Raw genomic sequence first — 57,671 nt, forward strand, 5'->3', positions numbered from 1 at the left:
CCAGCCAGGCAACGCGCCGGGCACGCCCCAGCCATCGCTCTTCGCCTGCGCCATCACTTCCTGAGTCACTTCGGCCTTCATATCCGCACGAACTTCCGCTGCGATCTGCTTGCGCACGGACTCGGGCACGTAAGTGACACGGACAGCATCGGACTCCGCAGCTTCTTTGGCAGCACGCGCGTTTGCGTCGGCGGTCGCTTTGGCCTGCGCATCGGCAACCATTGCTTCGGCCTGTTCGCGCGTCATCACGCCCTTCTGCACCAGCGCTTGCAGCAGATTGATGACCGTGTTGCGCACCTCTTCCAGCGAGCGCTTCTCGGCATCTGCGGTCTGCGACCATGCCGGCGCGTGCATCAGCACGGTCAGCGCGACAGCGGCGCGGCACAGGCTCTTGGCGGCCAGAACTTTCATTTCGAAACGATCCTCAAAGTAACGGGTTGCGGCATTTCGATCGGCGGCGCTTCCTGAGCGCGTTGCATGTGTCGCAGCGTTTCCTCGATCGCGCGATCGAGGCCCTGGTCACCGGACGTACTGCGCAGTTTGATCTGTTCGATGGAGCCGTCCCTGCGCACCCACACACTGACGGTCACCTGGTACTTGCCCTTGCGAATGCGCTCGTCGTCGGACAGGAATTCGAGGATGCGATCCTTGAGCGAGCTGGTGTACCACGCGAACGCGGCTCCGCCCGTACCCACCAGATCGCGCCCGCCCTTCCTCGCAGCGAGACCGAAGCTGTCGCCGCCGGCAACCCCTTCGGCGTCCAGCCCCAGTTGCTCCGGCGCCTGCGATTCTTCCGGCGGCGCTTCCTCCGGCGTTTCCTGCGGCAACGGCTCTTCGATCTTCTCTTCCGGCGGCGGCGGCGGCGGCGGCTCGGGGGGCGGCGGCGGCGGACGAATCAGCTTCACCACTTGCGCCACTTCGCGCTTCGGCTCGTTCGGCGTCTTCTGCATGTCGCGGATCAGCCAGATCAAACCGGCGACCACGACGGCGACGATGACGCCGCCCACCAGCACCGGCACCAGACGTCGGAGGCGTTGACTCGGGGGCTGCGCCACGGGTCGTCACTTCACAACGCGCTGCGTGACCAGGCCCAGCTGCGTGATCTCCAGGCGCCCGACCACGTCGAGCACATCGATCACCTTCTGGTACTGAATGGTCGAGTCGGCCTTGATGATCACGGGCAACTCCGGATCGGCGGCCTTGTATTGCGTCAGCAGCCGCTCCAGCTCTTCGATGCTGACCGGATAAGTGTCCAGATAGATCGTGCCGTCGGCGGTGATCGACACGGCCTTGGTCTTCGGCTTCGCGATCGCCGGCGTTTCGCTGGCTTTGGGCAGATTGACGGTGATGCCCTGGACCGAGGCCGTGGTCATGATGATGAAAATGACCAGCAGCACATAGGCGAGATCGAGCATCGGAGTGATGTTGATCTCGTCGTAGACGTCTTTTTCTTCGGCGGAGGCGCTCACGAGTAATGCTCCGCGACTCGAGTGACGAACTCGTCGACGAACACACGCTGGTCGGCGTTGATCTCTTTGATCCTGGTGTTCAGCCAGTTGTATCCGAACAGCGCCGGGATCGCGACCGCCAGGCCGGCGACGGTTGCCGCCAGCGCCGCGGCGATGCCGGGCGCGATGGAGTTGACGTTCACGTCGCCGCTGGCAGCGATCGCGGCGAACGTGATCATCACACCCACCACCGTGCCGAGCAGCCCGAGGAACGGGCCGCCCGAGATTGCGATGGTCAGCACCACCATCTGCGCCTGCAGCTTCTGCGTCAGTCGCACCAGCGTCGCATCCATCGTGGCGCGAATGGCCTCGATCGCTTGCGGCGTCAAGTTCGTGACCGCGCGAGCTCCCGCGGATTTCAGGCCGATGCGACCGGTCATTTCCTGCACGCCATGGTGATACAGGCGATACAGCGTCGAGACGCGATACTTATCCTGCTTCTCGCTCTTCAGATGCGGCATGAAGCCCGATTCGTCCAGCGCGGCATCGCCAGGCGAGTCCGGACCTTCCGGCTTGTCCAGCGCGGTCGGATCGCCCTTCAAGTTCTCGAACTCTTTGAGAAACGCGGCATTCGCCTTTTGCACGCGCCCCAGGTACAGCGCCTTGCTGATCATGATGAGCATGGCGATCACGAACATCACCGCCAGAATGACGATCACGACCCAGCCGTCCACGGTGACGTTCTTCATCGTGATGGCGAAGTAGGAAACCTCGCCGCCTTCCTTCTGCGCGTCGCCGCCATACACGACCAGCGGCGCTTCCTGGCCCTGGCTGCGAGCTGCGGCCTGCAGCCACTCGACGCTGCGCGCCACGTTGGAAACCTGCACCTCGTCCACTTCACCGGTCAGGAAGTTCGTGCCGCCGGCGCTCGCGCCCAGCGTGAACGTGCCGGCGATTTCGGCCAGCTCCACCGGCGTCGCGGCGACTTCAGCGCCGTCGACGAACAACGTGACGCGTCCCGCGGCTGCGGTCATCGCCAGGTGATGCCATTGTCCGGGCACCAGCACCCCCGCCGATTGCGCACTCGCCTGCTCCTGGCCGTTCGCCGTCGCTCGAGCGAACACCTGCGTGCCGTTGATGCCAAGCGAGAGAGAGCGATTGTTTCCTGCGAGCTCGGCGACATACGCATCCGTCTGCGGCGCTTCGATACGCACCCAAGCCGACACCGTCACACCACGGTCGGGAAGCAGCCGTAGCGAAGCCGTGGACGGCGTGCCGATCGAGGTCGTTCCGGAGAACTTGGCGCCGGCCCCGATCAGCGATGCGGGGTTCGCTTCGGCGGTGAACGTGCTCGCGCTGTTGGCAAACGCGGTCGAATCCGTCGCGGTCGGCTCCGTGCCGAAGTGATAAACCAGCACTTGCGACGCATCGTACGTGCTGCCGGCATCGGCGCCGCCCGGCGCCTTGGTGTTGCCGTAATAGAGATAAATCTTTTCGGTCGCCGTGCCGCCGGCCAGCCGCGGCGCCTTCACCCACACGAATGCGAGATTGCTGGTCGCATCGTAGCGCTCGACATGAAACTTCAGCGGCGTCTTGTCGTCGCCCGAGACGAAGCGCAGGTCGGAGCCGTCCGGCTTGGTATCGGCGAAATAACCGAAGTTGCCCAGGTGCAGACGGATCAGCACCGGCACATCGGCGGGGCTGCCCGTGATGTTCGCGCCGGCCGCCGACAGGTCGAGAGTGATCTCCTTCCGGAAATTCCACTCATCGTTCCACCAGGCGTGACAGATGACCGGAACGATGAGCAATAGGAACGCCGCGAGTTTGCGCACGCTGTTCGACCCTTCGAGCTGAGATTTGTTTACTGTGAGTTGCGACGTGCGTCTATGCGCCGCCGCGCCCTGCGTGGTTGTCCGCAAGGCGCGGCGATTATGGAAGTCGCAGGTGATGCTTTTGTGACATGTGTGCAGCCCGCGTCATACATTCGTGCTCAGTTGAGCGGCTGGCGCTTCAAACATTCCATGTCGTCGGTCTTGCAGTTCTCCTCGCCGAGGCCGATGACGAACACTTCGAGCCACGACAAAGCCGTCTGCGCCAGCGACGCCTGCGCCTCGTCGCTCTCGTCGTTCTCCTCGGCCGAGGAATTCGACGCGGACGACGCGCTGCTCGCAACCGCCGACACGGCCGCGAGGCTCGCGCCCAAGCCGCTCGTCTCCGCCGGCACGCCGGTCGAGACACCGCCGACCTGGATGTTGTCGAGACCGACCACCTGTTCGGCGGCGATATTCAAGTTGCCGGCCGAGCCGATGCCTGCGTCGCCCGCGTTGACGATGCCGCGCGGCGCGATCAAATCCACATCGCCCGCTTTGACTGCCTTGTCCGTTGCGATGGTACGAATGCCGCTGCCGGCCACCGCGCCGGAGAGATCCAGCGTGACGCGGCCGTCGCTGTTCACGATGACACGCGGCGGCGGCACCGACAGCGACGACTTCGAGCCGCGACCGGCGTCGATATCGCCGAGCGTCGACCAGATGGCGATGTCACCGCCGAGCATCGTGAAGACGCGCGATTGATTCACCAGCACATCGTCGCGAGTGAAGACGCTTACATTGCCCGTCCGTTGCGCGACGATGCCAAGCAGCGAGGGATCGCGCGGATTCTCCACGAAAGACGCCGGCGGATTCGCCAGGCCGACGTTGAGCAATCCTCCCGGCACGGTGAGCGAGATATCGCCGCCATCCAGCGTGTAGATGCGGCTGAAGGCGAGCGTCAGATCGCCCTTGAATATGTTGTCCGCCGGATCTTCTTCACGGCTGCCGGGAAACAGCGCGTCGATGGCAGCGTAGCCGCGGGTGAAGCCCTTGGCGGGATCGGAGTTGGCTTCACGGCCCGAGGCCACCAACTCGCCGTAGAAGAGATCCAGCAACAACGGTCGCTGATCGAGCGGATCGAGCGCCTTGAACGCCTTGACTGCATCGGCATAGCTCTGCGCTTCACCAGTGCGTGCCTGCATGAATTTCACCAGCGCATCGAGCAGTTCCGCCGAGTTCGCGATCACCTTGTCGACGAAGGCCGAGCCGTCCATGTCGCGTGCCATGCCCACCATCACGTTCAGATCGGCGCCGCCCTCGCTTTCGATGGCGCCGTTCAGCAGGCGGCCCGTCGTGGTCAGACCGGTGGAGTATCCGAGGTCAAGGTTGCGGCCGGTGTAAGCATCGAATCGACCCGGGCCACCAATGGTCATCTCGCCCGTGGTCAAGGTCGGCGAGTAACGCAGATCGCGGCCCGCGTGCACCGAAGAAATATCGCCGGCGCGCAGGTTCTGCGCTCGCAGCGTCGTATCGACGATGTCACGACCGGCCGTCATGCGCACCGCCTTCGGCAGCGACAGATTCTGGCCGACGATGTCACGTCCGGCGGTGATCATCACCGGCTGCGCGTCGTCGCCATGGCGCGCGGTCTTCGCGGATGCCGTCGACAGGAACATCGCGTCCAACAGCGGCGCGATGGAGTTTCGCGATGCCAATACCGCCGACGGCAATTCGGCATCGGCGATATCCGTCATCGTCACCGTCGCAGCGCTGCCCGCCGTGAAATCGCGAGCGGCGAACACGTCCAGTTGTCCGTCGTTCGAGGAAAACAGCGCGAACGAGTCGCCTTCCAGGCGCACATCCTGCGCCAAACTCATCAAGCTGAGCGATGCGGGCAGCACTGCCAGCGCCTTGCCGCTCTCGGTCGTGTTGTTCTTCCCAGGAGAATCGAGGAATGCAGCGAGACGATTGTTGCTGACGTTCAGCACCACATCGCCGCCGCTGCTGCGTGCGTCGACCGCCGAGCGCCCGGTATATGTGAAGAACGTGGTGGTTGCGCCGGGCTGCCTGGCCGCGGTCGGGTTGAAGATGCTTTCGAGGTTGATATCGTCCCGGGCAGTGATCGTCGCCTGCGCGTCGCCCAACATCAACACCGTCCCCAATGCCGAGTCATTGACGCCGGTGCGAGTGCTGAGCAACCCGCCGTCAGCTCGCAGCGTCATGTCGCCTCGAGCCACGTACAACATGTTGCTGTTGATATCGCCGCCCGCCCGCATCGACAGCGATCCGCCGCCGAATTGAGTGACTGTATCGCGCACCAGCTCCGTACCGCTGTCCGCCGCCGCTGCGGAAAAGTCATTTACATTGGCGCCCGCGAGAATGCTGATGTCGCCGCCGCCAAACGTGCCGACGTTCCAAGCGAACGCGCTCCAGTTCGGCGCCCACCGGGTGTCCTGATTGAACGTATCGGACGCACCCTGGCGACGCTGCCAGTCGCCGACCGATTGTGAGATCTTCGAGCCGATCACACTCTGGCCGGCGGAGATCGAAACACTACCGCCGCGATCCGCGAAGGAATAGAGCACGCCGACCGGAGTCGTGCCGTTCACACCCGCCGCATACACGCTCGTCTTGTCGCCAAACTTCACGTTGCCTGCGGCACTGATGCGAATGTCGCCAGTGCCCGTCCGGACCACGCTTGGCACCCTCGCAAGGCTGGCCGTCAATGCAAAGTCACCCGCTGCGCCACGAACCACCGCGTTCGGGTTCGCGCTCGTCAGATCCGCGCCTGCGGCGAAGCGCAGCGTCGCCGAATTGTCGTCCTGCAAGCGCGTGCCGATGAAGCCATCGCTGATGTTGCCTGCGACGGTGATCGAGCCAGTGGCGCGCGCGGTGAATGCGATCGGAGAGCCGTCGAAACGCCACGACGACAGATCCAGTGTCTGCAACTCCAGGTCGCCTGTGTGCCGCAGCTCAGCGCCGGCCTCCACCCGCAGACCATCGACAGCCAGGCGATCGCGAATGGTGCTGCCGGCAGTCGCCATGTAGGTCGTGAGGTCATTGCGAACGGTGGCGTACTGGCCGGCGTTCACCGTGGCCGGCACGTCGAACGTCCGCACCGATTCGATCACCACACCGTCCACATCGCGGATCGTTCCGGCCAGCTCGGTGACAGCCACATCGTTGATGATGTTTCCTTGCGCATCGGTCGCGGTGGTCGCGGTGGCGCGCAATCGCAGGCTGCCGTCGAGCTCATCGCCGCGCGCCGACAATTGACTGCCCGACGCCACTGAAATGGAGCCAGTTGAGCTGCCGAGCTCGATGTCGCCGCCGAATCGCACGCCCTCATTCGCGTCTGCGTTCAGCACTGCAGTCGCACCGAGATTCACATCGGTGCCGTACAGACGAATCGAGCTGCGCTGGCTTTGCGAGGGTGCGCGCATGGTGCCGTCGATGCGCACGTCGCCGAGATCGCTGGTCCATTCAATGTTTCGTGCCGTGACGGTCTCGCCCGCCGCGAGCTGCAGATCCCCGTTGCGAACATGCAGCGACTGCGTTTCGGTAAATCCTCCGTACTGCAAGCGGCTCACCAGCCCGGCGCTGTCGGTCAACGTGCCCGCATATAGATCGAACGCACCGCCCACTGCAGCGCCGCTGCTGTTGGCCGTCACTGCTCCCGCGAGAGTCGCGATGCCCGTGCTATGGATGGATACGCGCCCAGCATCGGCGCCGCCTGCGCCGTCAGCATCGAGTCGCGACGCCGTTGCGGTGGTCATATCGTTGCCGCTGATGAGGCGCACCGTACCGCCGTTGCTGCCGACGACGCGATCGGCCGCTCGCACCAACTGGCCCGAAACATCGATGACGCCCGTGTCCGCGACCGACAGATTCGAACGCGCCTCGAGTGTCACCAGCCCCGAAGGCAGGAACAACGTGCCCGCGTGCTCGATGTTCTGGCCGGTGATCTTCAATCCGCCGCCCAGGATGCCGTCGATGGAGCTCGATGCGGCGCCCCTGCTTGCGATCCTGACATCGCCGCTCGCGTCGATGGTCGTTTCGCCACCGCTCGCGGCGGTTACGCGTGCCGCGTTCAGATCCAGATCGCCGCCGATCAGCAACTCCGACTCGCCGACGCCACGAATGTCGCCACGGGCGGTCAACGTCGTGCGTGCGAAACCGCTCAACGCAAGCTTGCCCGCTTCCTCCTCGACCTGCACCAGCAGCGAGTTGCCCTCCTGGTCCACGACCGTAGCCAGCGCCGGTACGATCGCGCCGAGCTCGATGTGGTCGGCATTGATCGAGAGCGTTCCTGTTCCTGTGCTCGCGGTGGCGTTGCTATCGGCGATGCCGGCAAGCACGACGTTGTCCGCCGAGAAATTCACGTCGCCACCGGACAGATTGTTCAGCGACGCCGCCCGCAACGAGATCGAATCGAGACGATCGGCCCCGCCCAGATCGAGCGCGTAGGCGAAATCGATGGCGCCGCCGCTGACCAGGCTCAACGAGCCGGCCTGCTGCATCCGGGCCAGCAGCGACGAGTCGATGCTCAAGCCATCGGCATGCTCCGCGTTGTCGAAACGTATCGTGCTGGAGCCGACTCGCCATTGCGCGCCGCTCGCCTGAATGTCGCCGGCGAGGCGCACGCGATCCGGTGCATTGACGAACAACGCACCGCCGGTCGCTAGCACACTGCCGTCAGCAACATCGATCACGCCCTCTTCGAGGTCGCCGTCCTCTCGCAGCACGCTATACAAATTACGATCGGACACCGACAGCATGGCCGCGCCGGCATCGCCATCGTTGAGCTGCAGAATGCCTGCGTCGAGCGTATCGGCGTCGATGGTCGCGCCGCGCGTCGCCGAGGTCGAAGCAACTCGTGCGCCTGCAGCCACTTCGACGCTGCGATTGCCCATCAACATCACTTCGTCCGCAACCACGTTCGTGCCATCGGCGATCTGCACTCGATCGGCGACGACGTCGATCGTATCGCCCCGCTGGATGGCGCCGAGCCACAGCTCACCGGGCTTCCAGCCATTGAGCACCGACGCGGCAATCTGCACGGAGCCCGAGCCTTCTGTCACCGTGTTCACGACTTCGAGATCGGTCGCAGCGACCTCGATGCGTCCAGAGCGTCCGCCTTGAGCGCCCGAGACGTTGACGATGCCGCGCATGTCCAGTGACGTCGTCGCCAGCAACGACAAGCTGCCTCCGTCCGCCGGCAGCACCGGGTCCGGCAATTCCAGCCGAGTGGCGCGATCGGTGTAGAACGTAGACGCGTACGAATCCTGATAGGCAGCAAGCTGGCGCGCCTGCGAGCCCGGACGAATCGCGAAACCGGTGTATCTCGTGCCGCCCAGTCCTGTGTTGCCGAAGGTTCGATAGCCGGCAACCACTGGCGTGCCGTCGGCCAGCGTGCTGACCGTGCCGGGTTGAATATCGGTGGTGTTGGCCACGGGCTCGATCAACATGGCACCGGGCAACAGCGCATAGCGCGCCGGCAACAGCGCGTAGAAGCCCGGCTCGAGTCCGGGGACGCCGCTCAGGTACACGCTGTCGCCGACCTGCAGGTCGTAGCGTTTCATTTCCTGCAAATCGTAAGGGGCGTACTGGCCGCGTTGCGAAGGCACGATGGCGAAGCGGCCGAAGGGAATGAACTCGGGATCCTCCTGTCCTTCCACTTCGATGAAGTATCCGGCCGCGAGCGCATCGCGCGAGCCGCCCGTACCCGGCTGCCACTCGTAAGCATACAAATCGCCGCCGCCCTGCAGATCCAGCGTGGCGTTCTGATCCTGTTCGATCGATGCCGCATTGAGCCCGATGCGACGCTCAGGAATGCTGTCCAGCACCGGCTCGCTGGTTGCGCGCTCGTAAACCCAATCGCCGTTCTCGATCCGTCCGAAGGGAATGAGAGCGCCATTGCCGCTCACCGAGGTCACGCTGCCTGCGCGCAGCGTCAGGGTTTCCGTCGCGTTCATATCGATCGAGCCGAACGGCGCGCGCAACAAACCGAACTGCTCGATGTTCGCTGCGTTCAAGGTCAGCTTGCCGCCCGCGCTCAGCGGCGTCGACGCCGGCATTCCGGACGATTCGAGGCGCAACGTGCTGTGCTCGCCAACCGCTGAGAGCGAGTACGAAGTGAGTGTGGCCGGATAGATCTGAGTGGCCCGCAATGTGAGATCGCCGGCTGCCTGAAGGTGACCGGCACGCGCCGTGCCCTGTTCGACCTCGCGCAGTCGCAGATCGGTCGCGCTCGCGAGTGTGCTGGTCGCCGCACCGGACAAGGAAACAGCGCCTATCGCTTCGATAAACTCGCCCCGCAAGTCAAGGCTGCCGGTGCCCTCCGTGGGAGTAACGGCCGCGCGGTTGGCCAGACCATTACCTACTGCCAGATATGGCGCCGACAAAGAAACATCGGCGCCGTTGCGCGCCATGACTTCCGGGCTGTCGAGCACGATGCGGCGATTCATCGACAAGGAGATGTCGTCGAACTCGATGCGGCCGTCAGCGTCGAGCGTGAGGGCATCGATGCCTGACTCGGTGATGACATCCTGACGCAACACCGCCAGGCCGCTCGGCGGCGCCGAGCCGCCCAACGCGATGTCCTCCGAAGTCACACGCAGCACGCGTGGATTGGACGGGTAAGTCGGCTGCACAGCGTCGCGGCCGGGTTCGAAGCCGTAGTTGCGTGACAGGCGCATCACCAGCTCGCCTCCCGTCGCTGCGCCCGTGCTGCCGACACCGGCATGCGCGCGGAACGAGCCGTTGAAGCCGACGGCCTCGGGCGCAATCAACGACAACGATCCCGCGTTGCTGCCGATTACATCGCGAGTCAGCCCTTTGCCGCCGGCCAGATTGCGATCGATCGCGGCGCTCGCGCCGGAAACATCGATGAGCGAGCCCTGCTCCGCGATCACGAAGCCGCGATTCGCCTGCAGATTCACCTTGCCGCCATCGTAGATCGTGCCGGTGAGCAGCCCGTCTGCAGCGGGGTCGTACACAACCGTGCCCGATACATCGAGCACGGCGTTCGAGCCCAGGTGCAAACCGATATTCTGCAGATAACCTTCATCGCTGCCGGTCGCGGTGGGCACCGTGACGCGCATGTCGACCGAGCCGCCACGTGCGCGGATCGTGCCATCCATCTTGATGCCGCCGAGGCTGGCGAAGGCGATCGAGGAACCGGCATCGGCGTCAATCGAAGCACCGGCCTGCATGTTGAGCAGGCCGATCCGGATCGGGGCCGGCTCGCCACCCGGTGCAACCGCAAAGGTCAGCTCCATCGCTTCGCGGAGCGATTCATGCGGCGAGAAAACCGTCGCCAGTCCGGTCAGGTCTCTCGTGCTCGCCACGTCGGCGCTGGCATCGTTCAGTTGCCGCACACCGGTGCGCGCCTGAATGTTTGTATCGGCGGCGATGCGCAACGCGTCGCCGTCCTGGTCCGCATCGACTGTCCCGGTCGCGGTCAGCGATACGCTGCGGAAGCCGAAATCGGTGAACAGCGAAGTGCCGACGCCCAGATATTCGAGCTCCGGCAGCGGCGCGGTCGGATCTTCCGGATCGAGCTGATCGAGTGGATCGAGCCGCTGTGCCTGGATCCATGCGGCTTGCGACGTTACTTCGATACGTGGCGCCATCAAGGAAAACTCGCCGCCGCTACCACCGAGCATGCCGAAGGCCTGCACCCCCAGGCCTTCGCCGATTTCGAGCGCATTGTCGAGGCCGCTGGCGGCGATCTGAATCGAGCCGCCGTTGCCCGCTTGCACCGAGCCATCCCGCTGCATCCATGCGCCGGCGTTTGCCAGCATCTGCACCTGATCGCCGAGCACCAGCTCGGCGTAGTCCGCGCTAGTCGTCAATGAAATGGTGCCGCCATCGCTGAGTATCGAGGACGTGGGACGACCGAAAGGATCGGTGCGCGCCGTCAGCGCATCATTGATCCAGTTGCCCTGCACGTCCAAAGTGACATTATCGCCCACCGCTATTCCGGCGCGCTCGAGCTGCGCCCCGGTGCCCACCGTCAAGCCCGAGGTGGCCGAGATCGAGCCGCCGGCGCTGTTGATGCTGGCGCGAATTTCGACTTGATGACCCGTGAGCGACAGCGACGATCCGGCCGTCAGATTCAGCGGTACATCTTCGGGAACCAGAATACGGCCGTTGCTGTAGATGGCGGAGCGCGTGAAGCCTCGCGACAGATATTCGATCGGCAGCAGCAGCTCTTGTTGCGGCGGCAAGGCTGCATCGTCGCCGACGGCAATCGACGTCGGTGCTTGCCGTGCAAATGTCACGGACGGCGCGCGATAGTCCGGCGTCTGCTCCCGGGAGACGGTGTCGGGCAAGCCGATGATGAGCTGGCCGCCGAGCGGCGCCTGGTCCGGGCGGCGCTGATAGGGACCGATGACGGTTTCGGCCAGCCACGTGCCGTTCAATACCATGTTCGGCGCTGCGAACTGCACGGTGCCGGCATCGCTGCCGGCCACGTAGCTGGCTCGCATGTTGCCGATGCCCGGCGCGGCGATCAGATCGACGAAGCCCCAGCGATCGTCGGCGCGACGGAACATCGGATTGATGACGCCCACGTACGTGCGATTGGGATCGGCGTCGCCAATGTCATAAACGCGGCCGTCGGCGCCGATGAGCTGCGACGTGGCGATCGGCCCTTCCGTGTACGTCGTCACGCCGCCCGAAACATCGATGCGGGCGCCATCGGACACAGCGATATCGCCTTCGGAATTGAAGGACACGGTGCCGCCGGCCGAGGTTCGCTCGGCAATGCTCTTCGGAATGGCGGCCAGTGCGCCGGAGACATCGGCCAGCGGCGTGCCCACCCGGGCATCGACCACCACCGTCTGGCCGCGCAATGCGCCGTTTCTTTGCGAGGGCGAGTCACGCAGCTCGTTGGCGCGCAACTCCACCGTCACTTGATTGCGGGACATCGGCAATGTCACATCGCTGCCTGACAGATCGATCTGCACATCCGATTCGACGCGAATTCTCGCACTCGGGTCGTACGATGCCGGCGAGGCCGGATTGCCAGCGGCCGTCACGGTCAGATTGCCTCCCGGCGCGACGATCTGGCTGCCCGAGCGAAGGAATATCTCGCGGCCCGACATGCTGATGTCGGAGAGGAGCTGCTTCTGATCGTCGACGGCAGTTTCCGTGCTGGCAAGGTCCGGCAAAACGTCGATAAGGCTGGTGCCGCCGATTTCCAAACGTCCACCATTCTGTCCCGCACCGAGCGACGTGCTGCCGTCGCTGTTCGCGACAAAGCTCGGAGTATCGCGCGCTATGAGCTTCACCGAGCCGTTCGCAGAAACTGTCGTGCTCGCAGAAATTCTGCCGCTCTGATTGACCGCCAGACCGGCGACGGTGACATTGCCGCGTGCCGAGCTGATATCGCCAGTCAATCGGTTCCACGCTTCCCCGCCCGCAGCGACTTCTACCAGCAGGCCGCGCAGGGCGGGATTGGAGCTCGCTTGCAGATAGACACGCTCGCCGGCAGCGATGATCACTTGTCCGTCGGGCGATGAGATCGTGCCGGAGTTGTCCACCGTGCGCGACGCCAGCAGCACGCGCCCGTTGGTGCCGATGCTCGCGATCTGCGCACCCTCTTCCACCACCAGCTTGATTTCCATCGGCTCGCCGGTGGCCGGATCGATGACCGGACGCAGCTCGCCGGTAACCGGATCTCGTTGGTTGACCTGCACATACGGCCGGCCGTCCGATTGCAGCGCCGCACGCTGCGCTTTGACATGCTCCGGCGCCAGGAGACCGCTCGCGAACGTCTCATCGGAAATGCTCAGCGTCGACGCCAGGATGCCGGCAGCATTGATGCGCGCGGTGCGGCCGAACACGAAGCCGTTCGGGTTCACCAGATAAATCTGGCCGTTCGCTTCCACCGTGCCGAAGATCTGGCTGGGGCTGTCCTGATAAATGCGGTTGAGAGCGATCGAGTTGGCGTTGGGCTGATTGAAGATCACGCGGCCATCCGCGCTGACGTTGAAACTCGCCCAGTTGAGCACCGCGCGATCGGTGGTCTGATTGACGGTCAGCGTGTTGCCCGTGCGCACCTCAGTAGCAGCGCCGGACGTCACCCATTGCGAGGGGCCTGCCTGGCCGCCTTGGAAACATGTCCCGGGCGTACACACCAACGGCAGTTCGGCTGCATCGACGCTGCAGCTCACTGAGGCGGCCAGCGCCAGCGTGCCGCCGAGGAACGCGAGATGTTGAGTCGCGAGAATGGAACGGATAGCCGCGCGCAGTTCGTGCTTCATGGTGTCGCGAGAAACGGGGCAGCTACCAGCTGCCGCGAATGCTGAAATGGATGCGGGAGTCGCCTTCCTTGGTGCCGTCGAGATCCGCGTCGGGCGTACTCATCAATGGATACGCCCAGGTCAGCGCGCCGCTCAGGAAACCGAAGGCGTTGAAGTCGAAACCGATGCCGGCGCTGCGGAACGACTGATCGGGCGTTTCGATCAGCACATTGTCCCGGTTGCGCAGCGGATCGATGCGCGACATGCGGCCGAAGTCATAAAACATGAACACGCCGACCTGCGCACGTTGGGCAAACATGTCGATGGGCGCGTAGCCCAGCTCGGCGGAGGTCTTGAACCCGATGTCGCCCAGTTGCTCCGCTTCTCGATAACCGCGCACGCCGTCGGCGCCGCCAATCGAGAACTGCTCGTTGCTGATGACCGGCTCGATTGCATACTGGCCTGCGCCACGCACGCGGAAATTCAAGCTCCACGGCAGTTGTCGGCTGTATGACGTATCTGCGCGCAGCATCCAATAGTTCGGACGACCGCGGGCGCGCTTGTCACGAAACTCCTCGGCGTTGTTCGACATGCCGCGAAAGCCGAAATTGGCGCTCGACGCGAGCGTCACCTGCTGCTGCTCGAAGCGCCAGGCGCTGGTGTGGCCCACCGAAAGATTCATGTAGGAGATCGGCGTGCGAAACAGATCCTCGGACAGCACGCTCTCGGCGAAGTCCTTGTACTCGACGCTGCCGATGAACACATGGGTCGCGGCGGCGCTGGCATGGAAGGGATTGATGTAGCGCGTGCCGAAGATCTGACCTTTACCGAGCACTGAGATCGTGGCGCCGCCATCGCCGACCGTCGCGATGTCACTGTCGGAATCGATATAGAAAAACGCCAGCTTGGATTGCGAATCCCACAGCCGGGTCGTGTAGCTACCCGCAAAGACAGACACTTCCGACATATCTTCGGGCGACGTCTGATACTGGAACGCGAGGCTGTCGAGGCGGTCGAACAAATTGTCGTAGCTGATCGCGGCAATGGCTCGCAGCTCGGTCGTATTGCTGGTGAACTGGTTGTTCATTTCCACGCTGGCGTGGACCGGCAGCTCGTCCTTCACCGTCAGGCCAAGATCGACCGTGCCCGGACGTGGCCCGGCCTTCATCACCGGCACCACGCTGCGATCCGGCGTCTGCGCATTCAGATCCGTCAGCTGTTGCTGGACCGTCGGCAGATGCGGCACGGCGCCCGGTTGCGCCGCCGGCACCGCCGCGCGGATGGCGCGATTCGAGAAGTACTTCGCGCCCGTGACACGCACGCGCGCAATCGTTCCTTCCGTTACTTGCAAGCGCACGATTCCTTCGTCGACCTCCTGCTCCGGAATATCGACGAACACCGTGCCATAGCCACGATCTCGATACGCCTTCTCGAGCGCGGCGCGCGCCACTTCGACGTCGTCCAGCGTCTTTGCCGGGCCGAGGTTCGAGTACAGCAATGTTTCTATATCGGCGCGCGGCAGCACCGAGTTACCCAGGATCCGGTATTCCCAAACATCGAACTTCGCTTGCGACTGCACTGACTGCTGGTCGGCAGGCGTTGTTTCCTGCGCCAGCGCGGAACCGGCGAGCGCGAGCAACACCGCCGCCTGCACGCCGCGGCTGACAAATGAAATACGAATGTTCTTCGCCCCGCTGATATATTTATGCATGCGATGCCCTTCAAACATCGCCCTTCCACGCCCGCGACGTTATAGCGCGCATGTGACCGAGCCGTGACATCGCGCCCATTTGTTTCATTCCCTAGAAACGACAGAGCCGGCCTTCTCATGAAGGCCGGCTCGTTTCCTGAGCAAACAATCGATCTGGATTAGAACGTGCCCTGCGGCGGCAAGCAGCTGTTGCCGCCGCGGGTGCCCAGGCCGATCGGACGATCGTTCGCCACCGGGATCACCGGCAGGTTGGCGCCGCCGTTGGACAGCGCGAACACCGAGTCGTTGACCGGGATCGTGCTGGCGTTACGGGCACGGCTGATCAGGAAATCGGCCAGCGCGTTCTCCAGCGGCTTCGCGGCAATGACTTCGTCCTTGTTGAAGGTCGACTCGAACCAGAAGTCGTAGTCACCCAGAGCGGCGGCCACCTTGCCAGGCTGCTTGCCGTTGATGGTCACCCACTTGGTGCCGGCCGGAGCGGCCGCCGTGTAGGTCTGGATGCCGATCGCGCTCGGGTTGTTGGCGACGCAGGTGTTCATCGACGAGCTGGTGCCGTTCTCGATCACCGGATTGCCGAACAGCGGCCCCGAGGGGAACGCCACGAACGGATAACCGCCGGGGCAGCCCTGGCCATTGAAATAGATCGACGCGGAGGTCTGCGTGCCCGAGCCCGGCTCGCGACGGCACACAGTGATCTCGCCGGTCGGGCCAGTGGTGTTGTCGGCGTCGGCGACCTGATCCCAGGTGCCATACTGACCCGTGAAGATCGAGTTGATGTCCTGACGGGACAGGTCGGTCACGGCGACGCTGGAGTTCACCAGAATGCCGAACACGGTGCCGGTCGCGGTCTGCGACGAGATCGTGTTGAACTGCGTGTTGGTCGGCTCCGCACCGAGCGCGGAGGTGCCGACCGCCGGCCAGTTCTCACCGACGAAACGAGCCGGCTCAACGTCGGAGACGCCGAGATCGACCACCGAGTTCGTCAGGTTGCCAGAGCCCGCATCGGTCGTGAGGTTGTAGCCGCTCACCGAGCAGCCACCGAACGATGGCGGCGTAGCGCGCGTGCACGAGCTGTTCACGAGCAGGCGCTTGACCTGCAGGTTCTTCGCCAGAGGACCGACGCCGTACACCGAGCCACCCTCGGAGCGGTAGTACACGATGGCGCTGCGGCCAGCGATGCTCGCCGGCAGACCGGAGGCGTTCAGCGTACAGCTGTAAGCGCGGAAGTCCTGGTTCGTGGTCGGGCTGGCCTGATACAGATCGAGCGTGCCGGCCTGGCAGATCGCGGTGAATTCCTGCTGGAAGGTGTTGCGCTGGGCCGAAGCACCGGCGACCACCAGGTTGATCTGGTGAGCCGTGTCGGGCGGCAACGCATAGGCTGAGCCACCGGCGCAGACCGCGGCGAGCGCGGCGGCAATCTTCACATTACGCATCATTAAACTCCTGAAACTTTGCAACTTTGCAGATGACGTCGGGGAGCGCCGTTCAGGCGCTCTTACGACGACGGCTCACGCCGGCGAGGCCAGCGAGGCCCGTGCCCAGCAGCCAGAACGCGGCCGGCAGCGGCACAGAGGAAACAGCGGAGGCGAGCGTGCCATCGGCGAGCAGCGTCACATCGGCGAACTGATAAACGCGAGCAGCGCCGCTGCCGCCGGGAGCGGCGAGCATGTAGAAGTTCGCGGCCGAGCCCAGCGCATTGACGTTGTTGGGGCCGATGCCGTACCAGTCGCCGGCGACCTGACCCGGGACCGAGCCGGTCTGACGCCACTGACCGTTGGAAGTGATCGAGCTGCCCGACGTATCCGGCAGGAACGCGTTGAGCTGATTGATCATCGTGAACAGGTTGTTGTACGAGCTGCCCAGGTTGTTGATCGTGACGCTGGTGCCGTTGGTGAGATCGGCCGGCGTGGTGGTCAGGTAGCGCTTGCCGCCCGTGACGTTCACCAGGCCGGTGTTGTCGCCCGCCATGATCGTCCAGGTGAACGAGCCCGACTGGCTCAGGAACGAAGAGAGATTGGCGTCCGGGCCGATTTGCGGCAGCACGTAGCCGCGCTGGTTGGCCGACGCGGGAGTGTAGCCGCCGGTCTGGATGGCGCTTTCCGTCAGGATGTCATCGAGACGGATCTGCAGGCCGCGCGCATACACGTCGCCGGTCGTGTCGTTGCGCACGAACAGCGTGAGCTCGCCGTTGCCCGTATCGGTGTTGATGACGTCCGCAGACGCAGTCATCGCGCCGAGCGCGCTCGCGCCGGCAATGGCGATTGCCACCACATTCTTCAACGAGATTTCCATTTAAGAGTCCCCTTCACTGATTGAGAGACGAACCAAAAGTTTCGGCTTCGGCGCGCAGCACCTAGGCGCGCTGCAAGTTACGAAGGCGTCATGTCACGTGGTGACAAAGTTCTTGAACCTTTTACGACGGGGTGCGCACGTGCCAGCGGTTTTGTGAGACACGCGCGCTTGACACGCGCAAGCGGTTTCAGCGCGGCAAACTTAGAGAGACGATGTGACGCGTCGATGAAGAGTTATGTGAGTTGGACAGCGGCGCAGGACGAGCCGCTTGCGTGTGTCATACACACGCAAGACACGCGGTTACAACGATGCGGAAGTTATAACAACCGGCGCCAGAAGAACGCGGCGAGCGTGACTGCGCCGCTGGCGAGAATCAGCAGCATCACCCACCAGAACGCGTGGCCGCCATGCAAGCCCGGCAACCCGCCGACGTTCATGCCGAAGATGCCCGTGACCAGCGTCATCGGCAGCATCACCGCGGTGACGATCGACAATACATACAAGTTGCGGCCGGTGTTCTCGGCCAGACGCGAGGCCAATTCTTCCTGCAGCAGCTTGGCGCGCTCGTACAGCTCGGATATTTCTTCGAGCGCGAATGCGAGCGTATCGGTGGAAGACTGCAACGCTTCGCGATCGGCCTGGGACAACGGCCCTTGCGGCCGGTGCAGGAAACGATTCAAGTCCGACCGCTCCGGCGCGAATTGCCGCCGCAGCCGGGCGCACAAGCGTCGATTGCGACCCAGCAGCTCGCGCTGCTGCTCGATCTTGCCGGCGAGAATGCGATCCTCGATGGTGTCCAGCTGATCGGTCATCTCGTTGGCCAGCCGCTTCACCCGGCTGGTGCGAATGTCGAGCAGTTGCGCGGCCACTTCGATGCCCGAGGATGCAGTGAGGTGCGAGCGCATTTGCAAACGCAGCTCGTCGGCGCTTCTCAATGGATGCAGCCGGGCCGTGATCAACAAATGCTGGCTGGCGAAACACCACAGCGGCGCGACTTCGGACGGATCGGACGCATCGTCATAAGAGAAGTCGTTGACCACCAGCAGCAGGCCGCCGTCCTCGACCAGCTCGACCCGGCGATTGCCATCGTGCTCGCGCCACAGCTCCCGCAACGCTTCGGGCAGAAACGCCGCATCGAGCAGCCAGCGGCGGGCGCGTGCGTCGCTCAAATTGAAATGCAGCCAGACGACTGCGTCGGAGCCGGCCTGGGCTTGCACCAAGGCAGTCGCGACTTCTTCGGTAGGAATTTCCTGGGGCGCGGCGTTCGGCCGCAGCCTGTACCCGCAGATCAGCCCACGGTCCGCACCCAGGCTCTCGCTGAGCACAGCGGGCATGGGCTTGGGGCGGGCATCTGGCGTGTCTGGCGTTGGGAACATCCTTGTTCCCTATTACATCACCCTCCCTGCGCTCCGGTCATTACATTCTTTAATTACTACGGACGATCCGGCCTTCGATGGCGGCGCTGAAGGGCTGCGGCAGCGATTCCACATACTCGACCAGCGCCTCCAGATCGACGGGGCCGACCACCCGGTTGGCGCCCAGCGGCAGCACCAGGAAGCCATCGCCGCCTGCGGCCATGAAGCTATTGACCGTCACGCGATAGGTCGCGGCCGGATCGAGCGGCGTGCTGTCGGCTTTCAGGATCTGTGTCACGCGATCGCCGACCGGACGGGCGTTATCCCACGTGTAGGTCAGCCCCGAGGACTTGAGAATCTTCGGAAACGCCTGGCCTTGCCACTGCTGTTCCAGCAGCGTCCTGATCTGCGCGCCGGTCAGGTCCATGGACACCAGGTCGTTGCCAAAGGGCTGAATGGTGAACAGCTCGCCCCAGGTCACCTCGCCCGCCGCCAGGTCGGCACGAATGCCGCCTGGGTTCATGAACGCAAACTCGGCGTCGGTTGTCACACGCTGTGCATCTGCAATCAGATTGCCGAGCGACGATTCGCCCGCGCTGCTTTCAGTGCGGGTCAACGCGGTCGTCACGGTGCCGACGACGCGATTCACCAGCGGCGCGACCCGCTCATCGGCCTGCGCCACGAGCTCGGCCACTTTCACATCGGGCACCAGGCCCGGACCTTCGTCGCCCCAGGTCGTGACGATCGCGGCGGACTTCTCCACCACGTCGCCGCTCTTGCGGCTGATGGCGAGATCGATGTCGCCGTACGCCGTGCTCGCCGAAAATGCCTGCGTCATCAGAATGTGCTTGCCCGCGTTGTTCGGGACCAGCGCATTCGTGAAGCCGTGCGCGTGACCGGACACGACCACGTCCACTTCGCTATCCAGGCGCTTGACGATGTTCGCAATCGGGCCGCTCGGCGGCAGCACATCCGGATCGGTCGGACCGGTGTAGCTGGTCTGGCCCGTGCCCTGGTGAATGGTGACGATGATGGTCTTCACGCCCTGCCGCTTCAGCTGTTTCACCGACGCGTTGATGGCGTCGGCTTCGTCGATGAACTTCAGGCCGGCGACGCCGGTGGGCGTCACGATCGTCGGCGTTTCTTTCAACACCGCGCCGATGAAGCCGATGGCGACGCCGTTCATCACTTTGATGGTGTAAGGCGGCAGCACCGGCCGGCCAGTCGACTCGTCGATGACGTTCGCGCCGATGTACGGGAACTCGGCGCCCTGCCAGCGCTTCTCGAGGAACGGACCGTCTTCATGATTGCCGCCGTACACCAGACGCAGCGCCTCGCCGATGCCTTCGTCGAACTCATGATTGCCGAAGGTGCCGACGATGTTGCAACGGGGCTGGGTGTAAGCCTGGATTTCATACGGCAGCTTGCGGAACAGCTTCACCGGCAAGCACTGCTTGTTGGCGAGCTGATTCAACACACTGATCGCGGGCTCGTCCTGCAGCAGCGCCGAGTTCGGGGGCGACGCACCGACATGGTCGCCCGCATGGATGATGATCGCGCCGTCTTTCGCCGCTTCCGAGGCCGCACGCAGATATGACGCCAGCACCGCCGCGCCACCCGCCGGACGAGCGCCGACGGCCCGAGGGGAGAGCTGGCCGTGGAAATCGTTGATACCGAGCAGCTTGATGTTGACGACTGGGTCGTGCTTCCAGCGCGAGTCACGCCACGTCAGTCGCTGCGCCGCCTTGTTGCGAGCCCCGATGCCTTCCAGGCGCTCCTCGTACTTGTCCTGTTCGTTGGAATGCGAATATTGATCGTGCGAATGAGCGGCGACGGAAAACGTAGCCGCCACCGTCGCGGCCAGCAAGACGGACTTCGAACGCATAGCAACCCCTCTGCAACAGCGCGTGATGGCCGTGCACTATGCCGAGGGCGTTTTACAGAATCGTCGCGGGAAGATTGCAGGATTGTGGCGCTGACGCGGCAGGCCCGGCCGCCGAAGGCGGCCAGGGCCGACCTAGTCGAAGATTTTTCCGGGGTTCAGGATGTTGTTCGGATCCATCGTTCGCTTCAGCGCTCGCATGACATCCACTGCCTGCTTGCCGTGCTCCGCTTCCAGGAAGCGCTTCTTGTGCAGCCCCACTCCGTGCTCGCCCGTGCACGTGCCTCCCATCGCGATCGCCCGATGCACCAGCCGGTCGTTGAAACGTTCGCAGGTTTCCCATTCTTTCTGGTCCGCGGGATCGAGCACCATCGACACATGGAAATTCCCATCGCCGACGTGCCCCAGCACCGTCGCGAGTATTCCGTTCGCCGACAAGTCCGCCCTCGTCTCCGCAATACACTGCGCCAACTTTGAAATCGGCACGCACGCATCCGTCGAGAACACCCGACAGCCCGGCCGCAACTGCAGCGTCGCGAAATAGGCATTGTGTCTCGCGCTCCACAGCTTCGTACGTTCCTCGGGCAGCTTCGTCCAGCGAAACTCTTCACCGCCGTTCTGTTTCGCAATCTCTTCGGCAACCGCCGTCTGCTCGGCCACCGACGTCTCGCTGCCATGGAATTCCATCAACAGCATGGGCCGCTCGAGCAACGTGAGCTTGCTGTATCGATTGACCGCCTTCACCGTCATCTCATCCAGCAGCTCACATCTCGCAATCGGCAAGCCATACTGAATGATCTCGCTCGCCGTGCGCACTGCCGCGTCGACATCGGGAAAGTGCCCGACCGCCACACTCGACGCCTCCGGCACCGGCCGCAACTTCACCACCGCCTGCGTCACGATCGCCAGCGTTCCTTCGCTGCCTACCAATAAGTGCGTGAGGTCATAACCGGCAGAGGACTTACGAGCGCGTGTGCCCGTGTGAATGATCTCGCCGCTTGCAGTGACGGCCGTCAGCGATAAAACATTCTCACGCATTGTTCCGTAGCGAACCGCGTTTGTGCCGCTCGCACGCGTGGCAATCATGCCGCCGATCGTCGCATCGGCTCCCGGATCGACGGAGAAGAACACGCCTTCCTGCCGAATGTGTTCGTTGAGCTGCTTGCGCGTCACGCCCGCTTCGACGACGGCAATCCCCTCTGCCGCGTCGACTTCGAGAATGTTGTTCATCCGAGAAAGATCAAGACAGATGCCGCCCTGCACGGCAAGCAAATGCCCTTCCAGCGACGAGCCTGCGCCGTAGGCAATGACGGGCACGCCGTGCTGATTGGCCAGCGCCAGCGTGAAAGCGACATCTTCAGTCGTTAGCGCGAAAACGACGGCGTCCGGCGGAGTGATGTCGTACGCTGACTCATCGCGACCATGATGCTGCCTCACAGCCTCCGACGTGACATACCGATCCCCAAACCGCTCCCTCAACGCAGCCACCACAGCCGGCCCCAACGGCCGCTTCTGCCCGGCGACCACCGCCCCGGCTACGCTACTCGTCGACATCGAAACTCTCCGCGGAAGACCTGGGGAAGATCATACCGCAGCGGCAGAGATGAGGCGTTGGAGCAGAACGACTTGAATTTACAGATGCCCGTCAGCGTCCATGCGGACATGCAGAACGCGGATGATGTGAATGGTCGTTGCGGTAACTTTGTAATAGACCGCGTGGCTCTTGATGAAGAGTACGCGGTATCCGCGTCGCACACGGTCGCGACTGGCCCCGGACTCCGGATGGCGGACAAGGCGCTGCATGCCTTCATCCAGATCATCGAGATACTGATCGGCGCACCTCGCTGCACTGACCAAGGCTGTATTGCCAGATGCCGATCAGGTCGCGTTCCGCAAGCGGGCTTAAAAGTATTTTCCGCATCAGCCTCCTGACCGCAGACGCGCCTTCGCTTTAATCTTCTTCATATCCAGCTCGCCAGCCTCGCCGCTGTTTTCGCCCTCGATCAACGCTTGGCGCAGCGCTTCGACTTTCCGCTCATGTTCTTCAAGCAAGCGCAGACTCGCCCGCACGACTTCGCTGGCCGAGCCGTAGCGCCCGCTCTCTATCTGCTGATTGATAAAGCCCTCGAAGTGATCCCCGAGGGAAATGCTGGTGTTCTTGGCCATGATGCTACCTCCTGCGGATACCAATATATACCAATTATTGGTATCCGTAGAATCCGGCTCATGCGCGCATGACCACCCATCGAGGGAGCCGCAGGGCTCCGAGCTGCTTACTACTTCTTGTTTTTGGCCGCCGCCTTGGGCCGACCCTTCTGCCCCAAACCTCGCACCTCCGGAGCCAACGTCTGCTCGAAGAAGCGAATGAATGCTTCCTGATCCGGGCCGACCCCCATCAATACGAGATGGTCGAAGCCCGCGTCGATCGCTTTCTTGATCTGTTCGAAGTAAGGCTCGGGATCCGGTCCATGCGGAATGCTGTCCTTCAGATCTTCGGGTTTGATGTGCTGAGTCGCGCCCTCGAAACCTTTCACGCCGGGCAACTCCGCGAGTACTTCCCAGCCAAGCGCACCGAAACGGGAATATTTGTGGGCGAGTTCGAGCCCCTCTTTCTCCGAGCGTGCATAAGCGAACGAGAGTTCGAGGTAGCGCGCACCCTCGCCGCCACCCGCCGCCTTCCAATCCTTGATCAGGCTCGGCTCGGCCTCGACCGCCATGATTCCCGTGCCCAACTCACCGGCGAGCGTCGCCGACTTCTTGCCACTGATGCCAATCACGATCGGCACCGGCTCTTCGGGCAAATCATAAATACGAGCGCTCTCGACTTCGTAGAATTCGCCGCTATGGGAGAACAGCCCGCCTTCCCACAACCCTCGCATGATCTCGACCGCTTCGCGCAGCATCGCGTGACGGTGATGCACCGGCGGCCATCCATAACCCACCACGTGCTCATTCAAACGTTCGCCCGCACCGAGCGCCAGCGTGAAGCGCCCTTCGCTCATCACGCCAATGGTCGCAGCAGCCTGCGCGATGATGGCTGGGTGATAACGAATGATGGGACAAGTGAGGCCGGTCGCGATGCCGACGCGCTCGGTAGTCTCCGCAATCGCGCCAAGCACGCTCCACGCGAATGGCGAGTGGCCGTGGGACTCGAGCCACGGCAAGTAGTGATCGGATAAGCCGGCGAAATCGAAGCCGGCCTCCTCGGCCAGCTGCGCATTGCGGACCAGCTCGCGCGGTCCGGTGGTTTCCGACATCAGTTTGTAGCCGAGCTGGATATTCGCTCGATCGGACTGGCCACCGGCTCGCGCCATCGCACCGCTCCCATTTCAGGATTCGGCGGCGTAACGCACCTGACGCAGCAAATGATCCTCGTCAGTGCGCCTTCCGCTTGCGGCCCGCGTCCTTGATCCGCTGATGCGGAGAACGCTGTGCCTCGGGCGGACTCGCGGTCGCCTTGGCTCGCCGCTGCTGATGACGGACATTGGCCGACAGCACTTCCTTCATCGTGCCCGGCGTCTTGGTCTTGCGAGTCGAATGACTCTGCTTCGTGTGAGTCGCCATGAACGTCTCCTCACTGCTCCAACAACGTGGAGTTAAGCAGCCGGAGACGCCGTGGGTTCCGATGAAATCACCTGCAGCACTTCGCGGGAAACGCGCTCGTCGATCTCGGCGGCATGCAGCAGCTCGACCGGATAGCGCACGATCGCATCGACACCTTCCGCCGAGAATCGCAGCTGAACCTGCGGCTGCGCATCCGCACTGCCATGCACCTGCGCCGTGCGCTGAATCTCCTGCGTTTGCCGCAGGATGTCGTCGCGATAATCCTTGAGCACGCCGCCGACGGCTTCGATGAGTTTCGTCTTCAACGCCGCCGCATCGGCGCCGGCGGGCAGCCGGACGGTGATCTCGTGCCAAGCCAGGTTGATGCCGGGGATTTGTTTGAACAAGCCCCCGGTCGCGCCGAAGATGATGGAGTTCGCAAAGGCTACAACGCGTCCGGTCGGGCTCATCGCCCCGTCCTGCCCGCTCAATTCCATCAAGTGCAGGCGGACCAGGCCGAGGTCGATCACTTCGCCCGTCACGTTGCCGACCTGCACACGATCGCCGACGCGGATGCCGTACTTGCCGATGAGGAAGAAATACCCGACGACGGACACCAGCACACTTTGCATGGCGACCGCGAGACCGGCGGTGATGAGGCCGGCGAACGTGGCCAACGATCCCAGCTCGGTTGCAAAGGTCGCGGCAGCGATAGCAACGACGAGCGCCCACAGCAGAATCTTTCTCAGCAGCAACAAACGCGAGCGACGGCGCGCATCGGTCACGTAACGGAACACCGCGCGTCGATACAGTTCAGCCGCGGTGAACACCAGCGCCAGCAGGCCCGCAAAGATCGCGAGCCGAATGCCCAGAGCGCGCCATGCATCGCGAGTCTGACGCTGCGTCGCCTCCCGCCAGTTGTCCAGATTGTTTCGATACTGGGTGAGCAAAACCTCGGCCTTGCTCAGCGGCGTGACGATGCCGGAGGTTTGTTGGAACAGCCACGCGATGGTGTCGTACTGATCGCGCACGTACTTCAACTTGGTCGGGTCTTTTGCCGCCTCCTCCGCCAGCGCATCGCTACGTGCGGACAGCGCCTTCAATTGATCCAGCGGCTTTTCGCGAATCTGCGTAAAGACCTCCTGCAGATCCTCCGTGCGCCGATCGACCGTTTCGATCGTGCGTGCCTTCGCCGACAAGCGCAGCACCGTCGCGGTCAGATCCCAAATGCCGAACTGACTGAGCGAGGTGCTCACGGCAGACGTGACCGACGTCGAGCCCGCCGCCGGCGTGGTCGAGGTGGTGGTGGTCGTGACGGGCCCGGCACTCGCGGGAATGGACGCGGCAATCGCGTCGATGTGGGCTTTGAGCGCATTGGCGCCGGCGTTTTCGTTCGCGTACTGAGTCATGTTCGCGAACAGATTGCGGCGTGCGTTGATCAGATCCAGCTCGCTCTGCAGGACCGAAAGCCGGGATTGCAGCTCCTCTCTGGCCTTGCCCGACGCTGCGGCAATCTGACGGCGCACGCCTTCGATCTCGCCCTGCAGCTCGGTGCGCTGCTCATCGAGCTTCTTTCTGATCCGGGTGAGCGACTCCGTTTCCGGCGAGCTGGCTTCCTGCTGCTCCTGTTTGGCCCCGGCCTCGCTGCTGATCAGCTCCGCATTGGCCCGCGCGATCTCGAACGCGAGCGCCATGACTTTGTCCGCCGTCTGGCGGTTGGCATAAAGAATCAGCAGGTCGCTGGGCTGGGTTGCGGCCTGTTGCTGCGTGCCCAGCGTGCGATACCAGTCGACGGTCTCGTCGAGGATCTGCACCACTTGCTCGCCGGTCATCACGGCGCGTTGAGTGACAGGGTCGGCGGCGGTCTGGGCGGGGGTCTGCTCGGCAGCGCCGGCAGTCATGCAGATCGCGCTCATCATTAGCGCGGTGAAGGACGCGATTCTGGTGAGCATGCGGCGGTCTCTGCCACTCCTACCGGTTGAAAGGCGCTCGACTCGTCGGATCGTGCCCGAACTAAGTCATTGTTCTGGTTAGGATTGGGGGAAGTTGGTGGACCCGAGGAGGATCGAACTCCTGACCTCCTCATTGCGAACGAGGCGCTCTCCCAGCTGAGCTACGGGCCCACCGAAGGGCGCGAATTGTAGCACCGGACCTGCGGCTGGCAAGCATGCCCGGAGCGCTTTCATCGAAAGTCTAATATTTGAGGCTCACGACCTTGGTCTTCGAGACCTGGGGCACGAACACCACGAACATCGTGCTGTAGTCGTCTTCGGCGACGGTCACAGTCTCGCCGCTCAACGCGTGCACCAGCTGCGGGACGTTGTTGGGGTTGCCGGCCACCAGCACATATTCGCCGCGATGCTCGCGAGTGATGCGCTTGGCCAGATCCGCCCAGGTCGCCGACGGCACGACGTTCACCGGCAGCGCCAGGGTTTCCGACAAGGGCGTGACGGTCTGGTGAGCGCGCCGAAACTCAGAGGCAAAAATAGCATCCAGGCCACGCACCGGACGGGCCTTGGAAAGCATGGTCGCGAGATGCGCCGCACGCTCGCGGCCTTCGACGCTCAGCGGAGGATCGGGGTCGTTGCCCGCTTCCACCTCGGCATGACGGACGACGAACACCACCGTGGTCGCGCGGGCATCGAACAACCACGCCGCAGCCGCCACCAAAGCGATGAACAACAGTACCGGCAGCACCAGCGGAAAAAAGAATGGCCGCCGGCGCATTTTGTCGAGATCTCGTTGCATGGGGGCGGATGATAACACTCACACCGGAGCTGCCCGGGGATACGGTCACAAGCGGTGCAAACGGCCGGGCCAAAGACCCGATGTAGTGCAAGAACGCGGCAATCGCCCCCGCCCGGGGTCATCTTTGCCGGGCATCAGGATTGCATTCAGGAAGCAGCTTGCGCTCGAGCACAGGGAAAAAAGTCATGCCTCTCTCATCGCCCTCCCGGGTCGGCTGGACCTTGGCCGACTGGCGCGCCGCGTATCGCAGCGGCCAGCTGAAGCTGAATGATGTTTACGATGCGTCGCCCAGCGCAGACAGCGACACGGCGTGGATCGCCCGAATCGACGCTACGAGGCTGCAAACCCAGCTCGAGCAATTGGAACATCGGCTGGCCGCGGTCGGCGGTGACATTTCGCGGCTGCCTTTATATGGCATTCCCTTCGCCGCCAAGGACAACATCGACGCGGCCGGTTGGCCGACCACCGCCGCGTGCCCGGCCTTTGGTTACACCGCCGATGAAGATGCGACGACGGTGCGACGTTTGCGCGAAGCCGGCGCGATCCTGATCGGCAAAACGAACCTGGATCAATTTGCGACCGGGCTGGTCGGCACGCGCTCGCCGTACGGTGTTGTGAGCAACGCGTTTCGCAGCGAGTACATCAGTGGCGGATCGAGCGCCGGCTCGGCCAGTGTCGTCGCTCGCGGCCTCGTGCCGTTCTCGCTCGGCTCGGATACCGCCGGCTCGGGGCGGGTTCCCGCCGCCTTCAATAACATCGTCGGCCTGAAACCCACTCGCGGCTGGTTGAGCACGAGCGGCGTCGTGCCCGCGTGCCGCACACTCGATTGCGTGTCGGTTTTCGCGCTGACGGTCGAGGACGCGGACGAAATCGCCACCATCGCGGGCGGCTATGACGCGAGCGATCCCTACTCTCGGAGCTTTCCGAAGACGACGCCCAAGATGATGCCGCTGCGACTGGCAGTGCCCGATTCACTGGAGTTCTTTGGCGACACGCAGGCACAGCAAACATTCAATCAAGCCGTCGAGGCCTGGCGAGCGCTGGGCGCCGAGATCGCGCCGATCGATTTCGCGCCGTTCGCCCAGTTGGCGGCCTTGTTATATGAAGGGCCGTGGGTCGCCGAGCGCTACACTGTCGCCGAATCCTTGATGGAACGCGATCCCGCGACCCTGCATCCGGTGATTCGATCCATTCTTTCGACGGCGACCCGGTTCAACGCAGTCGATGCATTCCATGATGAGTACCGTCGCGCCGCGCTCGCCCGCCGCATCAATGAGACGTTGGAAGGATTCACCGCACTGCTGGTGCCGACGACGCCAACGATCTACACGATCTCGGAAGTGCTGGATGATCCCGTGCGACTCAATTCGCGCCTCGGGACCTACACCAATTTCACCAATCTCGCGGACCTCGCCGCGCTCGCGCTGCCGGCCCGGTTCCGCAATGACGGCTTACCTTCCGGGATCACCCTGATCGCGCCGGCCTGGCAGGATCGAACGTTGGCCGAGCTCGGCAAACGCTGGCAGCAACACATGTCTCTGCCGCTCGGAGCGACCGGTCGCGCGCTCTCGGCTGTCGCGAAAGAAACAAAACCTTCGATTCCCGCCACGACTGTGCGACTCGCTGTGGTCGGGGCACATCTGACTGGCATGCCGCTCAATCATCAGCTCACGTCCCGAGATGCTGTATTCGTCGAGCGTTGCCGGACTGCAGCGAGTTATCAGCTATATGCGCTCGCCAACACGACGCCGCCCAAGCCCGGCCTGGTAAGAGCGATGACGGGAGCGCCGATCGAAGTCGAGCTTTGGGATGTGCCGCTCGATCGCTTCGGTTCGTTCGTCGCCGAAATTCCAGCACCGCTGGGCATCGGCTCGCTGGAGCTCGACGACGGCCGGATCGTGAAGGGATTCATCTGCGAGCCCATCGGACTGCAATGTGCGCGCGACATCACTTCGTTCGGGGGCTGGCGAGCCTATCAAGCCAGCTTGAAATGAGGGCGGGTGCATCGCCAGCGCTGGAGGAATAGACTCGGGCTCATCGCGGTTTGCAGGAAGCAGCCATGAACAGGATGATGTCACTATTCGTCCTAGCCTGCCTGGCGGGCTGTGCCTCCAGCGGCAGTCCAGCCCCGTCCAGCACTCCATCGACCCTACACAGCAAGCCAAGCCACTGTGCACTGTGGCCCGGCGGCTATGGCTTGTGCATGCATACCTGCGCTCACGAAAACGCGGTGGCTCAGGCCAGAACCGCCCACTGTCAGGCGGGTCCTCCTGATAACAAACCCGCGGGCTGCGAACTTGCCGGCGCGGATACCGGGCAATACGGGGCGTGCATCGGCCGGTGCGCAGCCATACCAGCAGACTGTCGGTAACCTGCTAGGCGCCGTTCGAATCGAACGCGCGCACGGCATCGATGATTGCGCGAGCCACTTCGGCTTCTTGCTTCGCGCTCGTCGCCGGATCGAGAAACACTTCATAAGCTTTGATCGCGAACACCGCGATGCCCATCGAGCCCGCGGGCACGCGGACGGTGAAGCTGTCACGCCGATCGCGAATGAATGTCGCGGCCGCACGCACAGCGGCGTGTTCCAATTCATCGGTGCGTTCCGGATACGAAAACCGCCACTCTCGCACGCGCTTGTTGATGACGGCCTTGTCCTCGCCGCCGGCATCGATGCCGGCCGCCGCGAAGATGCGGCAGTCGTAATCGAGACAAGTCTGGGGCCGCACGGAATAGATGGAGCACTTGCCGTCGTCGAGCATGGGACACAGCCCATTCTCCAACGCACGCACGGTGAGATTGCCCTTCGCGAATCCCTCCGCCCTCACAATGAACGTTGCGGGGATGCGTGCCGCCGCTTTGTGATCCTCGGGCCGCAGCTGCAGTGAATAACCGGACACGCAGCAGCCGACGCAGTCTCCGCAAGGCACGTCCATGCCTTCGTCGCCCTTTAAGGAGCGGCGCATTTTCCGCAGCCAGTCACTGAACGGACCGGCGGCGACGATGGATTCGGCAGAGAGCTGGGACATGGGCGGCCGCTAGATAGCATCACGCGGCCGCCCTCGCAAGCCGTCTTAGCGGGGCGCCATGGACGACAGCGGCACCCAGGCCACGCCCAGCTGGAAACCGATATCCGGCGTGTTGTTGATGTTCTGCAGGTTCTCCGTGATGCCGAACGTGATCAGAAAGTTGTTACGCCGATGACGCACGCCCAAGCTCACCTGGTACTTCTCGCCGAGCAGCTCTTCGAGGTCGGTCTCCTCGTGCGAGTACACGCTCTTGCTGATGTAGCCCTGCAGGTTGACGTTGGTGCGCGAGGTCAGCATGCGCTCGTAGCCGACGATCAACGTCGGGATGACCTGCGCGTCCTGGGGCGACACCTGACTCGCACCGTCGTAATAAACAGCCGCGGCATCCAGATAGAACGCATGATGCTGGCCCCTGCGCTGTAAAGACACCTGCACGCCATAGTCAGTGCGTCCGGTCGACAGCAGCTCGCGACGCCCCGCGACCGGCACCTTCACCGCCACTTCCGTCGCGAGATGCCATTTACCCGGCATCGTCCAACCGGTGTAACGCAAACCAATGGTCGGATCGAGCAAGCCGCCGTCGGTCGCCGTGCCGAGACTCGAGTACTGGCTCGACTTCAAGTCATAAATCAGATTGACCTGATTCTTCGACACCGCAGGCCGGCCGAACGAGCTGAAGCCGAACGTGTCATGAAAGCTCTCGATGGTGCCGTCGAGGAAGCCGCCCTGGAACGACACGCCGCTGGCGATCAGGTAGGCCGTCCAGACATTCGAGATCTTGTAGTGGAAGGTGACGTCGAGCAACGCCAGCTCCAGGTCGATCAAATAGTTCTCACCGGGCAGATCGCGGATCGCCTGCAGCTCCTCCGGACCGAGGTCCCGACGGCCGCTCAACTCCTGGCCGGTCAGATACTCCTCCACGTTGGGGCTCAGCGCCCAGGTGTTCTGATACGCCACTTCGGTCTCGATCGCGAAGCTGCCGGGCTCGATCGACACGGCATGCGCCGGCCGCATATCCAGGCGCAAGAAGCCGAACGGCGAGAGGTCGCGAGAGCGCAGCAGGCCGTACAGTTGACCGTCTTCGGCATGCGCCAGGGGCATGCCGAAAGCGAGGCCGGCGAGCGTCAGCGTCGCGGCTGGCAATATTTTCACGTTGATTCCCTTATCGATAGGCGGAAGCGAGCTTGCCGGAACGCGCGACGGCGCGTCTTGGACCGCAGTGCTCGACATTTTATAGGGCTGCTTCCCTGCTTAGGCAAAGTCGTAGGACAACGACGCCTATCAGGCCATCTGCGTTCCCTCCGGAACGCTTCCGTTCATCGCCCTCGGCGGCGCGCTTGCATGCGCTCGTACAAGCGACAGATGCAATCGCTGCCGGTGCGCACGAACAGGAACGGCAGCAACGCATGCACCAGGCAGGCAACGCCCGCGAACACCATCTGGAAACCGAAGCCGGCCGCCGTCCGCAAATGCGCCAGGTACGTTTCCCCCACCGCCGCGGGATGCTCGGTAAACGGATTGGCACGCACAGTATTCATGTCTGACAGGCTACCGAAGCGATCCGGCGACCCGATTGCGAAATCGTGGACAGCGACCGCGCTGGACGCAACAATGTTGCGCAACTTCGCCTGCCCGCGCGTTCACCTACATGGATCGCCTCGACCGCCGCATCCTCGACCTGCTGCAACACGACGGCTCGCTGACCGCCGCCGACATCGCCGAGCGCGTCGGATTGTCCAAGGCGCCGTGCTGGCGGCGGATCCAGCGCTTGCAGGAAAACGGCGTGATTGCCCGCACCGTGGCGCTGCTCGACGCCAAGTCCGTAAACGTCGGCACCACGGTGTTCGTGACCGTGAAGACCTCGAACCATAGCGCCGCCTGGTTCGAGCAATTCGTGCGCACGGTGCGCGATATTCCCGAAGTCACCGAGATCCATCGGGTCAGCGGCGAAGTGGATTATCTGTTGCGCATCGTCGTGCCGAACATCGATGCATACGACGTGGTTTATAAGAAGTTGATCGCCGGCTGCGCGTTTCTCGATGTGAGCGCGAGCTTCTCGCTGGAAACCATCAAGCACACGACCGCCCTGCCCTTGAACTATCTCACGACCGACGATTGACTCGCACAGGGGAGCCTGCATGACGACCAGGATGTCACCCGTATCGGCCGCGGAACATTTCGACGTGTTGGTCGTGGGTGCGGGTTTGTCCGGCATCGGCGCGGGCTATCACCTGCAGCGGCACTGCCCGAAGAAGAGTTACGCCATTCTCGAAGGACGCGACTGCATCGGCGGCACCTGGGATCTGTTCCGCTATCCGGGTATCCGCTCCGATTCGGACATGTATACGCTGGGCTATTCGTTCCGGCCCTGGCGCGACGCCAAGGCCATCGCGGACGGGCCATCGATTCTAAAATATGTGCGCGACACGGCGCGCGATTACGGCATCGATCAAAAAATCCGGTTCAATCACCGGGTGCAACAGGCGGCCTGGTCGTCCAGCGAAGCGTTGTGGAATGTCGAAGCCGAGACGGCATCGGGAGAGATCGCCCGGTTCACCTGCAACTTCCTGTTCCTGTGCAGCGGCTATTACAGCTACGAAGCCGGCTACACACCGGAATTCAAAGGTACCGAGCGATTCCAGGGCCGCGTCGTGCATCCCCAGAAATGGACCGAGGACATCGACTATGCCGGCAAACGCGTCGTCGTCATCGGCAGCGGCGCCACTGCGGTCACGTTGGTGCCGGAGCTGGCCAAGAAGGCGGCACACGTCACGATGTTGCAGCGGTCGCCGACGTATATCGTCGCGCGTCCGGAGGAAGATCCGATTGCCAACTGGCTGCGCCGTCATTTCCCGGCGAAGTTCGCTTATGGAGTGACGCGATGGAAGAACGTGCTGCTGGGCATGTTGTTCTTCAACTTGTGCCGGCGCGCGCCGGAGCGAATGAAACAACGGCTCCTGCAACTGGTGAAGGATGAGCTCGGCGATGCCTGCGACGTGGATCGTCACTTCACGCCACGCTACAACCCGTGGGATCAGCGTCTGTGCCTGGTGCCGAATGGCGATCTGTTCCAAGCGTTGAAACAAGGCAAGGCGTCAGTGGTCACGGACCACATTGAAACGTTCACCGAGCAGGGCCTGAAGTTGCGCTCGGGCGCGGAGCTGGCGGCTGACCTGGTCGTCACCGCGACCGGTTTGAATCTGCAGGTGCTCGGCAATCTGGCGCTGACTGTCGATGGCAAGTCGATCGAGCCGGCGCGCCTCATGAGCTACAAAGGCATGATGTACGGCGACGTGCCGAACCTGGCGACGGCCTTCGGCTACACCAACGCGTCATGGACGCTGAAGTGCGATCTCACCTGCGAGTACGTCTGTCGCCTGCTGAATCACATGGACTCGCACGGCCATCGTCAGTGCACGCCGCGCAATGAGGATCCGTCGATCACGGCGACCCCGTGGATCGACTTCACCTCAGGTTACGTGCAGCGCTCGATCGAGCAGTTTCCCAAGCAAGGCTCGAAGGCGCCGTGGCGCCTGTATCAGAACTATGCGCTCGATCTGATGAACCTGCGCTTCGCCGCCGTCGATGACGGCGTGATGCGCTTCAGCTCACCGGCTGCTCGCTGACCATCGTCAGCACGTCGTAGCTCGCGCAGATCTCGCCGTTCTGGTTGGTGATTTCGGTGTCCCACGCCACCTCGCCATAGCCTTTATCCGCGCGCAGCGATTTCGATTTGCAGGTCAACCGCACCTTGATGCGATCGCCGGGCTTCACCGGCTTCACGAAGCGCAGCCGATCGATGCCGTAGTTCGCCAGCACCGGACCATACGGCGGATCGACAAACAATCCCGCCGCGGCGGAGACCAGGAAATAGCCGTGAGCGACGCGACCGCCAAACAGCGGATTGCGAGCCGCAGCCTCTTCGTCCATGTGCGCGTAGAACGTATCGCCCGAAAGCGCGGCGAACTTCTCGATGTCCTCGAGTGTCACTTCGCGCTCGGCCGAATTGAGGCTGTCGCCGACCTGCAGTTCATGGAAGGACTTGCGGAACGGATGACGTCCCGGATCCTTCTGCACGGCGCCTCGCGTCCAGCGGCCCGTGACAGCGGCGATTGTCTGCGGGCTGCCCTGAATGGCCGTGCGCTGCATGTAGTGCATGACGCCACGAATACCGCCCATTTCTTCGCCGCCACCGGCGCGGCCTGGGCCACCGTGCACGAGCGCGGGGAGTGGCGAACCATGCCCCGTCGATTCCTTCGCGCAATCGCGATTGACGACGAGCAAACGACCATGCAATGGCGCAAGACCGAGCACCAACTCGGTGGCGAGCGCGTCGTCGGCAGTAAACACCGATGCGACCAGGCTGCCTTCGCCCAAGCGGGCGAAGCCGATCGCTTCGCTGGTAGATTGATACGGCACGACGCTGCATACCGGACCGAACGCTTCGATGTGATGAAGCGCCTTGGCCTTGCGCGGCTCGCGGCAATAGAGCAGCGACGGCGCCACGAACGCACCGTGATCGTGATCCGCACCCGCGAGATCGATTCGCTCGGCTGTGATCAGCTCGGCTTCGCGCCGCAGCTCACTGATACGACCCAGCACTTCGCGACGCTGTGACAACGCGGCCAGCGGCCCCATGCGGACATTCTCGAGTCGAGGATCGCCCACGACCACTTTAGCGAGCGAGGCTTTCAACGCTTCAACGACCGCGTCCGAATAAGCGGCCGGAACGATCGCCTTACGAATGGCCGTGCACTTCTGACCGGCCTTCGTCGTCATCTCACGCGCGACTTCGCGAACGAACAGATCGAACTCCGGCTGACCCGGCTTGGCATCCTCCGCCAGCACGCAGCTGTTGATCGAATCCGTCTCGCTGATGAAGCGCACCGAATGCGCAACGATGCTGTGATGAGTGCGCAGCTTCTGCGCCGTGCTCGCCGAGCCCGTGAACGAGACTACGTCCTGACAGGTCAGATGATCGAACAGATCGCCCACACTGCCGCACACCAACTGCAGCGAGCCTTCGGGCAGAATGCCGGACTCGACGATGCGCCGGACGACCAACTCGGTGAGGTAAGCGGTGGTCGTTGCGGGCTTCACGATTGCAGGCACGCCGGCCAGCAGCGTCGGCGACAGCTTCTCCAGCATGCCCCACACCGGGAAGTTGAACGCATTGATGTGCACAGCCGCGCCTTCCAGCGGCACGCAAATGTGCTGACCGACGAACGTGCCGGTCTTCGAGAGCATCTCGACATCGCCGTCGATGTAGACCTTGCTATTCGGCAGCTCGCGCGCGCCCTTGCTTGCATAGGCGAACAGCGTGCCGAAGCCGCCGTCGATATCGATCCACGAATCGGTCTTGGTCGCGCCGGTGGCGTAGGAAAGCGTGTAGAACTCTTCCTTGAATTCGCCCAGCTTCTTCGCCAGTTGCTTCAGCAGCGCCGCCCGTTCATGAAACGTCAGCTTGCGCAGTGCAGGTCCGCCGACTTCACGCGCGTAACGCAGCGTGGCTTTGAAGTCGATGCCCGTGGATGAGGCCGAGGCAATGACCTGTCCGGTCGTGGCATCGCGCAGCTGTTGCGCTTCGCCCTCGCCGGCGAACCAGCGGCCTTGAATGTAACTCTTGAGTTGCATGGTATCCCTTCGCCAGCCGCTGCTACTCAGCGGCCAGTGAACTTCGGTGTACGTTTTTCGGTGAACGCCGCGACGCCCTCGGCGTAGTCCTGCGAGCGTCCCAGTTCGCGCTGGAAGTCGCGTTCCTGATCGAGCTGCTGCTCGAGCGAATGACTCCAGGATTCGTAGATCGCTTGTTTGGTACGAGCCAGTCCGCGCGTGGGCGCGGCGGCCAATTGCGTGGCGAGTTGATCGACAGTGCTCTTGAACTCTACATCTTCGACACAGCGCCAGATCAGGCCCCATTGCGCTGCCTGCTCGGCGGGCAACTTGTCGCCCAACAACGCAAGGCCCATGGCTCGCGCATTGCCGAGCAGTCGCGGCAAGAACCAGGTGCCGCCAGAATCTGGAACCAGGCCGAGCTTGCTGAATGCCTGCACGAAGCTCGCGGACTTTGTCGCAATGACCAGATCACAGGCCAGCGCGATGTTTGCTCCGGCGCCCGCGGCAACTCCGTTGATCGCGCCAATCACAGGCATCGGCAGATTGCGGAGGGCCAGCACCAACGGCTTGTAATAGTTTTCGATGGAATCGCCGAGATCGACGCCCTGCCCGCCCGGTGCAACGGCCCGGTCGCCCAAGTCCTGTCCGGCGCAAAAGCCGCGTCCGGCGCCACTGAACACGAGCACGCGCGCCTCGCTGTTGTTCGTGAGCTGCGAAAGCGCCTCGCGCACTTCCTTATGCATCTGCACGTTGAAACTGTTGAGACGATCCGGCCGGTTCAAGGTGAGCCGCGCCACGCCGCCCGAGACCTCGAAAAAAATTGTCTGGTAAGTCATGTCAGCGCTCGTCGTAGGTTAATTCGAGCTCGCGGCTGGTCGGCTTCGCCTGGCAGCACAGCACAAAGCCTTCCTTCACTTCCCAAGGCTCCAACGCGTAGTTCACCGCCATTTCGGCGCTGCCGCGCGTGACCTTGACCCGGCAAGTGGAGCATACGCCGGCCCGACACGAGTACGGCAGCTCCATGCCCATGCGCTCGGCCGCATCGAGCACGGTCGCATCGTCGTCGAGCATCGCGAAGGTGCGCTGACGACCATCCATCGTGATGGTGATTTCCGCCACCTCTTCGGCCGTCGCTCGCTTCGGCTTTGCTTGAGCCGCCAGCGCGGGTTGAATCGAGCCCGCCGGCATGTCGCTGGCGAAACGTTCAGTGTGAATACGCTTGGCGTCGACGCCGAGACCGACCAGCGTGTCGCGCACGCTCTCGATCATGTCGCCGGGACCGCAGAGGAAAAATGCGTCGGTGTCGAGCGGATCGAACACTTCCTTGCTGAGCAAGGTCACCTTCTCGCGATCCAGTCGGCCGTTGAACAACTCCACGTCCTGCGGCTCGCGGCTCAGGAGGAAGTACAGCGACAGGCGCGTCGGATAGCGATCCTTCAGCGCCAGCAACTCCTCGGCGAACATGATGGTCGAGGTCGTTCGATTGCTATAGAACAGCATGATGCGGCTGTTCGGCTCGCGAGCCAGCAGGTTCTTCACGATGCCCAGAATCGGCGTGATGCCGCTGCCACCGGCGAATGCGCAGTAAGTGCGCTCCGCGGCCGGCTGCGGCTCGGCGAAGAAGCGACCCGTCGGCGTCAGCACTTCGATGCTGTCCCCGGCTCGCAATTGATTCGCGAGGTACTGCGACATGCTGCCGTTATCGTGAACGCGCACGCCGATGCGCAAGTGACTATCGTCAGCCGCGCTGCAGATCGAATAGGTGCGCCGGACTTCCTGTCCGCCGATCTGCGCACGCACACCGACGTGCTGCCCGGGAAGAAAGCGATACGCCTCGCGCAACGACTCGGGCACTTCAAACGAAATGCACAGCGCGTCGCTGCCCTCAGGATGCACGTCGGCCACTTTGAGCGGATGAAAGGTCAGCATGAACTCAGATGCACTTGAAATATTCGAATGGTTCTAGACAGCTCGCGCACCGATACAACGCCTTGCAGGGCGTCGATGCGAACTCGCTCACTTTGCTGGTCTGCATGGAGGAGCAGCGCGGGCAAGCCACCTTCGGCTCCCGGAATAGATGCTTCGGATGACTCACCGAGTGAGCGGGCGGCGCGATGCCATATTCTTTGAGCTTGGCGCGACCGCTCTCCGTCAGCCAGTCGCTGGTCCACGGCGGCGACAGCACCGACTCGACCTTGGGGTGCTCGTAGCCTTCCGCTTCGAGCCGGGTCTCGATGGAGCGCGCGATGACCTCAGTCGCTGGACAACCGGTGTAAGTCGGCGACACGCCCACGGTCACTCGACCGTCGTCCGCCAGGCGAACGTGACGAATGATCCCCAGCTCCACTACGCTGAGCACTGGAATCTCCGGGTCCGGCACGTCCGCCAGAATGCGCCAGATCTCGCGCTCCGCCGGAGCGACGAATCGATCGACGCGATTGGCGGGCGCCTGGTTCATGACTACCACTGCACCCCAGGGTAGGTCCGCTGCATGAACTGCATCTCGGCCAGCAGGTGACTCAGATGCTCGCTGTGCTGATTGCGCTTGCCGAACCAGCGATAGGAAACATCGGCCGGCTTCTTCAACGTGGCTTCCGTCAGCACCTGCTCGACGTTCGCAGCCCACGCGGCGCGCAGCGACGCAGGATCGGGCCCTAGTCCGGCAGCTGCGGCTTCTTCATCGACCGCGCCCGGCGCGAAGAACTCGCTCGTGAATTTCCACAGCGAATCCAGGCCATCCTGCACGCGTTTGTGACTTTCTTCGGTACCATCGCCCAGCCGCACCATCCAACCCGAGCTGAACCGATAGTGATAGCGCGTCTCTTTGAGCGCCTTGGCGGCGAGCTCAGCGAGGCGCGGCTCCGATGAACCCTGCAGGCACTCGAACAACTCCAGCTGCCAGGCATCGATCAGGAACTGCCGCACGATGGTGTGGCCGAAATCCACATTGGGCTGTTCGACCAGCGCGAGATTCGTGAAGTCGGACGGATCGCGCAGGAACGCGAGATCGTCCTCGGTGCGGCCCTTGCCTTCGATCTCACCGGCATACGACAGCAGATAACGCGCCTGCCCCAGCAAATCGAGCGCGATGTTGGCCAGCGCCAGATCTTCCTCGAGCGCGGGCGCATGACCGACCCACTCGCCCAGTCGCTGCGCGAGAATCAGGCTCGTATCGCCAAGGTGAACCGCGTAACGGAAACGCAAGTCCGTCGAAGCGGAGAGCACGGTTGCGGCCGAGGCGCTCATAGATTCTTCACCTCGTCCGGAATCGAATAGAACGTCGGATGGCGATAGATCTTGTCCTTCGCCGGCTCGAACAACGCCTCGGCATCGCCCGGATCCGACGCGGTGATATCCGAGGAGCGCACGACCCAGATGCTCACGCCTTCCTGACGGCGGGTATACAGATCACGCGCGTGCTCGACGGCCTGGCGCGCATCGACAGCATGAATACTGCCGACGTGCTTGTGCTCCAACCCCGAGCGCGCACGAATGAATACTTCGTACAGCGGCCACTGCTTGCGTTGCTGACTCATATATTTATCCCTCAAGCGGCCTGCGTTTCGCGAGCACGCTGTTTCTCTGCATGGGCGAGCGCGGCTTCGCGCACCCAACGCCCGTCATCGTGAGCGCGACGACGCGTCTCGAGCCGCTCGCGATTGCACGGACCGTTGCCTTTCAGCACTTCCTCGAATTCTTTCCAGTCGATGGGGCCGTGAATGTAGTGCTGGGTCGCTTCGTCCCAGCGCAGGTCCGGATCCGGCACTTTCAGGCCGAGGAACTCGGCTTGCGGGACGGTAATGTCGATGAACTTCTGCCGCAGCTCGTCGTTGCTGAAACGTTTGATCTTCCAGCGCATGGACTGCGCGGTGTGCTTGGACGTCGCGTCGTTCGGGCCGAACATCATGATCGACGGCCACCACCAGCGATTGAGTGCGTCCTGAGCCATGCGATGCTGCTCGGGCGTACCGCGAGCCAGCGTCATCATGATTTCGAAGCCCTGGCGCTGATGGAAGCTTTCTTCCTTACAGATGCGCACCATGGCTCGCGCGTACGGGCCATAAGAGCAACGACAGATCGGAATCTGATTCATGATGGCCGCGCCATCGACCAGCCAGCCGATCGCGCCCACATCCGCCCACGTCGGGGTCGGATAGTTGAAGATGCTGGAGTACTTCGCCGTGCCGGCGAGCAACTGCTCCAACAGCTCATCGCGTGAAATGCCGAGCGTTTCGGCGGCGCTGTAGAGATACATGCCGTGACCGCCCTCGTCCTGCACCTTGGCGATCAGTACCGCCTTACGGCGCAGCGACGGAGCGCGCGTGATCCAGTTGCCTTCGGGCAGCATGCCGACGATCTCGGAGTGCGCATGCTGTGAGATCTGGCGAATGAGCGTCTGCCGGTACGCGTCGGGCATCCAGTCCTTCGGCTCGATGCGCTCGTCCTCGTCGACCTTGCTCTGAAAACGCTGCTCGAGCGTCACGGCATCGGTCGCCTGATGCAGGCAATCCGCGCCCAGGGAATCCAAACCTTGCGTGTACATAAAGCCCCCACACCTCCAGCTCAGGCAATGTGACACAAAACGATGCGTGTATCAATTTTTTCTGTGTCATATGAGACCGCAATGCACCGGCCGCGCTGGGCAATCCCGACGCCGCCTGCGCTAACATGCGGCTCCATGTCAGCCAAATCGCACTCGGCCTTCGTCACTCGCACCAACGCGCTCGTCGCCCGCTTCCGGCGGCAGCGCCCGCTCCGGGGCGGATCGTTGTTGGTCACGATCCTGGGCGATGCCATCGCCCCTCGCGGCGGCACCATTGCGCTGGCCAGCCTGATCAAGCTGGCCATGCCGTTCGGGTTGACCGAGCGCCTGGTTCGCACATCCATCGGGCGCCTCGCCAACGAGGAATGGGTCAGCTTCGAACGTAGCGGCCGCGCGAGCTTCTACAGCCTCACGACCAATGGCCGCGCCCGCTTCGCCGAGGCCACCCAACGAATCTATGGCGCGCCTCCGCAGGATTGGGATGGCTTGTGGACCATGGCCATCGTCCCGCCCACGTTGAAAAGTCGACGCGACGATCTGCGGGAAGAGCTGCTGTGGCTGGGCTTCGGTCAAATCACGCCCGGCGTGTTCGCTCATCCCACCTATAAAGAGTCGGCGATCAACGCCCGCATCGACGAGTTGCAGTCGGCCGGTCAGCTGGTCGTCATGAAGGGCTCGATCCTGTCGCAGGCGGCGAGCGCCAACCTGGTCGCCATGGGTTGGAACCTGGACGATCTGGCGCGCCGCTACCGACGCTTCATCGACATGTTCTCGCCAGTCGCGGCTGCCTTGAACGGCGCGAACGACGTTGCTATCGACGGCGATGTCGCCTTCCTCCTGCGCACGTTGCTGCTGCACGAGTACCGCAAGGTTCATTTGCGCGATCCTTTGCTGCCAGCAGCGCTATTGCCCGAAGACTGGGTTGGCGCCGATGCGCAGAAACTGTGCCGTGACTTGTATGCAACGGTCTTTCCGGCATCGGAGCAATATTTGTCGGCGACAGTGCAGACGCAGGCCGGCGCCCTACCGGCGCCGGCCGCGGAGATCTTCCAACGCTTTGGCGGACTGCCACCCGCCGATGCGAACATTAGCAGCACGCGGCTGTCCTAGTCGAAAGGGCCTCGGCCGCTTTCGACAAATAGACTAAGCGTCTTTCCAGTTCTCCAGTCGCTCCACCAGCACCTGCAGGAACCGGTTCGCGCGGTGGCCGTCCATCACGCGATGATCCAGCGTCAGCGTGATGAAGCAACGCGGCTGGATCACGATGCGGTCTTCGCCATTCTCGGTGACGACTACGGCCCGCTTCTCCAGCTTGCCCACCCCCAGAATCGCTGACTGTGGCTGGTTGATGATGATGGGCGTCGCCACGAGGCTGCCGCTCACGCCGTGATTGGAGATCGTGAACGTGCCATCGCGAACGTCGCTCGGTGTGAGCTTGTCGTTGCGCGCACGCTCGACCACGTCACCCAGCTCACGAGCGATGCCGAACAGATCCAATCCCTGCACGCTGCGGACCACCGGGACAACGAGCCCCTTGCCCTCGAGCGCCGTGCCGACGCCGATGTTGATGGTGTCGGGAACGATCAACGCATCGTCGGTCCAGCGGCTGTTCGCTTCGGGCACTTCCCGAATTGCATCGACGCACGCCGCCAGGAAATAGGCCGTGAACGTGAGCGACACGCCCTTCTGCTGGAACTCGTCCTTGTGAGCCGCGCGATGCGCGATCACCGCCGACATGTCGGCTTCAAACACGGTTGTGACATGCGGTGCCGTGTGCAGCAGACTTTCGACCATGCGCTCGGCAATGCGCTTGCGCATGGATGAATGCGGCACTCGGCGACCCGCGACGGCGGCTTCCGCTTCCGTCGGCATCGAAGGTTTCCGCTGCTGAGTCTCGTTGTTCGTCCGGCGGGCAGCGACGTATGCGAGCACATCGTCGACCGTCACTCGACCACCGGCGCCCGTACCGCGAATCGGCGCGGACTCGAGTCCGTGCTCAGCGATCAAACGGCGCACGGCCGGGCTGCTGCGGCCAGTCGACAAGGCTTCGGCATGAGCGGCGAGCGCCGCCATCCGAATCTCTGCGCCTGGCGCTGCAGGTCGATTTGCGGCAGCGGGAGCCGGCTCCGATGCTGGCGCTGCCGCAGCTTCAGCGGCAGCTTGCGCCGACTGAATCGTGCCGAGCAATTCGCCGGGCTCGATCTCTTCCTGCTCGTGCTTGAGAATCTCGCGCAACACGCCGCCGGCGGGCGCGGGAATTTCGATGGTGACTTTGTCGGTCTCCACCTCGATGAGCGGCTCGTTCTCCGCAACCGTCTCGCCGATGTTCTTCAACCAGCGCTGGACTTGCGAACGCGTGCCTTCGGACTGCTCGCTCGGTGCGCGAACTTCAATCGTTGTTGTCATTTTCGGTCTCTCGATCAGATGCTGGCGAGCTGACGGATGGCGTCAGTGATACGGGCGACACTCGGCACGACCGAGTCGAGCAGCAGCGGACTGTGCGGGCTCGGCACGTCCGGCATGGTGACGCGCTCGATGGGTGCGTCCAGGTCGAAGAAGGCTTCTTTGGCCAAGGTCGCAGCGATCTCGGCGCCGAAGCCGGCAGTGAGGTTGTCTTCGTGCACGATCAAGCAACGACGCGTCTTGCGCACGGACGCCAGCACCGCCTCGCGATCCCACGGCATCAGCGTGCGCAGATCGAGCAACTCGACATCGACACTCGATTCCTCCGCCGCCTGCTCACAACGCTCGACCATCGCGCCCCAGCTGATGACGGTCAGCTCCGAACCTGCGCGTAGTTGCTTGGCCTTGCCGAACGGAACGATGAAGTCATCGCCCGGATACGGACGACGCGCCCAGGCGCCGTCGAGCATCGCGCGATGCTCGAAGAAGATCGTCGGATCATTGGCACGCAACGCGCTTCGCAACAGGCCGACAGCGTCTTCGGCATTCGAAGGCATCGCGACTCGCCAGCCAATCGCGTGCACGAACTGCACTTCGTTACTCTGGCTGTGCCACGGATCGCCGCACTTGAAGAAACCACCGGGCATGCGCACCACCATCGGCGCCGCGAAACGATTGGCCGTGCGCCAGCGCATCGTGCCGCAATCGTTCAACTGCTCGACGGCCGGGTCGGCGTACTTGCGGAACTGAATCTCCGGCACCGGCATCAAGCCCGAGAGCGCCATGCCGACGGCGCGACCGATGATGCCTTCTTCCGACAGGCTGGTATCGAACACACGCGAGGCGCCGAACTTCTCCTGCAATCCCAGCGTCGCGGCGTGCACGCCGCCCTTGCGGCCAACGTCCTCGCCAAACACGACGACGCGCGGATTGATATTCAGCTCATGTTCCAGCGTGCGACGAATCGCCGTGACCATGTTGATGCGCGGCCCTTCGGCACGCGGCGTTTCACTGCCCTTCGGATGCTCCACGCCTGCATTCAACAGGCCGCCCTGCTGCTGCAGATCGACGCTGCCGTCTGCTTTATTTTCGGAGAAGACATGAGTCGTTGAGCGAGTGACATCGGGCACTGGGCTTGCTTCGACCGCCGCCAGCGCAGCCTGCACATCGTCGTGCGCCTGCTGCTCGAGCGCCTTCCACGCGTCCTCGGAGATCACCGTCGGCACGAGCTGCGCACGCAATTGAACCAGCGGGTCGCGAGCACGCTCGGCGCTGATTTCTTCGGGCGTCTTATATGTCTGCGTGTCCTGGCCCGAATGGCCTGACAAACGCGGCACCAGCATTCGCATCAACACCGGCCCTTCGCCGGCACGCACCGCTGCGACAGCCTCGGCGAGCAGGTTCGCGGCCTCGACCGGCTTGGCGCTATCGCCTTCGATGATGCGGAGATTCTTGAAGCCCGAGAGATTGGCGGCGATGTTGCCGCCGGGCGTCTGGAAGTCGGACTTCACCGAGATGCCGTAGCCATTGTCTTCGATGAAGAACAGGATGGGCAGGCGTTGCGTGGTCGCGATCGTCAACGCGGACCAAAAGCCATTGGTCGCCGCGGAGGCATCGCCGCCATGAGCAACCGCGATGCAGCCGTTGGCCTCGGCTTCATGCAGAACCTGCGAGCGATACTGAAGCGACTGCGCCCAACCGATCGTCGGTGTGTACTGCGCACCGACGCCACCGCAGGCGGGCAACACGCAAACGCCTTCGCTTCTCGGAAGATTGAATACAACGCCGATATCGCGACCGTCGCTCACGCTGCCAGAGCGCATCATTGTCGACGCCAGCGCGTCCTTCAGCGACAGGCCCACTGAGAGCATCAGCGGCCGGGAGCGGTAATACACGCCAATGCCATCGCGGGCGCCGGTCATCAATTGCCCAAGCAACACCTGCGTGACGTCATGGCCGCGCGCCGTGAACTGATAAAGCACTTTACGCGCCGGCAGCAGTTGGGTCTCTTCCAGCTCATCCAGCGCTCGCGACACCAGGATTGTATGCACGACCCGCTGCCAATCCGGCTGCGGATGCTGCCGAGTCCCACTACCCACACCCCTGCCAAAAACCGAATGTCGTTCTGCGCTCATCGCTCGCGTCTTATTCAATGCGGCCGTGCGTGCCGCATGCGCCAGCCTACGCCTGAGCCCGGAGCGGAAATCAACAAAGTGCGGCGCGTTTTACCTCCCAATTGGTGATAGTCTCCACTTCGACCCGCCGAATTAGGCGATTCCACTCCGGATGAGTTTATGGACCTGGACCGCTACGACGCCGCCATTCTCGATGAGCTGCAACGCGATGGCCGCCTGCCCATCGTCGAGCTCGCCGAAGAGGTGGGACTTTCGAGCACCCCTTGCGCCCGCCGACTGAAGCTCATGGAACAGGACGGCATCATCCAGGGATACACCGCCGTCATCGATCCGAGCCGGCTCGGCTTGAAAGTGCAGGCGTTCGTGCAAGTACGCCTCACTCGCCACACCGACGAGAACATCGAGCAGTTCCGCCGTGCCGTCGACAGCATGGAGGAAGTGGTGAGCTGCCACGCCATGACCGGCGCCTACGACCTGCTCTTGCAAGTGGTCGTCACGGACCTGGAGCAGCTCAGCAACGTCGTGCTGAAGAAGCTCATGCATATTCGCGCTGTGCGCGACGTGCATTCGAGCATCGTGCTCAATACCATCAAGCGCTCATCGCGCGTCCCCGTGCGCCATCTGGTGCGTTGAGGCTCCATGACTAAGACCGCAGGCAGAATTCGCGCCGGCATCGGCGGCTGGACCTACGAGCCCTGGGAAGAGACGTTCTATCCGTCCGACCTCCCCAAGAAGTCGCAGCTGAATTACGCCAGCCGGCAGGTCACGGCCATCGAGATCAACGGCACGTTCTACCGCCTGCAGAAGCCCGACGTGTTCGCGAAGTGGCGCGACGATGCGCCGGATGACTTCGTGTTCTCGATTAAAGCGCCGCGGTATCTCACGTATCGCAAGGTGCTGTCCGAGGCAGTTCCGTCCCTGCCGCGCTTCCTCGCCAGTGGCTTGTCGTCGCTCGGCCCCAAACTCGGACCGATTCTGTGGCAGCTGCCACCGAGTTTGCATTTCAATGCGGATGACATCGGTGCGTTCCTGGAAGCGCTGCCTCACACACTCGATGACCTGCCACTGCGGCATGTGCTCGAAGTGCGGCACAAGACGTTCATGGATCCAGCGTATGTGGAGTTGGCGCGGAAGTATTCCGTCGCGACGGTGTTTGCGCACACGGATGAGTTTCCGAACTTCGCGGATGTGAGCGCTGACTTTGTCTACGCTCGCCTGCGCAAGACCGAGGCCACGGAGCCCACCGGCTACTCGAAGGCTGACTTGGACGCTTGGAGCAAGCGCGCGAAGTTGTGGGCGGAAGGCGGTGCGCCGGAGGATCTGCCGTACGTGACGAAGACGGCCGCACCGAAGAAGCCGCGAGATGTGTTTATCTTCTTCATCAGCGGCGCCAAGGAACGCAATCCGGCTGCCGCGAAGCACTTGCTGACGCTGATTTGAATCGCGGCGACAGCTCGGCGACAGGCGCCGAGCTGCCCCGAGGCGCGTTAGTTCGGCGGATAGCGATGCGTCACATTACCCGCCGCATCCAGAAACTCCAATGATGGAGTTCCGTCGGCCGCCACGGTCAACCGAGCACGCTCCCGTCCCTGATCGTCGCGCAGGTTGAGTGTGTTTCGACTCTCCGCCGGCAGCGTCGGATACGTCTGAGTGCCGAGCAGGGTGCGCAAGCCCGCGCCCGGTGGATGCGTTTGGAAGAATTCCGCGATGGCTTGTTCCTGCTCCGCTGGCGGCAGGTGCTGAATGCTGTCGAGCAGATCCAGGTACTCCTCGATGGGCCAGCTGGGCTGATCGATCATTTTGATCTCGGCGCGGTGATTGGTGCCGTCGTCGGCCGCGCTGATCGTCAACATCTGATCCTGGTTGTAACGATCGAAGCTGAAGTGACCGAAGCGCGAGATCTGTCCCTGCGCATTCTTCAAGCCGCCGAACGTCAGCCCGCCGCTTTCGGTGGCCTGCGCATCGTAGAACAGCATGCCCGCCGCCGTGCTGGCCTTGCGATTGCCGTAGTCCGCATACTCGTGGCCGTTAATGATGAGCCCGGGAATGCGATTGTTGTTGGTCAACACCATCCGGATCTTGCCGTCCGGCTCGACGACGTTGATCCGCTGCACGCTGATGGTATCGAAGCGCGGATTCATGTTGTCGCTAGTGAAGCCGCTCAGCAGCGCGGCTGTCACGCCGACTGTGAGCACACCCGCGTAGGCGGCGAGTAATTTGTGGCCGTGAAAAATTTCCATGCAATATCTCCGTGTTCAAGCTGCCGCGCCCCTTCCCTTTCGTAAGGATGAATGACGCGCAGCTTTCCGCCACGGAGATTTTTACCTAGACAAGAAACTACTTCGAAAGAAGAAATTTATATGCTACGAACAACACCGCGATCGTCGCAAGGAACGCGATTGTAGCAACGACGAGGCTCTTTCCTTTGGCCTCCTCGCCCGTCCCCGCATCGACGATGCGCTGAGTGGCCGTGATCGGCCCGCTGCTGGCATCCGTGCGAAACACGCATTCGACCGGGCCGAAGCGCACACGGTCGCCCGAGGCGAGATAACTCACATTGGCCCGCTTGCCATTCACGAACGTGCCGTTCGCCGACATCTGATCGAGCACCTTCCAGCGCTCGCCCTCGTTGACGATCTTCGCGTGCAGCGCCGACACGCCGCTATCCATGAACTGCACTTCGCGATCCGTCTGGCTGCCGATGGTCCACTCGGCATTGCCCGAGTCGCCGACGGCCAGTTGGATATTCAATCCGGTCCGGCTGCCCGACACCACTTGCAGATGCGGACCATCGACCGCGCTCGGCACTGCTGCGACCGGGGCGGCGCTGCTCGCCATTTGTTTCATCTGCGCCGGATCGATGAACTTCGTCTTGTGGACGCCAGCGTCTCCCATTGCATCCGGATCCGCCCACGCGCCGGGGCGCTTGAACACTCCGCTGCTCTCCGCAACGACCGCCGCCGACTCCGGCGCGCGATACACCGTCTTGCTCTCATCCAGCGCCACCGGAGCCGCCTGCGACGGCACGCGAAAATCGTATTCTTCGACGTCGAAACGCAGCCGGTCGCCCGAGGCGATTTTCACTCGGCCCGAAATGCGGTTGCCGTTGATGAAGGTGCCGTTGGACGAACCCAGATCTTCCAGCCAATAGCCGTCGTCGGCCTGCACGAGCCTGGCGTGCCGGCGGGAGGCATGACCTTCGGTGAGCAGCACATCGCATTCGGCCTGCCGGCCGAGCACGGTTTCGGACTTCAGCTGGATTTCCCGGCTGCTGCCGACCTTGATCAGGAACGCGTTGGACTCAGCGACCATAGAACCACCACCACAGGACCGCCACCAGCGTGGCCGCCACCATTCCACCGATAATAGGTAACATGGGCTTCAGTTTCTGCGACATCGCGCTCGAAACCTCGACCGAATCCGGGCCGTCGTATTCGACGAGCACCGCACTCACATTGTCCCGGCCGCCCTTGGCCAGCGCCGCCTCGATCAAGGCCTCGGTGGCCTTCTCCAGCTGCGGATGGGTCCGCAGCACGTCGGCGATCTCGCGATCTTCCAATTCGTCGTTGAGCCCATCGCTGCACAGGATCAGCCAATCCCGTCGTCGCAGCGGCACCTTGGCGACCGAGGCCTCCGGCGTTCCGATGCCCAGCGTTCGAGTCACCAGGTTCCGATTGGGATGGCCTCGCAGCTGCTCCTCGGAAAGGTTCTCCTGGACTCGCAGCACTTCCAGATAGGAATGATCCCGCGTCAGCGCGCTCAGCGCCCCATGGCGCCACAGATAGGCCCGGCTATCGCCAACCCAGGCAATCTCCGCCTGGCGTTCGGCAATGCGGGTCGCGACGACCGTCGATCCCATGTTGTCGTATGCCGTGTTGGTCTTGGCCGTCGCCGCGACCGTTTCATGCGCCTTCCTGATCGCATCGACCAACGGCAGCGTCAGCGCTTCGCCGAGCAATGTTTCTTTCACCACGCGGCTGGCCACGTCGCCGCTCGCATGGCCACCCATGCCGTCGGCGACGAACCAGAAGCTGCTGGCCTCGTCCCAACCGATGACATCCTCGTTCGGACCGCCGCGACGGCCCGGATGAGTTCGACCGGAGAATCGTTTGCTGGCGGTTCCGAAGCGCACGGTGGGGCTCGTTCAGAATGATTTCTGCGCGTTGGCCGCGGCAGTGGCAAATTGTTGTGGGCTGAATGTGGTGTCGTTCTTGACCGCGTTGTACAGCGCATCCAGCGCTGCTTTCTTGCTGTTCCGGTCGCCGATCGTATAGCTCAGGCTTTCCAGCCCCAGCACGATCTGCTCCGCGGCAGCGTAATCGCCTGCTTTGTCGGTCGCCGCATATCGAGCGAGGTTCTTGCGCATCTTAATTACATCCGCGCTCGAATATTGTCTACGAGCGAGCGCATCGCGCGGGCCCAGCCAGTTCAGCAACGCCTTCGCAGCTTCGTTCACCGCGGCACGATCGCGTTGCCCGGCGCGGATCAGCGCGTTGGTCAGCTCGGCCAGCTGCGCGGTCGCCGCCGGCTCGAAAGTATCGGTGAGGGCCTGCAACACGATGAGATTCTGGGTCTGCAAACGCACTGTCCCCGGCTTGATGCCGGCGCCCGCGCGCGCCGAATTCCAGCGGATCTTGTCCATCGGGTGATGGCAGCTGTGACAATCGTAGAACGCCAGCTCCGGAAACATGTTGCCCGCATGAAACATATTGGTTTGCAGCAGCGACAGGTAACGGCGCGTGGTCTCGAGCTGGCCGGTGACCCACAGGTTCATGCCCGCAATCTTGCCCTTGCGCTGGTCATAATCGGCGTCGACGATGAAATGCGCCGGCTGATTGGTGGTGTACGCCTCGAGCTCGAAGCTCAAGCGCGGATGGCCGGCGCCCATGATGGCGTGCGTCGCAAACTGATCCTTGGTGCCGAGATGGCAACCCAGGCACACCTGAGCTCGCTTCAGCGGTTGTTCCGATGGATACATGCCGCGCGCGAGGTTGTCCTTGTGCGTGGCTTTTTCCTCCGCGTGACTTTCCAGCCACTTCTCCGAGCCGCCGTGGCACGCCTCGCAGCCCACGCCATCGCTGATCTGAAACTTCGGGCCGCGCTTCTCGGACGGCACGTTGTCGGCGTGACAGTCGAGACAGATCTTCGCCGCCGTTGCGTTGGGCAAGCCGAGATTGGCGGCAATGCGCTTCGATTCGGCTAGCTCCAGGGTTCGGAACGCCTGCGCGTGCCGATCTTCCTGTTGCCAGATCCGATACTCGTTGAGCGCCACATCCTTATCCGATTGCGGCGCGAGCTTGCCGTGACAGACGCTGGTGGCGCAGCTCGCCACGCCCATATGTTTGTAATCGGCAATACCCGGCTCGATGGCGAGCGCACGCACGCTCACACCTAGCAGCGCTGCGACCAGCCACAGCGCATGTGTTCTCAGGAAGGCTCCCGGCCTCCATCCCATACAGATACTCCGCTACTGTCTTGACACCCTTTGTTCTACTTGGTCGGTCACGTACCAGGGCTGTCCATTGTCATCCAGGAATAGCTTGCGCATTTCCTCCAGGTTGAGCGGTCGCGAGCCACGGCGGCCGAACACGGCGATCTGACCGCCGGTCTCGTCCACGCCGCGATCGCGCTCGAGGCCCTTCGACAGGCTCAGCGCCGGCTTGCCGGTCGAATACATCGCAATCAGCTCCGGCTTGGGCTCGGGGCTGAAGCCATAGAACTTGGGCTGCGACGCCGGCGAGGTCAGCTGCACCACTTTGAGACCGCCGTTGCCGTCCGCCACATACATGTACAGCGAGGCATTGGTGGTCGCGACGATCACATCGTGAGCGTCGGTGATCTTGCCGCCCGCCGTGAAGCGTTGATACTCGAACATGCGCTCCGGCCGCTCGACATCGACGATCACGACACCATCGCTGCCAGCCGCAACGTAGGCATAGGTTCTGGCCACGAACACGCGTTGCGCATTCTTCATGCGAATGGTGTTGTCCTGGACCAGGCGCGGCGCTTTCGGATCGGTCACGTCGATGGTCTTCAAACCATCGGCATCGGTGACGAACAGATAGCGGAACTGCAGCGCCGTCGAGCGCGCATCCTTCAAGGGGACTTCTGCGATCAGCACCGGGTTCTTCGGCGTATCGACACTGACGATGGCCAGGCCCCTCGCCGTCGTGATGTACAGGTAGTAGCCGCCGACCGTGATGTGTCGGGCGCCATTGAGCACACCGCCCGGATTCCAGGTCACCGCGCGCTTGAGGAAGTTATTGCGCGGCTCTCCGTCTGCCATCGTGTTGACGTCGACCAGGATCAATCCTTCCTTCGAGTCAGTCACGTACGCGTAGTTGTAGAGCGGATGAATCGGCTGCTCCATGTTAGCCACGCGCATCTTCTCGCCTTCGTTACGCGGCGGATGAATCGGCTGGTTGGTCGGCAGCGCCACGCAAGTCGCATTCTTGGTGTTGACCTGAGTGTCATGACCCAGCGGGCTGAACGGTGCGGTGATCAAGCGCTGCGACACGCCCTTGTTGCCCTGGCTCGCCACGTCGTAGACCTGCAGACCGCCGCGACCTTCGGCCACATACAAATACTCACCGCGCAGCTGCAGACACCGTACGTCGCCTGCGTCGTGGCTGTAGCCGTTCTTCAGCTCGCGATCGTTCTCGTTGTGCTCATTGAACCAATCCGGATACGCATAACGATGCAGATAGCTGCCGATGACCGCCTGCGGCTCATCCCATTCGGTGACGTTGACGGCGCTGATCTGGCCGTCGCCGCCGACATAAGCGTTGTAGCCGACGAAGTTGATGAAGTTGGTGCCCTGCGCCAGCAGCTGCGCCATGATGGCGTTGTTGTCATTCTCCTTGGACAAATGACAGTCGGTGCAGGTCTTGGTCTCGGTCTTGCGCTCGGTGTGCGGGTAATGCGGGTTGAACGCCTGCGAGCTGTAACCGCTGGCCGCGATCGGCGGCTGCTGGATGTAAATCTTCTCGCGGTTGGCGTTCGTCGAGGAAAGGACCAGCGCCGAGCTCGATCTCACCGGCGCGATCTTTCCGCCCGCCGCGGGCTCACGACGGCCCAGCAGGAACATGTCGTCACGCGCGACCTGCGGGTTGTAGGTCGCGAAGTTACGTGTCTCGCCGCCCTCGTAGTGATTGCGAGTCGTCTTGGCGTTCGCCTCGATCGGCAAGTGACAGCCGCCGCAGCTCGTGGTCCAGGACGTGTGGCACGTGTAGCACTCGACGTTTTCGTCGGTGTGCGCGAGATTGTTCGGCGCGATGCCCTTGCCCCACTCCAGCGACGCCGTGTTCTTGCTCATCAACTTGGCGCGAGCGGCCTTCGGGTTGTACTCCGCGCTGTTCGGATCTACCGAGCGCTTCACCAGGCTCATGCGCCATTCGACGCCCGACTCCATCATCGAGCGTTGATACAACGTCTCGCCAATCCACTCGAAGCGCCGCCGACCATCCGGTGTACGCAGCGTCGTCATGTCGACGCCGCCACCCAATGCAGCCGGGCCCGACGTGTACAAGTTCGGCAGCTGCAAGGCCGTGCCGTGGCAGTCCTTACAGTCGATCTCGACCGCGGCAGCCACTTCGCCATAGATATAACCGTTGCCGTGATTGTCTTGCGAGAAATGGCAGTCCACGCACTGCATGCCCACGTCGACGTGGATGGACGACATGTGCACCGCCTTCTTGAACTTCTGCGGGTCCTCGTCGCTGACGATCTTGTTGTTGGCATCGAGCAGGTTGCCTTTGCGGTCGCGCTTGAACACGCCGCGGAAGTTCCAGCCGTGACCGTGATAGTCCGCGAACTGCGTGTCTTTGAGCTGCGGATTGAGCTCGGATACCTGCTTGAGGAAATTCACGTCCGACCACTTGCCACGCGTTGCCGCGCCTTCCGGATTGCGATCGAGCACTTTGCGCATCTGATCGCTGCTCGGGTACTGCTGTTTTTCCGGCCACATGAAAGGTGCGTCGGACTCGTAGTCCCACATCGTGTAGCCGAGGAAGCTGTTCATGAACATGTTCGGCTGGTGCATGTGACAGACCATGCACTGGCTGGTCGGCACCGAGCGCGTCAACGTGTGCGTCAGCGGGTGGCCCGGCTCGGTCTTGCTGATCGTGGGATCGACGGTGCGCGTGAGACCTTCGTGACCGAACTTCGCATAGATGCTCGAGTGGCGCTTGTCGCGGTCGTTCGCATACACGACGTGGCATGAAGCGCAGCCCGAATGGCGGAAGTCGCCGGGCTGATCGTTGGTGCCAAGGAACCACGGCAGTGGATCGTTCAAGCGCGTCTTGGTGATGTTGATCACCGGCACGGCGATGCGCGCCCCGGTGCCCGGGCCGCGATTCGATTGACGGAAATCGGGCCGACCCGGCTCTTCGATTCGTTGCAACTGACCGAGCGCGTTGGGCAGACCTGTCTCGGGAAACAAGTTTGCGATGTTGCGTCCGCCGCGCTCGAACACGCGGAAAATGTCACCTGGATAAATGGTTTCCCACGACGGCAGCGGATACAGCTGCGGCAGAATGCCGGCGACCGCCGCTTGATTGACCAGATGATCCGGAATCTTCGGTCCCTTCAACAGCACGCCCTGGCCGTTGCGGTCGTACGACTCGCCGATGATGTACTGCTTGAAGTCGAGGATGCCGTTGTTGTATGCCGCGCCACCCCACAACATCGCGCCCGTCGTATGCATGCTGCGCGCCGACGCTTCGATGATCTCCATGTGGCAGGAGCCGCACGACTCGCGAACGATGCGATAGTCGGACGGATTGATGAAGCGAATGAACTCGGGGCTCTCGCGGTTCAACAGCGTATACGTACGCTCCGGATTGGCGCTGGACGGATACTTCCATTCCTCCGGAAACTTCGGCAGCACGTGAGCCAGCTCCTGCTGCTTCATGTAATCCTTCGTGCCGCGCTGGACGCCGAGCGTCAGGCGCACGTTGGCGTCGCCGCCATGACAGTCCGTGCAACCCAGCTTCACCGCCGGGTTCAAGTGCATGGTGTTCGAATCGGTCTGCGTGTGGCAGGTCTGACAGCCTTCGGTCTTCGCCCGCATCTCCTCATCGGTCTGGCTCTTCGGCGCGGGCGGCGCGGTTACATACTTGGGTTCGTCGCCGAATAAGCCGGCGGAAGCGACACCGCTGCAAGCGCACAGCAGGATCAATGCCTGTGCGAATCCGGTCGCAAGCTTCCCTAGCGTTGTCATTGGCATCTTTGGCATGTCCGACGCAACCCTCAGTAAGCGAAGATCGCGTTGAGCTGGAAGTAACCCGGATCCTCGTCCGGGAACAGCGCGTCGAAGCCGTCGCCGGCGATCAGTGTCGCGTACGAGGCGCGCACCACGATGTTCTGCGACATCATCGGCCGATAGATCAGCGAGGCCGACACGTCGTAACCAATGTGCTTGTCGATCGGCCCTTGATTGCGCGCGACCTCGATGACGGTTGGATCGTCGAAGTACAGCGTGTTGGCGTTGAAGGACAGCCGCAGCTCGGGCATCAAGTCCATATCGACGCCGAGGCCCGCCATCAGGATGCCCGGATTGGTGAAGTTCGACTGCCCCTCTTCCTTCGACGAGCGCAAGTTGTTCAACACACCGTTGCGCGTCGAGAGTGCCACGCGCCCGCCGCCGATCAGCGGCACGGCCTGACGAATGAAGTAGCTGGTATCGGCGCCGGCGAACTGCGGATTCTCGAACACTGCATCGAAGCCGTTGGCCTCGTCATCGAACGGATCGTCGTCGCCGCTGCCGTACAACAGCGAGATTCGCGGACGGATCCAGTCGAAGTCCATCGACAGCTCCGCCGCCGCGAAGAGCGCGCTGATGTCGACTTCCTGATTGACGAACACGCTCGGCGTCTCGTCGCCGATCGCGTAGTACACCGAGGTCGTGAGATTGACGCGACCGAAGTGACCGTCGCCGTTGTAGCCGATATAGGTCACATCGTATTCGCGCAGGTTCTCCAAGCCGAGCGACGCCGGCCGCTCGATGAAGCCGTTGTTGTTATAACGCAGCTCGTCCTCGCGATTGCGGTTGTGGAGCACCGTCGCCTGCGACGTGAAGCCGAGCACGGGGAAATCCTGCCGATAGAGGTTGGCGACGAACACGTCGTCTTCGCGAAGATCCTCGCCGAGATCGTTCAAGCCGCTGTTCGTGTCTTTCTCCAGGCGGCGGAAGTACGCAATGTTGTATTGCCACTTGTTGTTGCCGCGAGTACCAAAGAGGCGCGCGCCCAGTTGGTTGTCCTGGAACAGGAAGCCACGGAAGTCCGACGAGAACGGCTGGATGCCGATACGGAAACTGTCGAAGTCGTAGTTGTCGGAAACGTTCCGCAGATGTCTGTCGACGAACGCCGCCTGCAAGCCGACGAAGGTGTCGTCGCGCGTGAGACCGCGGCGCGCATCGGCGTTCACGCCCTGCACTTCCTCAAGCTCGGTGTAGTTGTACGAAATGACCGGAGTGACGCGGAATTCCCAATCGGGTGGCTTGAAGACCGTGTTGCCTTTGTAATAGACGAACTCGAAGCTCATGTTCTGCGCCACCGACCATTGATCGGAGCTGCCGAACACATCGATGCCGCCGGGCCTGTCGGTCGAGATCGCACCGATGGGCGTGGGCACTTCGCGCAACTCATAAATCGTGTCGGAGATGACGCCTAGGTTGAAGAACCAATCCTCACCGACGACCGGCTTGTCCGCCTTGAGCACGTTGCGGTTGTACGGATCCCACCAACGTTCCTTGTAGCCCAGCGTGTCGACGATGCGCCAGCGATCGGGCATGGGCACCGAGTCCACGAAGTCTGTGAGACCCGGACGCGGAATCGGCGAGACCGACGCGGGCGGCGTGCGTTCCATCACGCGTCGTCGCGGCGCTCGGCCAGTATCTTCGAGCGGCGGCAGCGGCAGAGCCTGCTGCGCTTCCGGCGATGGCGGCGGCACCCCTTCACCCGATGGCGTGGTCGGCTGCTGTGTGCCGCCCTCTTCTGGACATGGCACTTCGGTGTAGCCCGGGCGGCGTCGCTTCACGATCCGGCCGACGTCGTCCTGATAACAAACGTCAGCGGCGTTCGCACTGTTGGACCAAGCGGTCGCTGTAACAACAAACGTACTGATCGTGAGTAACGAAGCAGTCAGTGGTTGACGTTTCCTGGTCACGTCACTTCCCTCCACAAACGTTGTCGTCCGTGCCGTCGATGAACGGCGCCTGCGGACACTGCACGTACCGCAAGCGCACGCCTTGCGGCAGCAAGGTGTCGGCACGCATCTCAGCTGGAGCGTTGTTGATCGCGCCGCCAAGCGTCTGACCTGCGTTGTGCAAGCCCATGAACGCGACCATGTCGTCCTGATCGATGCCGTCGCCGGAGACGCCGATGGCGCCGATCAACGTGCTGCCTCGGTAAACGGGCACACTGCCCGGGAAAATTTGCAGGCCGTTCGCCAGGCGCACGCCCGTGATCGTCTGTCCCACGCCGCTCAGATCGGCGGCGAGCTGCACACCCGCGCAGCCTGGTGCGACATCCGGAATCCCAGGCACGCCGGCCACGAACAACACATGCTGAAGGATCGCGTTCATCGACAGATCGAGCTGCATGCCCGTCGAGAACGGGCTCCACTCTCCCGGCGGCTTGCTCAGCGGGCCCGGATTTGCGCCGGTGATGCCGTCCGGAAAGAACGGCCGTGACAGATTGCCGTTGGCGCGATCGGTAAAGGCGACCTGCCCATCGGCCAGCGCTGTCGGATTCCCGATGAACGAGCGCAGCGCATCCACATATCCACTCAGTGGGATCGAGCGCACGACGCTTACCGCCGCATCGGTCGTGCTGAGATATCTGGCATCCGGGAGGGTCGCAATGAAGCTCGCCGCTGAACTGGACGACATGAACGCCGCCGTGCGCGCCTTTTGCAACGACACGTCTGTCCCGAACAGCGGCGCGTCTCGGGTACGAGCGATGCCGAGAATCTCACCTTGTGAGTCGATGACAGAGACCGTCACGCGAGCTTGCGATCCCACTGGACGCCGGATCTGTGCACGAGCGCGATTCGCCACGTCCAGTGCCGATTGCAACAACGTGCGCACTTCACTTTCAGTAAGCGCCGCTCCGCCTACGATGGCCGCATCTGTGCCGGCGCGCGGCGGGTAGCGCAAGTTGTTTGTTTCATCGACCAGCACGAAGGCATCGCGCCCGGGGAAATTCTGATCGCCATCGGGACGCACACCGGAACCCGGCTGACCGAACACCGTGCCATCGCGAATGACGCCATCCGAGTAGCCAGGCACCGTGATCAGTCCACCCACCGCAGCGGTGAGCGTGTCGAAACCTGGAGCGGACTGCGGATCTGCACTCAGCTCGGCGAACTCCACGTCGGTGAAGCGCAGCACTTTGCCATCGACGGTGATGCGATCGGCGCGCCGATCGACCGGCGCGCTGTAGCTGAACGTGGCGGCAAGTGCGATCGCCTCGTCCACGTCGATGTCACGATCGAGAATGCTTTTGTCGATGGTGTAGAAGCCGTCGGCCAGCACCCCGACCCCGCCCACCACCGTGCCGTTTTTGTACAACGGGAAGCCGCCCGGATCGGCCGACAATCCCAGCGGCGTCCGCTGCGGCCCGGGGCCCGGCGCGCCCGTGAACGAACGAACCAGATCCGAGCATGCGAGCGAGCTGAACTGCACGCCGAACAATGGGCCGGCAGGCTGGAGGTCTTCGCCCGGATTGAAATGGTCTTGCACGATCTGGCTGGCGACGCGCGTCGAGAATGCGTTGCCTTCGGATGACAGATACGCTCCGGTCACCGCCTTGGCGATGGCAGCTGCTTGATCGATGTTCACCATCGCGGCCTGCACCGGCAGACGAATGCCTTCGAGACCACCGGCTATCGGCGCAGCGCCG

General features: G+C 63.0%; 42 protein-coding genes and 1 tRNA gene (1 of these 43 only partly in view). 7 read left to right on the forward strand and 36 right to left on the reverse strand.

Annotation, left to right across the window (positions count from 1 at the left end; translation table 11 throughout):
- The 11 genes from GYH35_RS10195 to GYH35_RS10245 form a co-directional block, all read right to left on the reverse strand.
- On the reverse strand, positions 1 to 411 hold a 411-nt coding region (locus GYH35_RS10195), incomplete at its 3' end, for a putative porin (protein WP_202624213.1).
- A complete protein-coding gene (locus tag GYH35_RS10200; RefSeq protein ID WP_161828315.1) occupies positions 408 to 1,055 on the reverse strand; it encodes a TonB family protein in 648 nt (215 codons plus the stop codon). The genes GYH35_RS10195 and GYH35_RS10200, both read right to left, overlap by 4 nt.
- Before the next feature lie 6 nt (positions 1,056 to 1,061).
- A complete protein-coding gene (locus GYH35_RS10205) occupies positions 1,062 to 1,469 on the reverse strand; it encodes an ExbD/TolR family protein (RefSeq protein ID WP_161815855.1) in 408 nt (135 codons plus the stop codon).
- Positions 1,466 to 3,280, reverse strand: a complete 1,815-nt coding sequence (locus GYH35_RS10210; protein ID WP_161828316.1) for a DUF2341 domain-containing protein — start codon at positions 3,278 to 3,280, stop codon at positions 1,466 to 1,468. The genes GYH35_RS10205 and GYH35_RS10210 overlap by 4 nt, the downstream gene beginning before the upstream one ends.
- A gap of 158 nt (positions 3,281 to 3,438) precedes the next feature.
- The gene (locus GYH35_RS10215; RefSeq protein WP_161828317.1) at positions 3,439 to 13,530 is read right to left on the reverse strand and encodes a filamentous haemagglutinin family protein; all 10,092 of its coding nucleotides are present in this window, start codon (positions 13,528 to 13,530) and stop codon (positions 3,439 to 3,441) included.
- A gap of 22 nt (positions 13,531 to 13,552) precedes the next feature.
- Positions 13,553 to 15,220 carry a ShlB/FhaC/HecB family hemolysin secretion/activation protein gene (locus GYH35_RS10220; protein WP_161815858.1) on the reverse strand — a complete coding sequence of 556 codons (1,668 nt, stop codon included), beginning with the start codon at positions 15,218 to 15,220 and terminating at the stop codon, positions 13,553 to 13,555.
- A 158-nt stretch (positions 15,221 to 15,378) separates the two neighbouring features.
- Positions 15,379 to 16,656 carry a substrate-binding domain-containing protein gene (locus GYH35_RS10225; RefSeq protein ID WP_161828318.1) on the reverse strand — a complete coding sequence of 426 codons (1,278 nt, stop codon included), beginning with the start codon at positions 16,654 to 16,656 and terminating at the stop codon, positions 15,379 to 15,381.
- Positions 16,657 to 16,705: 49 nt separating this feature from the next.
- Positions 16,706 to 17,512, reverse strand: a complete 807-nt coding sequence (locus GYH35_RS10230; RefSeq protein WP_161815860.1) for a VPLPA-CTERM sorting domain-containing protein — start codon at positions 17,510 to 17,512, stop codon at positions 16,706 to 16,708.
- A 317-nt stretch (positions 17,513 to 17,829) separates the two neighbouring features.
- Positions 17,830 to 18,888, reverse strand: a complete 1,059-nt coding sequence (locus tag GYH35_RS10235) for a CorA family divalent cation transporter (protein ID WP_161815861.1) — start codon at positions 18,886 to 18,888, stop codon at positions 17,830 to 17,832.
- Positions 18,889 to 18,937: 49 nt separating this feature from the next.
- Positions 18,938 to 20,752, reverse strand: coding sequence for a bifunctional metallophosphatase/5'-nucleotidase (locus GYH35_RS10240; RefSeq protein WP_161828319.1), 1,815 nt, complete (start codon positions 20,750 to 20,752; stop codon positions 18,938 to 18,940).
- Between the two features lie 132 nt (positions 20,753 to 20,884).
- Positions 20,885 to 22,303 carry an FAD-binding oxidoreductase gene (locus GYH35_RS10245; RefSeq protein WP_161828320.1) on the reverse strand — a complete coding sequence of 473 codons (1,419 nt, stop codon included), beginning with the start codon at positions 22,301 to 22,303 and terminating at the stop codon, positions 20,885 to 20,887.
- A gap of 57 nt (positions 22,304 to 22,360) precedes the next feature.
- Here GYH35_RS10245 and GYH35_RS35585 point away from each other — a divergent pair, with 57 nt between their 5' ends.
- On the forward strand, positions 22,361 to 22,681 hold the full coding sequence (locus tag GYH35_RS35585) for a hypothetical protein (RefSeq protein ID WP_235936747.1): 321 nt from the start codon (positions 22,361 to 22,363) through the stop codon (positions 22,679 to 22,681).
- Here GYH35_RS35585 and GYH35_RS10255 read toward each other — a convergent pair.
- The 6 genes from GYH35_RS10255 to GYH35_RS10280 all read right to left on the reverse strand — a co-directional run bounded on the left by GYH35_RS10255 (position 22,670) and on the right by GYH35_RS10280 (position 27,040).
- Positions 22,670 to 22,915 carry a type II toxin-antitoxin system ParD family antitoxin gene (locus GYH35_RS10255; protein ID WP_161815865.1) on the reverse strand — a complete coding sequence of 82 codons (246 nt, stop codon included), beginning with the start codon at positions 22,913 to 22,915 and terminating at the stop codon, positions 22,670 to 22,672. The genes GYH35_RS35585 and GYH35_RS10255 overlap by 12 nt on opposite strands.
- A 110-nt stretch (positions 22,916 to 23,025) precedes the next feature.
- Positions 23,026 to 24,063: a TIGR03557 family F420-dependent LLM class oxidoreductase gene (locus GYH35_RS10260; RefSeq protein ID WP_202624214.1), complete on the reverse strand. Its 1,038-nt coding sequence runs from the start codon at positions 24,061 to 24,063 to the stop codon at positions 23,026 to 23,028.
- Between the two features lie 61 nt (positions 24,064 to 24,124).
- Complete coding sequence (locus tag GYH35_RS10265) at positions 24,125 to 24,313, reverse strand: hypothetical protein (RefSeq protein WP_161828321.1); 189 nt, start codon at positions 24,311 to 24,313, stop codon at positions 24,125 to 24,127.
- Positions 24,314 to 24,345: 32 nt separating this feature from the next.
- Positions 24,346 to 26,244, reverse strand: coding sequence for a mechanosensitive ion channel family protein (locus GYH35_RS10270; RefSeq protein WP_161815867.1), 1,899 nt, complete (start codon positions 26,242 to 26,244; stop codon positions 24,346 to 24,348).
- Positions 26,245 to 26,339: 95 nt separating this feature from the next.
- Positions 26,340 to 26,415: transfer RNA gene (locus GYH35_RS10275), tRNA-Ala, on the reverse strand.
- Positions 26,416 to 26,485: 70 nt separating this feature from the next.
- Complete coding sequence (locus tag GYH35_RS10280; RefSeq protein WP_161815868.1) at positions 26,486 to 27,040, reverse strand: SixA phosphatase family protein; 555 nt, start codon at positions 27,038 to 27,040, stop codon at positions 26,486 to 26,488.
- A 185-nt stretch (positions 27,041 to 27,225) separates the two neighbouring features.
- Between GYH35_RS10280 and atzF the strand changes: the two genes are divergently transcribed.
- Entirely contained in the window at positions 27,226 to 29,034 is a 1,809-nt protein-coding gene (gene atzF, locus GYH35_RS10285) for an allophanate hydrolase (RefSeq protein ID WP_161828322.1), read from the forward strand.
- A gap of 381 nt (positions 29,035 to 29,415) precedes the next feature.
- On the opposite strand, the gene GYH35_RS10290 is transcribed toward atzF, so the two are convergent.
- The 3 genes from GYH35_RS10290 to GYH35_RS10300 all read right to left on the reverse strand — a co-directional run bounded on the left by GYH35_RS10290 (position 29,416) and on the right by GYH35_RS10300 (position 31,607).
- The gene (locus tag GYH35_RS10290; RefSeq protein ID WP_161815870.1) at positions 29,416 to 30,069 is read right to left on the reverse strand and encodes a YkgJ family cysteine cluster protein; all 654 of its coding nucleotides are present in this window, start codon (positions 30,067 to 30,069) and stop codon (positions 29,416 to 29,418) included.
- A gap of 45 nt (positions 30,070 to 30,114) precedes the next feature.
- Positions 30,115 to 31,221: a DUF3187 family protein gene (locus tag GYH35_RS10295; RefSeq protein ID WP_161828323.1), complete on the reverse strand. Its 1,107-nt coding sequence runs from the start codon at positions 31,219 to 31,221 to the stop codon at positions 30,115 to 30,117.
- A gap of 164 nt (positions 31,222 to 31,385) precedes the next feature.
- On the reverse strand, positions 31,386 to 31,607 hold the full coding sequence (locus tag GYH35_RS10300; RefSeq protein ID WP_161815872.1) for a DUF6356 family protein: 222 nt from the start codon (positions 31,605 to 31,607) through the stop codon (positions 31,386 to 31,388).
- Positions 31,608 to 31,717: 110 nt separating this feature from the next.
- Here GYH35_RS10300 and GYH35_RS10305 point away from each other — a divergent pair, with 110 nt between their 5' ends.
- Positions 31,718 to 32,188, forward strand: a complete 471-nt coding sequence (locus GYH35_RS10305) for an Lrp/AsnC family transcriptional regulator (protein ID WP_161815873.1) — start codon at positions 31,718 to 31,720, stop codon at positions 32,186 to 32,188.
- A gap of 19 nt (positions 32,189 to 32,207) precedes the next feature.
- Entirely contained in the window at positions 32,208 to 33,695 is a 1,488-nt protein-coding gene (locus GYH35_RS10310; protein ID WP_235936748.1) for a flavin-containing monooxygenase, read from the forward strand.
- On the opposite strand, the gene paaZ is transcribed toward GYH35_RS10310, so the two are convergent.
- Genes paaZ through paaA form a run of 7 tightly spaced genes read right to left on the reverse strand, consistent with a single transcriptional unit; the run spans position 33,673 to position 40,228 of the window.
- A complete protein-coding gene (gene paaZ, locus GYH35_RS10315; protein ID WP_161828324.1) occupies positions 33,673 to 35,703 on the reverse strand; it encodes a phenylacetic acid degradation bifunctional protein PaaZ in 2,031 nt (676 codons plus the stop codon). The genes GYH35_RS10310 and paaZ overlap by 23 nt on opposite strands.
- A 26-nt stretch (positions 35,704 to 35,729) precedes the next feature.
- Positions 35,730 to 36,521 carry a 2-(1,2-epoxy-1,2-dihydrophenyl)acetyl-CoA isomerase PaaG gene (paaG, locus tag GYH35_RS10320; protein WP_161828325.1) on the reverse strand — a complete coding sequence of 264 codons (792 nt, stop codon included), beginning with the start codon at positions 36,519 to 36,521 and terminating at the stop codon, positions 35,730 to 35,732.
- A 1-nt stretch (position 36,522) separates the two neighbouring features.
- Complete coding sequence (locus tag GYH35_RS10325; RefSeq protein ID WP_161828326.1) at positions 36,523 to 37,614, reverse strand: 2Fe-2S iron-sulfur cluster-binding protein; 1,092 nt, start codon at positions 37,612 to 37,614, stop codon at positions 36,523 to 36,525.
- Positions 37,615 to 37,618: 4 nt separating this feature from the next.
- Positions 37,619 to 38,143, reverse strand: coding sequence for a 1,2-phenylacetyl-CoA epoxidase subunit PaaD (gene paaD / locus GYH35_RS10330; protein ID WP_161828327.1), 525 nt, complete (start codon positions 38,141 to 38,143; stop codon positions 37,619 to 37,621).
- A 2-nt stretch (positions 38,144 to 38,145) separates the two neighbouring features.
- Positions 38,146 to 38,931, reverse strand: a complete 786-nt coding sequence (gene paaC / locus GYH35_RS10335) for a 1,2-phenylacetyl-CoA epoxidase subunit PaaC (protein ID WP_161828328.1) — start codon at positions 38,929 to 38,931, stop codon at positions 38,146 to 38,148.
- Positions 38,928 to 39,221: a 1,2-phenylacetyl-CoA epoxidase subunit PaaB gene (paaB, locus tag GYH35_RS10340; protein WP_161815880.1), complete on the reverse strand. Its 294-nt coding sequence runs from the start codon at positions 39,219 to 39,221 to the stop codon at positions 38,928 to 38,930. Before paaB ends, paaC begins: the two co-directional genes overlap by 4 nt.
- An 11-nt stretch (positions 39,222 to 39,232) precedes the next feature.
- On the reverse strand, positions 39,233 to 40,228 hold the full coding sequence (gene paaA / locus GYH35_RS10345; protein WP_161828329.1) for a 1,2-phenylacetyl-CoA epoxidase subunit PaaA: 996 nt from the start codon (positions 40,226 to 40,228) through the stop codon (positions 39,233 to 39,235).
- Positions 40,229 to 40,363: 135 nt separating this feature from the next.
- Between paaA and paaX the strand changes: the two genes are divergently transcribed.
- On the forward strand, positions 40,364 to 41,338 hold the full coding sequence (gene paaX / locus GYH35_RS10350; protein WP_161828330.1) for a phenylacetic acid degradation operon negative regulatory protein PaaX: 975 nt from the start codon (positions 40,364 to 40,366) through the stop codon (positions 41,336 to 41,338).
- Positions 41,339 to 41,371: 33 nt separating this feature from the next.
- Here the strand turns inward: paaX and GYH35_RS10355 are convergent, their stop codons facing one another.
- Positions 41,372 to 42,634 (reverse strand): dihydrolipoamide acetyltransferase family protein, encoded by a 1,263-nt coding sequence (locus tag GYH35_RS10355; protein ID WP_161828331.1) that lies wholly within the window; start codon positions 42,632 to 42,634, stop codon positions 41,372 to 41,374.
- Between the two features lie 14 nt (positions 42,635 to 42,648).
- A complete protein-coding gene (locus tag GYH35_RS10360; protein ID WP_161828332.1) occupies positions 42,649 to 44,766 on the reverse strand; it encodes an alpha-ketoacid dehydrogenase subunit alpha/beta in 2,118 nt (705 codons plus the stop codon).
- Positions 44,767 to 44,925: 159 nt separating this feature from the next.
- Here GYH35_RS10360 and GYH35_RS10365 point away from each other — a divergent pair, with 159 nt between their 5' ends.
- Positions 44,926 to 45,399 (forward strand): Lrp/AsnC family transcriptional regulator, encoded by a 474-nt coding sequence (locus GYH35_RS10365; RefSeq protein ID WP_129649327.1) that lies wholly within the window; start codon positions 44,926 to 44,928, stop codon positions 45,397 to 45,399.
- A 6-nt stretch (positions 45,400 to 45,405) separates the two neighbouring features.
- On the forward strand, positions 45,406 to 46,206 hold the full coding sequence (locus GYH35_RS10370; protein WP_161828333.1) for a DUF72 domain-containing protein: 801 nt from the start codon (positions 45,406 to 45,408) through the stop codon (positions 46,204 to 46,206).
- A 47-nt stretch (positions 46,207 to 46,253) separates the two neighbouring features.
- Here GYH35_RS10370 and GYH35_RS10375 read toward each other — a convergent pair whose 3' ends face one another.
- The 7 genes from GYH35_RS10375 to GYH35_RS10405 form a co-directional block, all read right to left on the reverse strand.
- Positions 46,254 to 47,006, reverse strand: coding sequence for a hypothetical protein (locus GYH35_RS10375; protein WP_161828334.1), 753 nt, complete (start codon positions 47,004 to 47,006; stop codon positions 46,254 to 46,256).
- A gap of 97 nt (positions 47,007 to 47,103) precedes the next feature.
- Positions 47,104 to 48,078, reverse strand: coding sequence for an FHA domain-containing protein (locus GYH35_RS10380; RefSeq protein WP_161815887.1), 975 nt, complete (start codon positions 48,076 to 48,078; stop codon positions 47,104 to 47,106).
- Complete coding sequence (locus GYH35_RS10385; protein ID WP_161815888.1) at positions 48,068 to 48,898, reverse strand: PP2C family protein-serine/threonine phosphatase; 831 nt, start codon at positions 48,896 to 48,898, stop codon at positions 48,068 to 48,070. Before GYH35_RS10385 ends, GYH35_RS10380 begins: the two co-directional genes overlap by 11 nt.
- A 12-nt stretch (positions 48,899 to 48,910) precedes the next feature.
- Positions 48,911 to 50,221, reverse strand: coding sequence for a multiheme c-type cytochrome (locus GYH35_RS10390; RefSeq protein WP_161815889.1), 1,311 nt, complete (start codon positions 50,219 to 50,221; stop codon positions 48,911 to 48,913).
- Positions 50,222 to 50,233: 12 nt separating this feature from the next.
- Positions 50,234 to 53,986: an LVIVD repeat-containing protein gene (locus GYH35_RS10395; protein ID WP_202624216.1), complete on the reverse strand. Its 3,753-nt coding sequence runs from the start codon at positions 53,984 to 53,986 to the stop codon at positions 50,234 to 50,236.
- A 29-nt stretch (positions 53,987 to 54,015) separates the two neighbouring features.
- Positions 54,016 to 55,935 (reverse strand): proline-rich domain-containing protein, encoded by a 1,920-nt coding sequence (locus tag GYH35_RS10400; protein WP_202624217.1) that lies wholly within the window; start codon positions 55,933 to 55,935, stop codon positions 54,016 to 54,018.
- A 1-nt stretch (position 55,936) separates the two neighbouring features.
- Positions 55,937 to 57,671 carry the 3' portion of a heme-binding protein gene (locus GYH35_RS10405; RefSeq protein ID WP_161828335.1) on the reverse strand. 329 nt of this gene lie beyond the right edge of the window, so the window shows 1,735 of its 2,064 coding nt (coding positions 330-2,064); its start codon lies off the right edge, out of view — the gene reads right to left on this strand; the stop codon is at positions 55,937 to 55,939.

This window comes from Steroidobacter agaridevorans (assembly GCF_009932555.1).
GTDB lineage: Bacteria > Pseudomonadota > Gammaproteobacteria > Steroidobacterales > Steroidobacteraceae > Steroidobacter > Steroidobacter agaridevorans.

Excerpts from the sequence above, each read along its gene's own strand:
- GYH35_RS10215 (WP_161828317.1), bottom strand. The coding sequence starts at position 13,530 with ATGAAGCACGAACTGCGCGCGGCTATCCGTTCCATTCTCGCGACTCAA.
- GYH35_RS10220 (WP_161815858.1), bottom strand. The coding sequence starts at position 15,220 with ATGCATAAATATATCAGCGGGGCGAAGAACATTCGTATTTCATTTGTC.
- GYH35_RS10225 (WP_161828318.1), bottom strand. The coding sequence starts at position 16,656 with ATGATGCGTAATGTGAAGATTGCCGCCGCGCTCGCCGCGGTCTGCGCC.
- GYH35_RS10230 (WP_161815860.1), bottom strand. The coding sequence starts at position 17,512 with ATGGAAATCTCGTTGAAGAATGTGGTGGCAATCGCCATTGCCGGCGCG.
- GYH35_RS10235 (WP_161815861.1), bottom strand. The coding sequence starts at position 18,888 with ATGTTCCCAACGCCAGACACGCCAGATGCCCGCCCCAAGCCCATGCCC.
- GYH35_RS10240 (WP_161828319.1), bottom strand. The coding sequence starts at position 20,752 with ATGCGTTCGAAGTCCGTCTTGCTGGCCGCGACGGTGGCGGCTACGTTT.
- GYH35_RS10245 (WP_161828320.1), bottom strand. The coding sequence starts at position 22,303 with ATGTCGACGAGTAGCGTAGCCGGGGCGGTGGTCGCCGGGCAGAAGCGG.
- GYH35_RS10255 (WP_161815865.1), bottom strand. The coding sequence starts at position 22,915 with ATGGCCAAGAACACCAGCATTTCCCTCGGGGATCACTTCGAGGGCTTT.
- GYH35_RS10260 (WP_202624214.1), bottom strand. The coding sequence starts at position 24,063 with ATGGCGCGAGCCGGTGGCCAGTCCGATCGAGCGAATATCCAGCTCGGC.
- GYH35_RS10265 (WP_161828321.1), bottom strand. The coding sequence starts at position 24,313 with ATGGCGACTCACACGAAGCAGAGTCATTCGACTCGCAAGACCAAGACG.
- GYH35_RS10270 (WP_161815867.1), bottom strand. The coding sequence starts at position 26,244 with ATGCTCACCAGAATCGCGTCCTTCACCGCGCTAATGATGAGCGCGATC.
- GYH35_RS10280 (WP_161815868.1), bottom strand. The coding sequence starts at position 27,040 with ATGCAACGAGATCTCGACAAAATGCGCCGGCGGCCATTCTTTTTTCCG.
- atzF (WP_161828322.1), top strand. The coding sequence starts at position 27,226 with ATGCCTCTCTCATCGCCCTCCCGGGTCGGCTGGACCTTGGCCGACTGG.
- GYH35_RS10290 (WP_161815870.1), bottom strand. The coding sequence starts at position 30,069 with ATGTCCCAGCTCTCTGCCGAATCCATCGTCGCCGCCGGTCCGTTCAGT.
- GYH35_RS10300 (WP_161815872.1), bottom strand. The coding sequence starts at position 31,607 with ATGAATACTGTGCGTGCCAATCCGTTTACCGAGCATCCCGCGGCGGTG.
- GYH35_RS10305 (WP_161815873.1), top strand. The coding sequence starts at position 31,718 with ATGGATCGCCTCGACCGCCGCATCCTCGACCTGCTGCAACACGACGGC.
- GYH35_RS10310 (WP_235936748.1), top strand. The coding sequence starts at position 32,208 with ATGACGACCAGGATGTCACCCGTATCGGCCGCGGAACATTTCGACGTG.
- paaZ (WP_161828324.1), bottom strand. The coding sequence starts at position 35,703 with ATGCAACTCAAGAGTTACATTCAAGGCCGCTGGTTCGCCGGCGAGGGC.
- paaG (WP_161828325.1), bottom strand. The coding sequence starts at position 36,521 with ATGACTTACCAGACAATTTTTTTCGAGGTCTCGGGCGGCGTGGCGCGG.
- GYH35_RS10325 (WP_161828326.1), bottom strand. The coding sequence starts at position 37,614 with ATGCTGACCTTTCATCCGCTCAAAGTGGCCGACGTGCATCCTGAGGGC.
- paaD (WP_161828327.1), bottom strand. The coding sequence starts at position 38,143 with ATGAACCAGGCGCCCGCCAATCGCGTCGATCGATTCGTCGCTCCGGCG.
- paaC (WP_161828328.1), bottom strand. The coding sequence starts at position 38,931 with ATGAGCGCCTCGGCCGCAACCGTGCTCTCCGCTTCGACGGACTTGCGT.
- paaB (WP_161815880.1), bottom strand. The coding sequence starts at position 39,221 with ATGAGTCAGCAACGCAAGCAGTGGCCGCTGTACGAAGTATTCATTCGT.
- paaA (WP_161828329.1), bottom strand. The coding sequence starts at position 40,228 with ATGTACACGCAAGGTTTGGATTCCCTGGGCGCGGATTGCCTGCATCAG.
- paaX (WP_161828330.1), top strand. The coding sequence starts at position 40,364 with ATGTCAGCCAAATCGCACTCGGCCTTCGTCACTCGCACCAACGCGCTC.
- GYH35_RS10355 (WP_161828331.1), bottom strand. The coding sequence starts at position 42,634 with ATGACAACAACGATTGAAGTTCGCGCACCGAGCGAGCAGTCCGAAGGC.
- GYH35_RS10360 (WP_161828332.1), bottom strand. The coding sequence starts at position 44,766 with ATGAGCGCAGAACGACATTCGGTTTTTGGCAGGGGTGTGGGTAGTGGG.
- GYH35_RS10365 (WP_129649327.1), top strand. The coding sequence starts at position 44,926 with ATGGACCTGGACCGCTACGACGCCGCCATTCTCGATGAGCTGCAACGC.
- GYH35_RS10370 (WP_161828333.1), top strand. The coding sequence starts at position 45,406 with ATGACTAAGACCGCAGGCAGAATTCGCGCCGGCATCGGCGGCTGGACC.
- GYH35_RS10375 (WP_161828334.1), bottom strand. The coding sequence starts at position 47,006 with ATGGAAATTTTTCACGGCCACAAATTACTCGCCGCCTACGCGGGTGTG.
- GYH35_RS10380 (WP_161815887.1), bottom strand. The coding sequence starts at position 48,078 with ATGGTCGCTGAGTCCAACGCGTTCCTGATCAAGGTCGGCAGCAGCCGG.
- GYH35_RS10390 (WP_161815889.1), bottom strand. The coding sequence starts at position 50,221 with ATGGGATGGAGGCCGGGAGCCTTCCTGAGAACACATGCGCTGTGGCTG.
- GYH35_RS10395 (WP_202624216.1), bottom strand. The coding sequence starts at position 53,986 with ATGACAACGCTAGGGAAGCTTGCGACCGGATTCGCACAGGCATTGATC.